The organism is Paenibacillus sp. 2TAB26, assembly GCF_052115145.1.
Classification (GTDB): domain Bacteria; phylum Bacillota; class Bacilli; order Paenibacillales; family Paenibacillaceae; genus Pristimantibacillus.
The window spans coordinates 1-57,671 of record NZ_JBFRGC010000035.1; the positions used below are offsets into that span (position 1 = coordinate 1).

Here is a 57,671-nt window from a genome sequence, read left to right on the forward strand (position 1 = left end):
AAGGATTTGCGAGGCAGTTATTACTCGTTGTTCAGTTTTCAAAGAGCAATCTTTTCTCTCTTGTCGACCGTGTATCTCGTTGGCGACCTAGATAATATATCATAGGCGCCTATGGCATTGCAAGTGTTTTTTTCATTATTTGCGAAAAAGTTTTCAACACTCCTATTTGCCTTCTAATTGCGTAATCGTTGCTTCGCTTCCTCCTCACCTATATTGAAGAAAGACATAAAAAAACGAGCTCTGCGATTTCCGCAAGCTCGTATGACTTCTAATATGTTTTTGTAACTGTATATTGAGCTGCATCCTTGATAAGCTCATACTTTTTCTTGCCCTTCTTTAGACCCGCATCAACTGTCGTATCAATCGTAACCCATTTCCCATCCAAGTACACTTCGTTCCAAGCATGATAAACATCCACATAAGTAGATTGTCCCATCAAGAGCTTCGTAGGGATATCCACGCTCCGCAGCATTGCCGCAAACAATGAAGCGTATCCGTAGCAGATATCCTTTCTCGATTTAAATGTGAGATCAATATTGGGGAGGTAATCAACTGACAGATTAGCAGCTAATTGATTATCATAACTTACATTCGTAATAATATACTCGTAGATTGCCTTTACTTTCTCCATATCCGTTTTTTTATTGCTCGCTAATTCTTTTGCCTTGACGATGGCGCTGCTCGCATTCGACCAGTCAATGTTCTGGATGGAATTCAAGTACAAAACCTTGTTGTCTTTCAAATCAAGCGTCACGGTTTCTTTCTTCGCCAGTTTGTATTTGTTGCCTGTTGTATTCTCTAGAACAGATATCGTATATTCGCCATTGCCAAGCTGCAATGGAAACTTCTCAGCCGTTTTTCCGCCGGTTAGATTATATGTATAATTTGATGCGCCTTTTGCGATCATAAGCTTCGTTTTCACTTTAGTGTTCACTGTATATTGTACGGAGACAACACCCTTATCTAAATTCCCCGTATTGAGCCAATCAGATGAATCCGCTTCATTTGCCTGAACGACCGTTACATGGATGGATGCAAAAAGAACAAAAGCTGCGATGACTAACATAAATTTACGCATGAATATACTCCCTTCGGTAGCTGGCTGCCATCTTACGGAAGGCCCTTTAGCTTTGCGTCCCTACCTTTCGATAGGTTTGCCATTATCGTGTGAAGCGCTTTGTGATGAATTTCCCCTATACAAACAAAAAAAAGCCTGTTCATTCGGTAGCTGGCTGCCATCTTACGGAAGGCCCTTTAGCTTTGCGTCCCTACCTTTCGATAGGTTTGCCGTTATCGTGTAGCGCTTTATTAGTTCTATTCTACCATATGAATCTAGCAAATCAATAGATTGTACTACAATATCAATCATAATTTGAATGTTTTTAAGGATTGTTGTTGCAAATTCTCGATATTAGAAAAAAAAGAACCTTATGGCTTCTAAAAGCCATAAGGTTCCTTGGTCTCTTTCTTATTCAGCAGAACGCTGATCTCTCATATGAGGGAACAACAGTACATCACGAATAGATGGAGCATCTGTTAGAAGCATGATCAATCGGTCGATACCGATTCCTAGTCCGCCTGTTGGCGGCATGCCGTATTCCAGAGCGCGGATAAAGTCTTCATCCATCTCATGCGCCTCGTCATTTCCATGCTCACGCTCAACAAGCTGCGACTCGAAACGCTCACGCTGATCGATCGGATCGTTAAGCTCCGTAAATGCATTAGCATGCTCACGTGCTACGATGAATAGCTCAAAACGATCGGTGAAGCGTGGATCTGCTTCGCTCTTCTTAGCAAGCGGCGAAATAGCAACCGGATGTCCTGTAACAAAGGTTGGCTGAATAAGCGTGTGCTCACCGAACTGTTCAAAGAAAGCGTTGAGAATATGACCAAATGTCATATGCGGATCAACGGCAACTTTGTGTTCTTTCGCCAAACGATGGGCTTCCTCGTCGCTCATTTCCACGCCGAAATCTACGCCAGTCGTTTCTTTGACAAGCTCAACCATGCTGACACGGCGCCACTGAGGTGTCAAATCAATCTCTTGGCCTTGATAAGTGATTTTCGTTGTTCCAAGAACCTCTTGCGCAATATGTGCGATGACATTCTCTGTCAATGCCATAATATCCTTGTAATCAGCATAAGCCTCGTAAAGCTCAATCATTGTAAACTCTGGATTGTGGCGAGTCGAAATCCCCTCATTCCGGTATACACGGCCGATCTCATATACTTTCTCCAATCCGCCTACAATCAGTCGCTTCAAATGAAGCTCGATTGCAATACGCATGTAGAGCTGCATGTCCAGCGCATTATGATGCGTTTCGAAAGGGCGTGCTGCAGCACCGCCTGCAATGGAATGCAGCGTTGGTGTTTCTACTTCTAAATACCCGCGGGAATCTAGGTAGCGACGCATGGATTGAATGATTTTGGAACGAGTAATAAAGGTTTGTTGGACGTCGGGATTCACGATAAGGTCAACATAACGCTGACGATAACGAAGCTCGACGTCTTTCAAGCCATGATATTTATCGGGCAATGGAAGTAGCGACTTTGTCAAAACTTCAATATCACGTGCTTTGACAGAGACTTCGCCTGTATTCGTTTTGAATACAACGCCTACTACGCCAATGATGTCACCGATGTCTAGCAAATCAAAAGCTGCAAACTTATGCTCTTCAACGGAATCTTTACGAACATAAATTTGAACCTTGCCGCTCAAATCTTGAATCGTAGCAAAACCCGCTTTGCCCATGCCGCGTTTCTGCATAATACGGCCAGCAATACGCACTTCAACCGCTTTTTCTTCTATTTCTTCTTTACTGAGCCCTTCATAGGCTTGTACAATATCTTTGGCGTTATGAGTGCGTTCGAACTTTCGGCCGAATGGGTCCACACCTAGCCCTCTAAGCTCGTCCAATTTGTTTCTGCGAATTTGCAAGAGCTCACTTAGCTCCTGCTGTTCATTGTTTTCTTGTTCCACTTCTTTCATCTCCTTGATCATTCGGCAAAAGCAAGCAGCTGTCACCGGATTCATGCAGCAAAATCTCGTTTCGCAATAAAATATAAGCAATGTATAGACCTGTAATATACGTTCTTATATTTTAAACGTTCAAAAAGCTTCCTACAAGGAAGCTTTTTGAACCGCTCATAGCAAACATTATTTTTTGATATCGAGAATTTTGTATTGAATAATGCCGACTGGTACGCTAACTTCGACAACGGTGCCTTTTTTCTTGCCTAGAATCGCTTTACCAACCGGGCTTTCATTTGAAATCTTGTTTTGCAAAGGATCTGCTTCCGCTGTACCAACAATGGAATAATCCATTGTGTCGCCATACTCCATATCCTCAACCGTTACGATCGAACCGATGCTCACGGTATCAATATCAATATCGTCATTATTTATAATGCGCGCATTGCGCAACATTTTCTCAAGGGTAAGAACACGGCCTTCGATAAATGCTTGCTCATTCTTCGCATCTTCATATTCCGAGTTTTCGCTTATATCACCATAGCCAATTGCTACTTTAATACGTTCAGCTACTTCACGACGCTTGACCGACTTTAAGTGCTCTAATTCATCTTCGAGCTTTCGCAGCCCTTCTTGAGTCAGAATGATTTGCTTATCGTTCATCTTTCCGATTCTCCTGTCATGTGACTAATTTTTCATACCTTGTATGAATTCACTGTTACCTAATATATTACGCTTCTTATTCCTCATACCAACTGTTGTTTGAAGCGCTCTTGATGTCTTCGTTAGATTATATTGCACGATTATATTGCAAAGTTACCCTGAATGTCAATCAAAGCCAGACGACCCATTGAAACCGTTTCATTTCTGAAATGTAGAGCAGAAGCCGCATGATAGCGGCTTTTGTCGAATGGTGTCGGCTCGCTCCCGTTACGGGGTAAATCGCATAACCGATCTATTTGTATTTTAGTAAGCATCTACTTCTGCAGAACCCGCTTCATTGCTGAAACAGCGCTGACAGCTTGAAATTCTTCGTCCTCTCCAAGCGAGTGGACGTAGTTTTCCAAAATCGCTACCATCGGATCACGGCCGGTATGTTCGAGCAGCCTTTTGCATCCTCTGGTGAGAAAACGTCGCCATTCCCAATTACGGGAATCGATACCGCTACTTTGACATCCTTTATAATGTCCCAATTAGCCTTACCCGTATACTACCATGCAAAATGGCCTTGTCGCTTACCATCTCCGCACATACAAGACCCGTTCCAAACTCCTTGTCAATTAATCAAAGGCAGGATAGCACACGCTTGCCATCGGCGCTAGCACTACTCTGTTCTTCATTTCGATGCCACCGATTTTCAGCATGTCACTCCTTCCTCCTCTTCTAACTGCTTATTGTTCATGTCTTGTGTACCAGACAGCACTATTCACGGTTATCAGACATTAATTCCTCATAGCTGATTCCGAGCGTCTTTGCGATATGATTTAATAACTTCGTATCCGTCTTTCTTGTTCCTCGCTCCAATGAGCCAAGAACGGCCACCGATACGCCAAGCTCCTTGGCCAGCTCCTGCTGAGTATAGCCCTTCAGCTTTCGAAAGGCTCTGACGCGCTGCGCCAATTGATTGTTTTCCATAACGTAATGCCTTCCTTTCCATCCAGAAGCGCTGCTTCAGATACTGCGCTTACCTCGGACTGCAGCCGATGTGTTTGATCCAAAACATCATGCAGCGGAACGAGAACGAACGACCGCTCCATCATACGCGGATGCGGCAAAGTTAATTCCTCTTGATCCATTCTGACATTATCGTATAGGAGCAGATCAAGGTCAATGGTTCTCGGTCCCCAACGAATTTGTCGAACTCTACCGAGCTGCTGCTCGTACTCCAAAAGCTGACGCAAAAGCATTAATGGAGATAGTGTCGTTCGTACAGCTAATGCCATATTGATAAAGGGCGGTTGCTCTGTGTAGCCTACCGGATCAGTCTCATACATGCCTGACACTCTGCTTACCACGATGCTCGGGTGCGCATCGATGAGGCTAATCGCTTCCAGCAGCAGTTGCTCACGGTTTCCCATGTTAGATCCTAAAGCAATATATGCCTCTGCCTGTGCGCCATCAAGCGGGAATTGTTCTTCCATCATTGTCCCGCTTTCTGCGCAGTTCTACCGTTACCCCGTCAAAATGGATATCAAACGGCGGGTTTGGCTTCGTTACTCGAACCGTCACTTCATTTACCATAGTATAAACTTCCAGTACTTGCGATGCAATGTGACCTGTTAAAGCTTCGATAAGCTTAAACGGAGGGCCCTCTACAATCGTTTTCGTGAGAGCGTGGATTTCTGCATAATTCACCGTACTGTTCAAATCATCGGTTAACGCCGCTTGCTCCAAATCCATTTTGAGTTCAACATCCACATAATATTTCTGGCCTAGCTTGTTTTCTTCAGGAAATACGCCGTGGTAGCCGTAAAACCTCATCCCTTTGATCATCATTTTATCCATTATAGTCACTCTCCTAACGATGTACCTTATTTAAAATAAGAAATGGCATTCAACAACACAATTAATGTCGGTATAAAATGGCGTCCGTCATAAGTGCGGTACGCTTAATTGCACGCACATCATGCACACGTACGATTTGGCAGCCGTGCGCAATGCCAAGAGCAACCGTCGCAGCCGTTCCCTCAACAAGCTCATCAACAGGCAGATTCAGCGTCTGCTTAATGAAACGTTTACGCGAGGTGCCAAGCAGCACCGGATATCCAAGTGCATGCAGCTCGGATAGACGGCCAAGCAGCTCCAGATTATCCTCATAGGTTTTGGCAAAACCAATACCCGGATCTAGCCAGATTTGATCTTCAGCGATGCCAGCCGTTCGAGCAATGCTTACACTGCCCTGCAAATCTGCAAGTACATCGGGAACAAAATCATTATAGTCTCTCGCATGGCGGTTATGATTGATGATGACAGGACAAGCATATTCAGCTGCAACTGCGGCCATATTAGGGTCGCCCTTAAGCCCCCAAATGTCATTAATAATATGAGCACCCGCCTCTAACGCATGCCGTGCAGTCTCAGCTTTGTATGTATCGATGGATAAAGGGATGTGCGGCAGCGCCTTACGCAATGCCTGAATAACAGGAAGGATACGCCGCAGCTCTTCCTCCACTCCCACCGGTTCAAATCCTGGACGTGTCGATTCACCGCCAATATCAATAATATCAGCACCTTCCTCCACCATCGCTTTCGCACGGGCAAGAGCCGCATCGACACTCGTATAGCTCCCGCCGTCCGAGAATGAATCAGGTGTCGCATTCAAAATGCCCATTATCAACGTACGCCCGCCTAGCTCCAGCCTCGTTCCGCTGCCAAACTCATATGCTCTTTTATAGAAATTTGGTTGTTGATCCATTGTTAGACCGCCATCCTTCTTCTTAATGTTACATGATTATAGAGCTTAGATAGCTCCAGCATCACCGTCAATTGTCGTCTGTCGGTAAAGAGTAAGCAATTGCTTTGTAATAGAACCTGCTTGACCGTTGCCGATAACTCTACTCACCCCGCCAGCTTCTAATAACAGAGTAACGGGAACGAGCTCCTGAATGGAATTGGTGAGCCAAATCTCATCGGCCGTTTGCAGCTTCTCTAAGCTATAAAGGCCCTCTTCGGTTTCATACCCTGCACTGCCAGCCAGCTCCAGAACTCGCTCGCGTGTAATGCCCGGCAATATGCCGGTGGCCAGTTCAGGCGTATATACAACATTGTCCTTAGCAAAAAACAAGTTGCTCACGATTCCCTCCGCCAACCATCCTTCTCGGCTGAGCATAAGACCCTCGGCCCCAGACGCAGCACCACTGGCAAGCAGCTCTCGCTTAGCAATAATATTGTTCATATAATGGAGAGACTTAAAGCGAACCTCGCCCTCAGGCGTATTCCTCCTTGTCTGCAAAAGCCGCAGCTCCCGTCCGCGCATATGAACCGCATCATTAACCGGCGGCAACGCCTTTACAAGCATTAACACATTCGGCTGTTCATAATCTCCTGTCGGCAACCCTAGCTCAGCTTCGCCTGCACTGACGGTTAGTCTTATATAGCCATCTTTTAATTCATTCGCCTCAAGAAGCTCGTTAACAGAGCTTCGCAGCTCCTCCATATTAGGCGTGTACTGAATTCCTAGCTGATCACAACCTGAGCATAACCGCTTCATATGCCTGTCTAGTAAGTAAGGTTTCCCCTCATACGTGCGGAAAGTCTCGAACAAACCTATACCGTACAAAAAGCCGTGATCATAAACTGAGATCACGGCTTCGCTCGCATCCATTACGGAGCCGTTCAGTTCGACCTTCATCGCACTGCGCCCGTCCGATTTTGCAAGAAATTACGAAGCATCGTCAAGCCATGCTCCGTTATAATGGACTCAGGGTGAAATTGCACCCCTTCAATTGCATATTCCTTATGACGCAAACCCATAATTTCTCCTTCATCGGTTTCCGCTGTTATTTCCAAGCAATCAGGCAGCGTTTCACGGCGTACGATAAGAGAATGATAGCGAGTAGCGGTAAACGGTGATGGCAAACCTTCAAACACGGATTTTCCTTGATGATAAATGGCAGACGTTTTACCGTGCATCAGCTTCTCCGCACGTACCACTTCCCCGCCAAATGCTTGTCCGATCGATTGATGACCAAGACATACGCCAAAAATCGGGATTTTACCTTTAAAATGCTCGATTAGAGATAAACTAATGCCCGCTTCATTCGGTGAACACGGACCTGGTGATATTAAAATATGATCGGGCGCTAATGCTTCGATTCCGGCTAAATCTATTTCGTCGTTTCTTTTTACCGTAATATCTTCCCCAAGCTCACCCAAATACTGTACTAAATTGTACGTAAAGGAATCATAATTATCGATGACAAGTATCATGTTAAGGCTCCCCCTTTTTCCGTTTCCGCTGCCAAATCGACTGCTGCAAACCGTTCGCTGTACTGAATGGCCTTCCATAACGCCTTCGCCTTGTTTAGCGATTCTTTATATTCCCGCTCCGGCTCAGAATCAATAACGATGCCTGCTCCCGCTTGAATATGAACAACGCCTTCCTGAAGCACCATTGTTCTAATAATAATATTAAATTCCATATCCCCGCTGTAGTCAATCCATCCAAGCGAGCCCGTATACGGTCCTCTGCGTGTCGGTTCAAGCTCTTCTATGATTTCCATTGTGCGAATTTTTGGAGCACCTGTAATCGTTCCTCCGGGGAAGGTAGCCGATATAACATCGTAAGCATCTTTTCCGTTTGCAAGCTGTCCTACTACCTGAGAAACAAGATGCATAACATGCGAATATTGTTCAATAACCATAAACTCTTCGACCTTAACCGTACCGTAGGTTGAAATCCGCCCAAGATCGTTCCGCTCCAAGTCAACGAGCATAATATGCTCCGCCCGCTCCTTCTCATTCGTGAGAAGTTCGTCAGCCAGGCGCCGATCCTCTTCCTCCGTTCGCCCGCGTCTACGTGTTCCAGCTATCGGTCTTGTGATCAGCTTGTTATCGTTGAGCTCAACGAGAAGTTCAGGGGATGCAGATACAATCTGAAAATCAGGACAACGCAGAAACCCCATATAAGGTGATGGATTAACTAGTCGAATCCATTCATAAAGTTCTTCCGGCGCAGCCGCAATCGCTTTGCTCTGACGAACGGACAAATTCACTTGAAAAACGTCACCCTGCTCAATATATCGCTGAATGCTGCGAACAGCGTCCATGTATGCTTGCTTCGAGAAAGGCGATGTGATGCCAGTAATCGAATCCACATCCAATTGCAATAAATCGTCTGTCAACAAGCGCTGACGTTCTGCTCGAAGCGATATCGCCTTCGCCTGGGCACGCTCTTCATCAAACCAGGTTAACCAGTAGTCGGTCATCCCTTCCGCTCTAGATGAAGCACGGTCATAAGCAGCACGCAGCTCCTCTTGATCCGCATCTTGATCTACTTTTGAATGGACAGCACAATACACTTTTGATTGCTCATGGTCGATTATCCATATCTCATTCATTTGCATGAATAAATAATCGGGAATATCCTGATTATCCTCGGCTAGCACCGGCAATCGTTCGATCGAACGGATGACATCGTAACCCCAGAATCCGATACAGCCGCCAACCCATTTAGGCCCATTCTCAAGCTTCGGCCCCAGCAAACCGCTCATCCATTCTCTCACAACCTCAAGCGGCTTACCTTCCCAGCGGCGCTTGCTTTGCTCCTCTAGCGAATGGAATTGTATCGACTCTGCTTGCAGCCCTTTTCCACGGATAACCCCGTCAGGATGCAATCCCAAATACGTATATCGTCCGTCCTTGCCGCTTTCTAGTACAAAAGCATGTGGCGAAGCGTCCTGCCATACTTCTTCCCATGACGTTACGTTCGCCCGATTACCGAACTCAAAGGGTAATTCTTTAACGAATGGCAGCGTCGTATATTTCTGTTCGGCGTGCCACCGAGTCCATTGCTCTATCGCGGTGATCATCACCTTCAACCCCCGAATACTTGACTTATTTTGCTCAGTATACAGAATAGCTAAGTAAAAAGAAAGCCTTCCATTCCGAGGAATGAAAGGCTGTTCGATATAGGCAGTAAAAATTAGTTTTCGAAGTTGAACAGCGGTGTGGAAAGGTAGCGTTCGCCGTTGCTTGGAACAATCGCAACAACACGTTTTCCTTCGCCAAGCTCTTTCGCAACTTGCAATGCCGCATAGATCGCTGCGCCAGAGGAAATTCCGCAAAGAATGCCTTCTTCTTTCGCTGCACGACGAGCGTATTCAAACGCATCTTCGTTCTCAATTGTAATGACAGCGTCGTAGATATCACGGTTCAAAATATCAGGAACAAAGTTTGCGCCGATACCTTGAATTTTGTGAGCACCTGGTTTGCCGCCAGAGAGGATCGGTGAAGCAGCAGGCTCTACCGCGTAAATTTTAATACCGTCGAAGTTTTTCTTGAGCACTTCACCAGTACCTGAAATCGTTCCGCCAGTTCCGATACCGGCAACGAACGCATCAAGCTTACCATCAAGGGAGTTAATCGCTTCGACGATCTCAGGACCTGTCGTTTCGCGGTGAACCTTAACGTTTGCTTGGTTTTTGAATTGTTGCGGCAGGAAGTAGTTCGTGTTCTCAGCAGCTAGTTCTTCCGCTTTGCGAACAGCACCGTTCATACCTTCAGAACCTGGAGTCAATACAAGCTCTGCACCGTAAGCGCGAAGCAGGTTGCGACGCTCAATACTCATCGTTTCAGGCATAACAAGAATAGCTTTATAGCCTTTTGCAGCTGCTACAAGTGCTAGTCCAATTCCTGTATTTCCACTAGTAGGCTCAATAATAGTATCGCCTGGTTTTATGATTCCCTCTTGCTCAGCTACCTCAATCATACTGATTGCAATACGGTCTTTTACACTTGCACCTGGATTTTGATATTCAAGTTTCACATAAACTTCTGCACTGCCCTCAGGCACGAGACGGTTTAAACGAACAAGCGGAGTGTCACCGATAAGATCTAGAACACTTTGTACAATTTTGGCCATGGAAATAACTGCCTCCTTATTCCGACTAATTCAGTTGGTATTTTCACTAATTACATCTTAACAATCTCTTGCATCCGTTGTCAATAGTGACTTTAACGCTCCACTGAAAACGCAGCTCCGGGCAAAGCTATTCTGTTTTCACAGCATCATATTTCTCTAGCAGCTTATCCTCAATTTTGGTCAATGAGTCAGCACGTTCAAGCGCCAGCTGCTTGCGTACGGTATCTTGCAGCCTGCCGCCCGACATATTCGTTGTCATTTGGCGCTCGATAAGACGAATAACCGCATAGCCCCCATCTACCTTAATTGGACCAGCAATTTCAGCTACCCGCAAACGACTGGCTGTTTCCATCATTTCGCGGTTATAGAATGGGTCATCTTTATCAATCAAGCCGAGATCGCCGCCTGTATCTGCTGTAAAAGAATCAATGGAATAGGAATGTGCCATCTCAGCAAAATCCTCGCCATCCGATAAAAGCCCCATCACGGAGTTGGCTTCCTTCATCGTCTCCGTTATAATCCATTGCAGATGCAGCTGCATTTTCTCATCAAATTCCTCAGGATGATCGGTTATATAGCGTTCAACCTCTTCATCTGAAACATGAATGCTTCGCACGACGATTTTCTCCAGAAGCAGGCGGTAATGCAAGTCCTCCAACACCTGTTCCCGACTCATGCCTAATTGCTCTTGCATGACTTCAAAAAAACGTTCTTCACTATCGTAGCCTTCAATCATTTTATCAAGCTCACGGCTTTGCTCTTCTGCAAGTATACTTAGCTCAGAGGCTGCAGCTTCTAAATCAATCGCTTTGTGAACCATTAACATGCGCAGAACGGCAGCTCCATATTGCGAATGAAGCTCACCTTCCAAATCTGCAAGCGTAATGTTTTCCTTGCCCACTTTAGCGATAACACGACTACCATCCGATTGATTCGTTGGTGTTTGGCCTGGCTTGCTCGGTTCAGCCGTTTCTTCCCCACTGCCGACATTCGTTGGCTGCTGATTATCCAGCTGTCGATCATGACCCGGCCACACTCTAATTACGACGACTACCGATAATACCACCATGCATACGGCTTGAAGGATGACAACGGCCTTCAGCACCTCGTATTTCCTCATTGCCCTAATGCCTCCGATTATTGGATCGGCTTTGGTTTCGCTTGTTCAAGCAGCAGCTTTAGCTGAGCCCGTTCAAATGTATACGCTTCGTTGCAAAATTGGCAAACGACTTCCGCTTTTCCATCTTCATCAATAATTTGTTGCAGCTCATGCTCACCTAAACTGAGAAGTGTCTGCTCTACACGCTCGGAGGAACAGAAGCATTGAAACTTCAAGTCCATCGTATCGTGAATGTGAAGGTCGCCATCTTCGCCTACAATCCGGCGCAGCAGCCCCTCCGGTGACTCTCCTTGATCAAGCAAAGTCGTTACAGGCGGCATCGATCCAACCGCTTGCTCCAGTTTTGTAATCTCATCGTCCGTCAAACCAGGCATAAGCTGAACGATAAACCCGCCGGCATGCAGCACCGAATTATCTGTATCCACCAAGACGCCAAGACCAACCGCCGAGGGCGTCTGTTCGGAGACCGCGAAATAGTATGTGAAATCCTCGCCGAGTTCACCCGATACAATCGGAATACTGCCACGGTATGGTTCCTTCATCCCTAAATCCTTTGTAATATGAAGATAACCAGTGCGTCCAACAGCTCCGGCTACGTCAAGCTTGCCCAGTGCGTTGCTTGCCAAATGCACTTCAGGATGATCAACGTATCCACGAACCTCTCCGTCTGCATTGGCATCAACAACGATCTGGCCGATTGGACCGTCGCCCTTTACTTGAATCGTCAGTTTTTCTTGCCCTTTCAGCATAGCGCCCATAATAGCACCTGCTGTCAATGTACGCCCTAACGCTGCTGTAGCCGTTGGATATGTACCATGCCTTTGGCGAAGCTCTTCAACAAGCTGAGTCGTGCGAGCCGCGAACACTCGAATCTTGCCATTCCATGCCGTCCCTCGCACCAGCACGTCCTTCAGCTGATTTTCCATCAAAATCCCTCCTGATTGCGTTCATATATAATTCTCAATCCTTCAAGTGTGAGCAGCGGATCAACCTCTTCTATCGTTTCCGATTCAGCAGCGATTAACTCAGCTAAGCCGCCGGTTGCGATTACACGTGGTGTGACACCAAATTCTGTACGTATCCGTTTAACAATACCGTCAACCTGTCCTGCGTATCCAAAAATAATGCCAGCCTGCATCGATGTCACAGGATTGCGTCCAATGACACTCTTCGGCTTCACAAGCTCAATACGCGGCAGCTTAGCGGCGCGCTGATAAAGCGCTTCGGTAGAAATGCCGATCCCCGGAACAATGGCACCGCCCAAGTAATTGCCGCCTTCATCAATATAGTCAAAGGTCGTCGCTGTACCGAAATCAACAACAATAAGCGGTGAGCCGTATTTTACGATGCCCGCCACCGAATTGACGATCCGATCAGCCCCAACCTCACGTGGATTCTCATAGCGGATGTTTAATCCGGTTTTGACGCCAGGCCCTACGACTAGGGGAACTTTACGCAAATATTTGAGACAAAGCTGCTCGAGTGTCCGCATCAACGGTGGAACAACCGATGAAATAATGACGCCTTCCATTTGTTCCAGCTTCACGCCCGCATAATGAAACAGATTATGAATGTTAATGCCGTATTCATCTACTGTAGCAGAACGATTGGTGCTCAGCCGCCAATGGTGCAAAAGTTCTTTTCCTTTATAGATACCTAGCACAATATTCGTATTTCCAACATCAATGACGAGGATCAAAGCGACTCCACACCCTTCTTCTCATTCAAATCCAAGCTAATATCGAGCGCATGGAAGGAATAAGTCAATCCGCCTACCGAAATGACATCAACGCCGCTAGCTGCGATACCTTTAACGGTTTCTAAAGAGACACCGCCAGATGCTTCTACGATAACGTGAGGAGAAGCTGCTTTAATTCGAGCTACACATTCCTTCATCAAATCTGTAGACATATTGTCCAGCATAATAATGTCTGCGCCACAAGCAAGTGCTTCGTCCACTTGCGCTAACGATTCTGTCTCTACTTCAATCTTCATTGTGTGTGGAATTTTACTGCGCGCAGCTTCAACCGCAGCACGAATGCCGCCAGAGCCTTTAATATGGTTATCTTTAATCATAACTGCATCGTATAAACCAAATCGGTGGTTAGCGCCGCCCCCCACACGCACTGCGTACTTCTCCAGCATCCGATGGCCTGGGGTTGTCTTGCGAGTATCGACAAGCCGAACCGGCAATCCTTCAAGCGCATCGATGAAAGAACGTGTCTTAGTCGCAATGCCAGACAGCCGTTGCATTAAGTTAAGCGCAAGTCGCTCTCCGGTTAATAGGCTATGCGTACTGCCCTCTACGGTGGCGATAATCGTACCCTTGTTTACATACTCGCCATCCTGTACTTTGGAATCAAAGACAAGTGACGAATCAACAACCTCAAATACGAGCTTCGCAATCGGAAGCCCTGCAATTATACCGCTTTCCTTCACATGGATAACCGCTTTGGAACGCGAGTCCCTTGGAATCGTCGTTTCGGTCGTAATATCCCCACTGCCTATATCCTCTGCAAGCCATCCGCGAATTTGCTCGCGCACTGCCGCATTATAACCGCCTGCCATCCATTCAAACATCCTCTATTCGCTCCTCCGTCAATCCATATAGACGGTGTAACACCGTATGCTTTCTCCACATTGCATCATCGCGTACCGGGAAATCCTCACGGAAATGCGCACCACGGCTTTCCTCCCGAGAGAGTGCAGCTTCTGTAGTCAGCAGGGCACAGGTGAGCAGATTAGCAAATTCGTATTCCTCACGCCCCGTCAGAACGGATTGATAGATAGGCAACTGCCGTTTCAATTCCTCAAGTCCCTTCATAAGACCACTTGCATCGCGGCGCAAGCCAGCGTAACGGACCATAATCTTTTGCAGCTTAAGCCGTCTTTCTACGACAGCTTGGATTGATGTACTGCTCCGTTCTATCTCATTACTAATATTAGGCTGAATCGTAAGACTCGGAAGCTCATCGATTCGTTTTACAATTCTTCTGCCAAATACAATGGCCTCGGATAGCGAATTGCTCGCTAATCGATTAGCGCCGTGTACACCTGTTGAGGATACTTCGCCGCAAGCGAATAAACGCTTTATATTCGTTTCCCCATTTAGGTCGGTTTTCACTCCGCCCATCATATAATGCATAGCTGGCGCAACCGGAATCCAGTCCGACGTCAAGTCGRGGCCGTATTTTAAGCAATATTCATATATAGTAGGAAAACGGTGCTTTACCATTTCCGGTGATTCATGTGTAATATCAATATAAACGAAGGTCGATTTCGTCTCTTCCATTTCACTGACGATGGCTCTCGCCACAACATCACGCGGTGCCAGCTCCAGCTGCTCATGGTAGCGTTCCATGAAGCGCTCTCCTTTAATATTACGAAGATACGCCCCTTCGCCGCGCACAGCCTCTGATATCAAAAACCTTGGCGCGCCTGGATAACATAGAGAGGTAGGGTGGAACTGAATAAACTCGACATCCTGTATGTATGCCCCTGCTCGATAAGCCATCGCAATGCCGTCTCCTGTGGCTACCTCGGGATTTGTCGTGTAACGGTAGAGCTGGCCAGCACCGCCTGAGCTTAAAATGACGGCTTTGCCTTTTACAAACAAACGCGCACCGCTTGGCTTCTGTACAATGACACCACAGCATTCGCCATCCTCTGTAACCAAATCAATAACAAAATGGTCATCCCAAACTTCGATTTTAGGATTGGCAATAGCCGTTTCGGACAATGCTCGTACGATCTCGAAACCAGTAGCATCCCCGTTAGCATGCAAAATACGCCGCTGGCTATGCGCTCCTTCCTTCGTAAGCGCAAACTCGCCATTCTCCAGATCGAATTGCGTTCCCATCTTTATTAAGCTGCGAACACCTTTGGGCCCCTCATGAACGAGTACATCAACCGCTTCATTAGAACATAAGCCTGCACCCGCTACGAGTGTATCTTGTCTATGGTAAGCCGGTGAATCCTCATCCGAAATAACCGCAGCGATACCGCCCTGCGCATAACGCGTATTGCTGTCGAGCAGCGATTTTTTCGTAATCATGAGGACAGAATTGTTTTCACTTGCTCGTATAGCGGTAAAAAGACCGGCAATGCCGGCCCCAATTACAATCACATCTTTTTCTATAACAGGCAGCTCACTTAACTGCACATCGACTAAATATCTAGGAATCATCATTGGCTCCTCCAAGCGTAGAAGCAGCGCATACTACTTCACGAGTAGCATGCGCTCCAAGGATAAACGGGCTTGATCTGCAACATGTGGCGGTACGTAGATTTGAGGCTGCATCGTTTCCAAGCATTTCACTAGCTTCTTCAAATTATTTACTTTCATGTTAGGGCACACCAAATATTTAGATGCAAAATGAAAAGTTTTACCTGGGCTGTCTAAACGAAGCTGATAGCCAGTGCCATCTTCTGTTCCCACGATAAATTCTTGGCAATCTGATTCTTTACAATATTTAATAATAGCGGTTGTACTGCCTACAAAGTCGCCTAGCTCAACGACTTCAGGACGACATTCCGGATGCACAACGAATTGCGCATTAGGATATTTCGCTTTCATTTCTTCTACGTCTTTAACCGTCAGCATATCGTGCGTATTGCAGTAACCTTCCCAGATAATCATTTTCTTATCGGTATTCTGCTGCACATAGTGGCCTAGGTTCTTATCTGGTACCCAGATGATCTCGTCGCCTTCAACCGAATTGACAACTTTAACCGCATTTGCCGATGTGCAGCAAATATCAGTCTCCGCTTTGATCTCAGCAGACGAGTTAATGTAAGTAACGACCTTTGCATTCGGGTGCTGCGCTTTCAGCTTACGCAAGCCATCAACACTTACCATGTCGGCCATCGGACAGCCCGCACGCTCGTCGGGAATGATAACGGTTTTATTAGGAGCCAAAATTTTTGCGCTCTCACCCATAAAGTGAACGCCGCAAAAAACAATAACTTCAGCATCCGTTTGTGCAGCCTTCTGCGCAAGCAGGAAGGAATCTCCACGGAAATCAGCTACCTCTTGAATTTCATCACGTTGATAATAATGAGCTAAAATGATAGCGTTCCGTTCTTTCTTCAACTGTAACAACCGTTCACGCAGCTCTCGGTTTTGCTCCGCCTTGCGTTCCAGTGCCAGTGCTTCCACAGTAGATCCTCTCCTCTTATGAGGGATGGGCGATAACCCATTCCGTTATACGGCAAGCTGAACTTTGTGAATTGATGCACAAACTTAGAAAGTCGCTTACCTATAGTTTAAACCAAAAGGGATAAATTCATTTGATTAAGTTTTAATTTACACGCGGTAGATGCTACTGTCAATGCGTTAAAGGCCTTTTTAAGGCAGCAATTTAAAATAAATTATTTTGATCGCTGTATCTCACTCACATTCTTCGTAAATGAACCTTTTTTACTATATAATCGCGACCTCCGTCATCACTTGTATTAGCAACGAAATAAAAAAAGTCTCTCTCCGCGATGGAGAGAGACCATTTTGAATTATCTTTTTGCTGGATCGTAAGGTTGACCAAGTGCTGATGGCGCATTTGAACGGCCAACAGCTCCTGCCAAAACGATCAATGTCAAAACATATGGCAGCATGTAGAAAAATTCAACTGGAATATGCTGCGAAAATTCAAAGCGCTGTGCAAAGCTTCTAAGCGCCTGAGCTAGACCGAAGAACATTGCTGCTCCTACTACGCCAAGCGGATTCCATTTGCCGAAAATCAGTGCTGCGAGYGCAATAAATCCTTGCCCAGAAATCGTATTATGCGCAAAGCTGCTAGTCGTCGTCAATGTAATTGTCGCACCGCCAAGACCTGCAAGCGCGCCGCTGAGCAATACGCCGATATAACGGTATTTCGTTACGCTAATACCAACGGTATCCGCAGAGCTCGGATGTTCGCCCACAGCACGAAGACGCAAGCCAAACGGCGTGTGGAACAAGACGAAATAACTGATTACTGCGATAGCTAGGACAATATACGTCGTCGGATACGCGGTGAAAATAGCTTTCCCGAGCAACGGAATATCAGATAAATAAGGTATTTTCACTTTGTGGAACACATTAGCCAAAAGCGGCGTTTGACCTGATCCATCATAAATGCTTTTGGTTAGGTAAAGCGCTAAGCCAAGCGATAGAATGTTAATAACGACACCGACGACGGTTTGATCCGCACGGAACGTGATCGTTGATATCGCATGCAATAAAGCAAATAACGTACCATAAATAGCTGCAGCTATAAATCCAATCCACGGTGAAGCACTGCCTAACCCAGCTTGTATCGCATACTCCGTTGCAACTGCCGCGGCGAACGCTCCTGAAACCATCAAGCCCTCTAGTCCGATGTTCACAACACCTGAGCGCTCTGAGTACATACCGCCAAGCGCTGTAAAAATGAGCGCGGTGGAGAACACGAGCGTTGTATTAATAAGTTGTCCAATGATGTCTAGCACGTTCATCCTACACCGCCTCCTTCCGCTTGCTTGCACGTTTATTTAGAAAAGGCTTTAAGAACCACTTCACCAATCCATGCGAAGCAACGAAGAAAATAACGGCGCCGATTACGATACGCACGACTTCAGGAGGAACACCTGCACCAAAGCTCATGCCTGCTGAACCGTAGCTGAGTCCACCGAATAAAATTGCGCCAAGGAATACACCAATCGGCGTATTGCCGCCAAGGAGCGCTACCGCAATACCATCAAACCCATAGCCCGGAGAAGCGGCCATAACGGTCTGGTTGCCGAACACGCCTAAAATTTCAAACACGCCGCCCAGACCAGCGAATACGCCGCTTATAAACATCGACTTAACCATCGTTACGTTAACGTTCATACCCGCATATAACGCTGCATCCGGATTATGTCCAACAGCACGAAGCTCGTAGCCTTGTTTCGTACGCCATAACACGAAATAAAACACAACGATACAAATGAGCGCAACAACCGTACCCCAGTGCATACGAGCGTTGTCTGTCAATTTAATAAGCCAATCAATTTTCACCATAGCTGATTCATGAACCGGCATCGACTTCTGCTGGCCTTTCTCAACAAGAAACTTTGCAATGATAAAATTGGAGAGGAACAATGCGATCCAATTCAGCATGATGGATGAAATAACTTCATTTACTCCACGCTTCGCTTTCAAGTAACCAGCAATACCCGCCCATAGGCCGCCGAATACAGCACCCGTAATTACAGCTAGAGGAGCATGTATATACCAAGGCAGGTCAAGCAGCACGCCTACGATTGTCGCGCCAGTCATGCCCATTACAAATTGTCCCTCTACACCGATATTGAATAGACCTGTACGGAAAGCGAAGGAAACGGCTAAACCTGTAAAGATCAATGGTGTAATTGCTCGAACCGCTTCTCCCATATTGTAAGGAGTGCTAAACAGCTTATTGATTAAAGAAGTGTACGCTAGAATCGGATCGTACCCTCCAGCAAGCATGGCAATGGCGCCAACCACAAATCCAAGAAAGATTGACACAATTGGAATAAGGATAGACGATTTATTAAATATTTTTTTCAAGGTTTCCATATACGCTATCCTCTCCCCTCTGATGCAGGTACAGCTATTTTGTTACCAGCCATCATAAGTCCAAGCTGCTGATCATCTCTCTGCTCAGCATCAACCTCACCCATTAGCTTGCCTTCATACATGACCGCAATTCGATCGGACAATGCATACAGCTCATCAAGCTCAAATGATACGAGTAAAATCGCTTTTCCTTCGTTACGAGCTTGTACCAACCGCTTGTGCACAAATTCGATCGCACCGATGTCGAGGCCGCGTGTAGGCTGAACCGCAATAAGCAAATCAGGATCTTTATGAAGCTCCCGTGCGATAATAGCCTTCTGCTGGTTTCCTCCAGACAGCTGACGAGCATGCGTATGAATACCTGATGAGCGAACATCAAATTCGTTAACAAGCTTTTCAGACAGCTTGTCCATGCTGTTGTAATCAATAAACATAGAACGGCCGAATTCCGGCTCAAAATACGTATTCAAAATCATATTCTCACTAACTGAGAAATCTAGCACCAGCCCATGCTTATGCCGATCCTCTGGTATATGCCCTACTCCCGCAACCGATATTTGGCGCGGAGAATGATTCGTCATATCCTTGCCATTCAGCTTAACGCTGCCGCCGTCCAGCTTGCGCATACCTGTTATAGCGTAAATGAGCTCGCTTTGCCCATTGCCATCAACACCGGCTATGCCAAAAATCTCTCCTGCACGAATGTTGAAGCTAGTACCATCCAGTACATTTTTGCCTTGATCACCTTTCATCTGCAATCCATCCACAGATAAAATCACTTCGCCAGGCTCGTTCTTCGTCTTCTTCACCTCGAAGGATACGTCCCTGCCGACCATTAATTCCGCAAGCTGCTGCTCATTCGTCTCATCTGTAGTTACTGTCTTGATAACCTTGCCGCGTCTAATAACGGTTACAGCATCTGCAAGAGCCATTACTTCTTTCAATTTATGCGTAATGATAATAATCGACTTTCCTTCAGCAGCCAGGTTGCGAATGATTTCGATTAGCTCCTCAATTTCCTGCACCGTCAAAACAGCTGTCGGCTCATCAAAAATAACGATTTCGGCGCCGCGATACAACGTTTTCAGAATTTCAACACGCTGCTGCATGCCTACTGTAATATCTTTAATTCGCGCCTGAGGGTCTACATTCAGACCATAACGTTCGGATATCGCCCGAACCTTCTCATTAGCGAGCTTGTAGTCGATTTTCATGCCTTTAACAGGCTCATTGCCAAGCACAATATTTTCTGCAACGGTAAAAGGTTGTACGAGTTTGAAATGTTGATGAACCATGCCGATGCCAAGGTCAATTGCTTTAGAGGCACCCTCAATGACTGTTTTCTCACCATTAACCCAAATCTCGCCCTCGTCCGGTTGATATAGTCCGAACACAATGTTCATTAGGGTCGATTTCCCTGCGCCATTCTCGCCAAGCAGCGCATGAATCTGACCTTTCTTCAATTCAAAATTTATGGAATCGTTAGCTACCAATCCGGGAAACCGCTTTGTAATTCCCTTTAACTGTACAGCCGCCTTGCTCCGGTCCATTCCTCATCATCTCCCCGGTTTTTACTGCTTCAATATGCATAAAAAATTTGACATTAAAAGCACTTACTTATCCCAACAAAGAACAAAGACCGGCCGAAGCCGGTCTTGTCTGATTCATCAACAAACGATCCTCAATCAAAGGATACCATTGAATGGAGAAAACTATTCAGTAGGTACTTTAATTTCGCCGCTAACGATTTTTGCTTTGTATTTCTCTACTTCAGCAAGAACATCAGCTGGAACGTTTTTCTTAGATGTTTCTGGCAAGCCTACTGCATCGTCTTTCAAACCTAGCTCTTGTACAGTTCCGCCAGCCCATGTTCCAGCGAGTAGATCTTTGGATACTTTATGAACAGCAGTTTCAACGCCCTTCATCATGGACGTTAGTGTAATTTCATCACCGAACTCAAGTGATTGGTCTTTATCTACACCAATAACCCAAACGTTTTCACCATTGTCTTTACGCGCTTTACCTTCATTGAACACACCATTGCCTGTAGCGCCAGCAGCGTGGAAAATAATATCAGCACCGCCATCGTACATTGTTGATGCAGCCAATTTACCAAGGTCAGGTTTACCAAAGTCACCTGCATAGTTAACTTCAACTTTTACATCCGGTTTAACCGCAGCAACACCAGCTTTGAAGCCTGCTTCGAATTTCTTGATAACCGGTATCTCCATACCGCCAACGAATCCAACTTTATTTGTTTTTGTCATCAAACCTGCAACGACGCCAACAAGGAAAGATCCTTCGTTTTCAGCGAAAGTAATAGAAGCAACGTTTGGCGCTTCAACTACGCTGTCAATTACTGCCAGCTTAGCATCTGGATTTTCTTTAGCCACTTTGCTTAGTGCATCATTAAACAAGAAACCGATACCCCAAGTAAGGTCATATCCTTCTTTAACGAAGCTGTTTAGGTTCGGCTCCATGTCTGCTTCGCCTTTACTTTCCAAGAACTTCGTTTCCGCACCAGTCTCAGCACTTACTTTCTGAAGAGCTTCCCATGCGCTTTGGTTAAAGGATTTATCGTGTACGCCGCCAACATCAGTAACCATACCAATTTTTTTGCCTTTTCCAGTACCATCGTTTTCAACAGCAGGCGTAGTGCCTTTATCTCCGTTCGTGCCACCCTCGTTGTTTTTCTTTCCTCCGCAAGCTGACAACACTAGTGTCAACGCGATCATCATTACAAGCATAAAGCTAAATGTCTTTTTCATGCGTGTTTTCTCCCCTGCTCTAATTTTTGTGTAGCTTGGCAACCCCTGTTACATTCTTATTCTTGCTGATACTGGCCGCTATTATTTCATTATAGTTACAAAAAAATAAACGTCAATAACCTATGTCAGTTAAAGTGACATAAAATCGTTATGACCGTCGCCATGTAACATCTATGTAACGTATGACCAATATGAACAAAACCTCCATGTGAGCATTTCTGTTTTTCATCTGAGGTTTATACACGTATTATAGGCTAAATCCGAACATTAATAAAGAAAAAAATAGTCGCCCGCTACTCTTTACAAGTAGCAAAGCGACTATCGTTAACAATTATCCATAAAATACTATTCGTTCTTATCTGGATCTTCTGTTAGATCACGTTTCTCAAGGTTCGGAGCTTTCGCTTCGTCCTGATCACGAGTTTGGATGCGCACCTTTACGTCTCCAACCGTCTCAATAATAGGCTCGGTTGTCGGCTCATTTGTTTCAACTGCATCAGTAGAAGGACCGCCTTCCAAAGTACCAGTCTCAACCAAACGTTTGATTTGATCCATTTCGAGCGTTTCTTCATTAAGCAGCGTTTGAGCAATCAAATGCATTTCTTTGCTCTTCTCTGTTAATAGCTTCTTCGCACGATCATAACAGCCTGTAATAATGGATTGCATTTCTTGATCTATCTCGTATGCAATGGCATCAGAGTAGTTCTGCTCATGTCCAATATCACGTCCAAGGAATACTTGGCCTTGTGAACTGCCGAATTGCATCGGTCCAAGCTTATCGCTCATACCGTATTCCATAATCATACTGCGTACGATGCCTGTCGCTTGTTTAAAGTCGCTATATGCACCAGTACCAATTTCACCAATAAACAGTTCCTCTGCTACACGGCCTGCAAGCAAACCAGTGATTTTGTCCAGAAGCTCCTGTTTCGTTACAAGCATACGATCTTCTTTTGGAAGCATGATGACATATCCGCCAGCACGTCCGCGAGGAATAATCGTAACCTTATGCACCATATCCGCATGCTCCAAGAAGAAGCCTGCAATCGTATGGCCTGCTTCATGGTAAGCGACAATACGTTTCTCACGATCACTGACAACACGGCTTTTCTTCTCCGTACCAACAATGATTCGGTCAATCGCATCATCAACTTCAACCATTGCGATATCTTTCTTATTACGACGGGCAGCTAGGAGAGCTGCTTCATTAAGTAAGTTTTCTAAATCAGCACCACTAAAGCCTGTTGTACGTCTTGCGATAACTTCAAGCTTAACATCCTTGGATAGCGGCTTATTGCGCGCATGTACTTTAAGCACCGCTTCACGGCCCTTAAGGTCTGGACGGTCAACCGTAATTTGACGGTCAAAACGGCCTGGACGCAGAAGCGCTGGATCAAGGATATCCGGACGGTTTGTTGCTGCAATAATAATAATACCTTCGTTGGCACCAAAGCCATCCATTTCAACGAGCAATTGGTTGAGCGTTTGCTCACGTTCATCATGTCCGCCGCCTAGACCAGCGCCACGTTGACGACCTACCGCATCAATCTCATCGATAAAGATGATACAAGGAGCATTTTTCTTCGCGTTCTCAAACAWGTCGCGYACACGGGMYGCRCCSACRCCGACGAACATYTCKACRAARTCMGAACCGGAAATGCTGAAGAAMGGCACGCCCGCTTCGCCTGCTACTGCACGTGCAAGCAATGTTTTACCTGTACCCGGAGGACCAACAAGCAATACGCCCTTCGGTATACGAGCGCCTACTAAATTGAATTTCCGCGGGTCCTTCAAGAAGTCTACAACCTCAACGAGCTCTTGCTTCTCCTCGTCTGCGCCTGCGACATCTTCGAATGTAATCCGCTTCTTCTCATTATCGTAAAGCCGCGCTTTGCTCTTGCCAAAGTTCATAACTTTGCCGCCGCCGCCCTGAGCTTGATTCATCAAGAAGAAGAACAGGACAAAGATGATGACAAACGGAATAATGGAGGTAAGGAATGTAAGCCAAATGCTTGGCTGATCCATTTCCTTCGTCTCATAAGCGAATCCATACTGCTTCGACCATTCAGCGATCTTAGGCTCAGCGCTAACGCCGGTCCTTGATACGAATTGATCGTTTTCTGCATCCGCAGGTTTCACTTTATATTTTCCGGAAACAAAATAAGATTGGTTCTCGTACTTAACACTTAACTCTTTAACATTCCCTGACTCAATTGCTGTAACGAGTTCATCGTAACGCAATCCAACGGTCGTGTTATTTTGGCTGCTGATAAATTGAAAAATCCCAACGGTCACCAAAAAGATAATTAAATAAAAACCAGTATTACGGATGATCCGATTCATCCCCAACCTCCTCTCAGACGCTTAAAATATTTTACCATATCATGACTTTCCATAACAATAGAGGTGTACGGAGAAGGGCATGTACGGGTGAATCGCAATTATTTTTGATAAACTTGCGGCTTCAAAATACCAATATAAGGGAGATTACGATATTTCTCTGCATAATCCAGTCCATAACCGACAACAAACTCATCAGGCAGTGTAAAGCCTTTATAGTCTGCTTCCAATTCAACTGTACGGCGAGCAGGCTTATCGAACAAAGTTACAACTGTAACAGACTTCGCATTGCGACGCTCTAGCACGTCAATTAGGTAACTAAGCGTCAATCCGCTGTCGATAATATCTTCAACGATTAGAACATCTCGGCCTTCGACAGATACATCGAGGTCTTTAATAATTTTGACAACGCCAGATGATTTCGTGGATTGTCCGTAGCTAGATACAGCCATAAAATCAATTTCAAGCGGCACTGTAATTTCCTTAACCAAATCAGCCATGAAAATAAAAGCGCCTTTCAAAACACAAATAACGAGCGGATTACGCCCATTAAAATCTTTACTTAGTGTTGCACCAAGTTCCTTAACCTTCTCACCAATTTGCTGCGCGTCGTACAATACTTCTTGAATATCGTTCTGCAAGTGTAAATCCCCCTACGCTTAACTATGTTTATGAGTGTACCAGTGCTTCTTATTCGTTGCCTGCCCTTATGAATAACACGTCTTTTGTGTGTACATCCGTAAGCGCATGACTTGATCTGCGAATGCCCGGAATCCAGAGTAATTTGCCTGATCCATCAAACAGCAGTGGATACAGCTCTCTCTTCAGCGGAGCAACTTTCTCGTCAACGAACATATCTTGCACTTTTTTCGAACCATTTAATCCTAAAACCTGAATTCTGTCTCCCGGCTGCCGATTTCGAACAACGAGCGGATACGTTAGTTCCGACGCATCAAAGCAGGCTTCATAACGCGATGCAGGCTTACAACTTTCTAACGCTGATGTATAAGCTAACTCAAATGTCCACCCGCATTGCTCGATCGCCAGGCTAGCTTTATCCCTTCCCACCTCGCACAAATAGACACTCGCTTCTTTGGATACATGCTGTGGCACTTGAATCCACCGCATTCTATCATATTCACGAGCGCAGCAAATGCCGGCACCAGCATCGATTCGCCAAGTTGCAGGCGCATGAGTGGAAGCAGCAAGCCTCATCGTCTCAATCTGCTCGAAAGATATCTTTTCCGTTTCCTTAGAAAGATAACTTAATATTAGTTTAATCAATCTCCTTTGTAAAGCGACGTGGAGACCATGCAAATCGTCGCAGCTTATCGCGCATTCATTGGGGGATAACGTAACGAGCTGCGCAAATAACGCTTCGGTTTGTTTCTCCATCCATTCGTCTTCCGCACCCGCTACTTCAGCAAGTCGTTGAAGGGATTGGGATATGTGCGGATTATGCTTTGATAAATACGGTAAAATATCTAACCGAATGATGTTTCGGAAATAATGGCGTTCCTTGTTACTGCTGTCCGTGCAGTAAGGAATTTGGTGTTCTTCGCAGTAACGCAGAAGGTCTGACTTGTTCATACGAAGCAGCGGCCTGATAAGTTCCACGTTTTTTTCTCTTCTTCTACTGAGAATTCCCGCCAAACCAGTTAAGCCTGTCCCACGAATGACGCGCATAAGGACGGTTTCCGCCTGATCATCTGCATGATGGGCGAACGCGATACGCGAAGCTCCATATCGGGTCGCGATTTCATGCAAAAAGCCGTACCGCCTCTCGCGTGAGGCAGCTTGTCCATTCATTCGGGTTTCTTCTATATAAGACGGCATGTCGAACGTTACCGTCTCACAAATGACCCCTAGCTGCTCTGCAAATTGCTTAACGACAATCAGCTCATGCGCCGACTCCTCTACTCGAAAGCCGTGATTCACATGAGCTGCAATAATGGAGATTTCATTGCTTTTCGCTACAGCAGACAGCATATGCAGCAGCGCCATGGAATCCGGACCTCCGGACACCGCTACAACAATACAATCCCCTTTCGACCAAAGCCTGCGGTCTGCAGCTGTTTTCTCAAGCTCGTTTCGCAGATTCATAGGTTGTACCTCACCTTCATTTCCCGTTGCTTGCTGCCACTACAGCACATTGCGTATGAGCCAGTAAACCGACGTTCCAAGCAAGACCGCTGAAAGGGCAGCAAGCCCCTTTAACCACCCTGGTGTAGCTGAGGGTCTATGCGTGTCTCGTCTATGCATCAGTAAACGCCAAGCCGCTGAAGCCTCACCCGCATCCGAATACTGTCCTGCAAAAGCTTTACGCAGCCATCCGGCAATTGGCTTTAAAACCGAACTGGATTCAGCGATCTGGATGAGCTCCACAGCTGAGCGATTTTGCGGCAATAGCTCCACCGTTAACTGATGAAGCCGTTTTGGTTCATGCAGCTGTATGCAAAGCACGCCAAACGAGAATAAATCGTAACTCGGATCAGCAGATCGCGAACCTTCATTCCAGTAGCCCCGATCATAAATCTCAGTAAATTGGCGAACGGCTTTGCCTGCTGCAGTTACCCCGCCGAAATCAACCAGCTCAACATGACCATAATCGGCAACGAGCACATTTTCCACCTTTAAGTCGCCGAACACCCATCCTGCTTGGTGCAGCTTCGTCAGCTTGCCCAGCAGATTCAAGCCAACTAACGGAAACCACTCCAAGCCGTGCTGCTTCAGGTAATCGTCCAGCTTAGATCCCAGTACATAGCGCATAATATAAAAAGGATATTCCTTTCCATCCGGACCGTACAAATCATCTACGTCGAACAAAAAGGACTCCTGCCCGTATTGCTTCTGCTTGGCGATCGACTGCAGCACATTGATCTCCGATTGCAGATCGAGTGCATCTAAACCGAGCTTCATCGCATACCAGCTACGATCACGCTGTACGAGATATACTTTACCGTTTGCGCCCTCTCCAAGCAACCTCTCTACCCGGTAACGCCCTTGTTTCCACTTGCCAACCACCACCATGCCACGGCGAAGATCAACTTTAAACGACGTAGTCACTCATCATCCCATCCGTTTCGTCTCTGCTCTGTCTACCATAATCGCCCTGGCGATAAAAATCAATGACATGCATAATCGCAGGGCCCGTCGGCGTGGTTCCGCCCATTTGCAGTTTCGGAAAGATGGCGTGAACACCATTCAAGTGACTCGTCCAGCTCAAATCCATCAAACAGTCATCCCCATGTCTTGAGCCTGGGAAATGAAATACCGAGATTTCACTTTTCCCTTGTCTCGCTTGCAGGCTGAGCATTAAATCGCGTATAGCCTCCTCCACAGCCGCCAGCTTTGGCTTCATGCTGGCGCTGGCATCGATAAGAAGCGCTACTTGCAAATTCGATGTCTCCCCCAGCTCGTCGATAACACGTACAACATCGCCACGCTTCTCCGGCGACAATGCTTCGATTGAGCCGTTGCCAAGCACTTGCTTCAATTCCTTCTGAACCGCTAATTGAATCGTCTGCACTACGGTCTTGCGAGTCATCATCTGTACCGTCTGCGACAGCTGACGCATATTTACCATCCTGCTTAGACCGCCGCCCGCACGCGCAATCTCATCAATCTCAGCCGCACCAAGTTCACCTACATCGCCATGATCGAGTACGCCTACTACATTTACTGAAATCCCTTCCGATTGCGCATGTGCTGCCGCTATGACTGGACTTAGACCCACATTAGAGCATCCATCTGTAATCAACAATATTTGCTTCATAATGATTTACCCTCCTCAAGTGTTTGAGAAACAAACACAGCTTCGTAAGCATAGGCTTAGTGTTTGAGAAACAAACACAGCTTCGTAAGCATAGGCTTAGTGTTTGAGAAACAAACACAGCTTCGTAAGCATAGGCTTCGCCCTTTGCCTTTCTATTAGCTTTGCCTTTTTTGAGAGGGATAAACAGCTAGACTAGTTAAAAAATGATATTTACACATATAACAAACCAATATTACTTGTATTAATAACGCACATCCGTCCTCTCACTGTGAATAGGATTGATATTCATAGCCATATGTATAACTATTTTATTTGAGCGTTTACTATGTACCACAGTTGAAAATTACTAAACTTCATATGCCCCTTTATCTTTCATCGGTCGTAATTGAGTGATAAATGAATGCAGCAACAAATTGATGTTTCAAAAATAAAATCTACGTGTATGTATTAATATTAGTGTGAATTCCGCTTCGCGGGTCAATTCAACAGAGCATGTCATGTCTTTGTTACGTTAAAGCTTTTATGTGCTATACGCTCGCTATTATGTAACAAACAATAACAATAGCCCATTTCCTGTCAGCGTGAGTCAGCCGACAACAAAATAGGCTACTGCTTGCCCAATGAATATCATAGATACAAGCTCACCGTTCAAGTATCCATTCATCATTGTTTTAAATTTATAAATGATTTCACAGTCCATATTTTATTTCTATACTCAGCTCACCGTCCTTGGACGCTCCATACGCGTCACACCCGGAAAACGGAAGGATGCCCATTCCGGCAAATGCTTATCGATACGCGCTACAAGCACGGTCATATCATCAATAATCTCTCCATTATGATGACGAACCACCTTCTCAAGCAGCGCATCCGCCATTTCCTGCGGATCATCTGTCGCCAGCTCGCTAATAATTCGCTTCATCCAGAGCTCTTTATTAACCGCAAGGCCCGGCGCATCATAAATGCCGTCACTCATCATGACTAGCGTGTCGCCCGATTGCATTTGCATCGACACGAAGTCGACGTCAATATCTTGAAGAATGCCAATCGGCAAATTGTTCGCTGTTATCGGAATAACCTCATTTCCTCGTTTAATAAAGCTTGGCGTTGATCCTATTTTCATAAACGTCGTTTGCGCCGTATACAAATCAACGATCGCTAAATCGACGGTAGCAAATACTTCATCAGATGAGCGCAATAAGAGCACCGAGTTAACTGACTTCACGGCCAGCTTCTCATCCATGCCTGACTGCAGCAGCTGCTGCAGAATCGACAATGCCGCGCTGCTTTCCTGACGCGCACGCTCACCATTGCCCATACCATCGCTGATCGCAACTGCAAACTTGCCATTTCCAAGCTCCACCATACTAAAGCTGTCGCCAGACAGCAGATCTCCTCCTTTAGCTGCACCAGCTATGCCCGTCTCCACCTCGTACTGCTTGGCTGAACCAAACGCGACCAGGGACGGCTCACCGCTTCTCGTTGGGGAGTGCTCCGACTTCACTGCAATATGCTCTCCCAAAATATCACTAAGCAGCGGTGCGATTATTTTTCGGCACTCATCATAGCCTTGTCCAAACGTATGATACACCTCTATATCCACATTCCCCTCCTCTAAGCACACAATATCAATCCCCTGTACGGATAAACCGAGTCCTTCCACCGCCTCTCGAATTTGCTCCTCCTGCAGATGAAGCGTTTGTCCCTCCCTTTTAATTTCTTTCGCCAAGTCCTCCATTACCTGCGATACACCCTGCAATTGATCCGCTACAAGCTGACGGGAGTCGCATATTTGCTTCTTCCAGTGCATATTATTTTGATATAGCTCGTACTGCTGGCTCATATCCACAAGAACCTGTGACGATTTCACGCAATGCGCCGACCAAGCCCGCGGTATTTCCTTAGGGGACGGAATCCGTTTCTCCTCTACAACCGTCATCATATCGGTCATCATTTTGTACGTATGAAAGAACTTGTCCTCCCAACAAGCATTTTGCCGATGGCAGCTGGCACAGCTGCGCTCAGCAACCGCATTCATAAAATGGCTGATCTCATCCTCCCTTTTAACCGTCGTAACGCTGCTATTGAGTTGGCCAAAGCTCTTTGACAGCTGACGGAACACTTCTGAGTACTGTGATACGCGGTCCGCAGTCACCTCACGTACCCGCTTGGCGTAATCATGCTGCGATTTGGCATGCTCATTCGTACCCGGCACATACCGTGATATCGTGCGGATCATAATACGCGGCGTCAGCATAAGCAGCGTTGCGGCTGCTACCGACTCCCAGGTTGAGCTCATAACATCAGCCTGACTTCCTACATATATGGATAAAATCGATGTTCCAAGCAACATTCCGAATGCCGCTGCCATTTTGCCGCCATCACGCAGCAGACCAGCCAGCAAGCCCGCAAAAGCGAGTAAGCTCATTTGAACGACTGCACCAAAATCAGCCAAGCTTAGAATGAGTCCTGCAACTACACCGACCGAAGCGCCAAGCGGCGCACCCCCTGCTAAAGCAAAGAGGAGCAGCATATAACGTGACATCACATGCTCTACCGACATTCCGTAAAACACCCATCCAACCGCCCCCGTCATAACCGACGCAAGCAAAATCATTAAACAAATGATTTCCTCGTTTTTGAGAGAAGCTGATTTTTTGGTCATCGTAAGCACTGGTATCGCTTGTATGAATACTAATGTGAGCACAAAACCAAGTGCTGCCTCCACCACAACGAGCATGAAATTGTACCAGCTCAGCTCGTCCCCTATAAACACGCTGAACATTTGCACCATTAACGTTGATGCGAACACTAGAATGGGCGCCGACGACAGTTCTGCCTTCTCGTAGGTTTCTAATCCCTTTAGGAAAAGAAAGAGTACAGCAATCTCCATCGCAATCCACATCGGGGCAGGATCAGCTGCAAACCAGCTCCCGGCTACTAAGGATATCGCTACCCACGGGTAAATATCCCTTCTCATAAAGTAAATAACGGCGAAATAAGCAATGGCAAACGGCATCAGCGATTCGAGTATAACCGCTCTTCCGAGCAAGAAAGCTACACCTACGAGTAGAAACGTCCACTTTTTTGCTAAAATGACTTGAATGAACCGCCTTGCAGCCGCCCATTCCCGACCTTTCTGCAACATCGTCTGAGCTAGTCCTAACCGTTTCATACCTGGAAGCACAACCGCGTTTTCCTTTTCCATGAGCAGACACCACCATTCCGAATGTAATGTGTTTTTCATTATAGGAGGTTGTCCGCATAAAGTTTGTCAGTTAAAGCAACTGAATTGTAAATTTTTTCCGACAAAAATAAATGGCATTGCGGTCATTGTCATTTCACTGTCAAACATATATCCCGTATGGGATTTCAATGCCTCCTGCCCAACCAAATCACACAGGTCCGACAACAAAATATGTGTTGTGTCCTTTCGAAATGATGGCGAATCGAGGTTGTAATGTGTCGGGAATGATGGAGGATTAGAGAAAAGTATTTTTTTTACGATTCTGCGCGCTTTACAAACGACATTGACCGTGACAATTAGAGGCTCGTCCAAACATTCACCAGCATATACGCAGTCTTATTGTCCTGCTTCGACAGCAACCTGTATACGCTTACTCATTATCGCGGGGAATATTGTGCAGCTGGACGCAAAAAAAGCAGAACCGGTTAGGTTCTGCTTCATGTATAATGTTATGACGATTCAGCTTATACTCGCTTGGCACCGCGTCCGCCGCGTTTGCCCTCCGTATTCTTCTTCAAAGAGGAGATGCGCTCTTCGCTGTCTTTCAGGAACCGTGACACTTTATCCTCGAATGACGGTTTACCGTATGCCGGTCTGCCAGCCGATTGCTTGTTGAAGGGACGTCCGCCGCCACCACCACCGCCACCGCGGTTGAAACGTTCGCCACCACCACCACTACCGCCAGTGCTTCCACCGCCGCCTCCGCTGTGACGCTCGCGTTGTTGTGGCGCTGGTTGGCCTTCTGGCCGGTCAATGGCTTGCTTAATGGAAAGCCCGATCTTTCCGTCTTTGTCCACGTTGATCACTTTGACTTTCACGACATCGTCGATCTTCAGGTGATCCTTCACGTCTTTGACGTAATTATCAGCAATTTCCGAAATGTGAACAAGACCCGTGACACCTCCCGACAAGTCGACAAATGCCCCAAAATGCGTAATGCCTGTCACTTTTCCTTCTAACTTAGCGCCCACTTCAATTGCCATAAAATAAAATGTTCCTCCCTAAAAGTTATGCGAAGCAAAACTGAATTCATAAGCATATGCTAAAAGTTTTGCGAAAACGCTATTAACGTGATTATAACCGAACCGTTCAAGTAAGGTCAACAGACGTTCACCCGAATTGACGCCCTAATTAGTCACTGAAAATTTGCTGCTCGCCCTTCTTTACCATGCCCTGCTCTTTTGTTGCTAGCTGTTCGATATATTCTGGGTCGTTTAATCGTTCAATTTGACGTTTAAGCTCCTCGGTTTCTTTGGTGGTAACATCAAGCTTATCTTGAATTGTAGTCAGCTTCAAACCTGTTGCGTTCTTCTGCTGCATTTGGCCAAAAATTGTATACCCCGCCCAGCCCATAAATAGCACGATGAACATCATCCATAGTTTGAACCGGCGTTTTGTGCCAGCATTCCCTGGCGTTTTATTCTCAGCTGCTTTTGCCATGAGCGGTGTTACCTCCTAAACCATTTGCTCCACAATCGAGCTATTCGTTGTCCAAATCCTCTCAGCTTGCCAACTAATTGCCATTTGGCAGCGTAGCGCGATAGCCACCGTCCAAGCGGACGAATGACTGGACCTGCCATCCAAACAAACAATTTCCAAAATGGACGGACTAATTGTATCACAATTTTTAGAGTGAAAATAGTGAGCGCAGACCCAAATGCCAAAATTACCTTTACCAACTTATAGAGCAGTAAAATCGGCTTAACGATAAGAATATCCAGGCATTTTAGCAAAATTTGGATTAGTTTGCGAACGGCTCCGATGATCCATTTTACGACTTGAATAACGATTCTGCTAAAAAAGAAATAATAGATGACCATCCCAATAGCCAGTCCGATAAAAACGTACGCTCGCACCTCGCCATTGTTGCTAGCGTACAGTACCCGAAAGACGATCAATGCCGCTGCCATCCAGTAAACGACATCAAGCACCGGAAGCCACCAGCGCGGAAGCTTGAGCTCATTCGTCACGACTCGGTAGCCGTCGAATACTGTTCCCATGCCAAGGCCTGATAATAGCATGACCGCCATCGTTAACCATTGCATATTAAGCGTCACTTAAATAGCTTCCCGAACAACCCTTTGGATTTAGAGGAGGAATTGTTGCTGTCCATATAGGCGAGCGAATGGACGAGTCCTTCAATAGTTACCATTCCCTGTTCAAGGCTAAGAAGCTTCATATGCAAATTTTGGCCCTTAACCTCCAAGAAGCCAAGCTCTGTTTCGAGTAAAAACTCTTCGCTGTCAAAGCTCTCTACGTTTACGACTCCGGTAAGCTCCAGCAGCTTGCGATTTAGCATTTTGACTTCCTGACGCTTCTGCCCCTTGCCTTGGTCAACCATAGACTCGTCCTCCGCTTCGTTAACATGTCTTGGCGTAAACGGCTACAGCCGAGCTAGTGCGGCGCAGCATACGTTTCGCGTTCAAATATAAGAAGGGCATAGGCGTAAAGCTTATCCTGTCTTATATGTTAAGACTAGCTTATGGGGCGTGGACGAGAATTAGAACCTAATCTGCTTGATTCATAGCATTCAGCGCTTCGTCGTTTCTTTCTGTATATACCTGTAGAAAAACTAGCAGTAGTACAATGGTTACCAACTGGTTGAATAGGCTATAGCATAAATCAAATATCGTCGCGGTTATCCATGATTGATTCACAAAGAGAGAGAAAATAAAAACGATAATGCTGGTAAGCACTAAGACCATAACGTATCCGCCCATCGCATAGCCTACAAGCTTGAAATAACGCCCGCGTGCCAAATCACGGCTAACTGTCATCGGATTTATCCGCGATGTATCAGCAATAGAAACAATAATAGGCATCAGCATCAGCCATACAGCAAACAAGAAACCCGGAACAATAAATACGATAAATCCCGCAATTACAATGACGCCGTGTAGAAAAGTATACACAATCATGCGCGGCCATTTGCGAAGCCCCCGCAGAATGGGCTGCACAATGCCACTGCTATTCCCCGTCATTTTACCAAGTATGTAATAGATAATCATCGGCGTGATGACACATAGGAAAAATAAACTGGTCACACTGTCCATGCTGTTGGCGGGCATATAAATAAAGCCGTCTTCCGGTTCAAAATAGTAATAGTTTTTAATAGCCTCAACCGGAATCGTAATTATCGCTGTTAAAAATAGAATGGGTACAATGTTTTTGAAATAGAGAGCACAAGCATGCGCAAGCAATGAAAAACCCTTTCGCCGATACTCGGGAATGGGCAGCTGCAGATGATTCATCGAATAGTCCTCCGAGTATATAAACATAATTTATGATGTTGAAACAGGGAATCTCGTAAAATTTAGAAGCTACTTATTGGGCATAAAAAAAGACTGCCTGCAAGTATTATGCTTGTAGGCAGCCTTGTTGTTATTGCGGTACTTCCCAGTCGAGCGTATTCTCGCGCTGGCGTTGCTCTTCTTTCACCAAGGTATACAGCTCTCCGGCTTCATCCTTACGGGTCGTCTCCGCAATTCGCTCAACGCGAACGGTTACGATTTTTTGACCGAACTGGATTTGGAGCTCATCACCGACTTTGACGGCGCTGCTAGCTTTCGCTTCGCGGCCGTTGATCCATACGCGACCTTGCTCGGATACATCCTTCGCAACGGTACGGCGTTTGATCAGCCGGGATACCTTAAGAAATTTATCTAATCGCATAGATTATTGGATAGCTTCTTTCAACTTGTTGCCTGCTTTGAATGCAGGAACTTTTGCTTCAGAAATTTCGATTGGAGCGCCTGTTTGCGGGTTGCGGCCAGTGCGTCCAGCACGTTTGCGAGTTTCAAAAGTACCGAAGCCGATCAATTGTACTTTATCGCCACCAGCAAGTGCATCTGTTACTTCGCCCAAGAAGCCGTTAAGTACTGCTTCTACGTCACGTTTAGTCAAACCGCTTTTTTCTGCAATGTTGTTGATCAAGTCTGTTTTGTTCATTATAAAATCCTCCTAATTTTTAACCATTATTTGTGGTCGACGCTTGTGGCGCCGCCTTTGCTTCCCATTTTTACTCTCACGAAGAATACTTATTCTGCCTTGTAGCAAATAAATCCTGCCGCTATTTGAAATTTTTTTGCGTTTGTTGCGGAATAAAGGCGATTCATGACGAATTGCAAGCTAGGATTGACGCTTTGCCTCTTCCCACCAACGATCCATTTCTGTTAAATCAGTCTGGTCAAAATTTTTACCGCTTATACGAAGCTGTTCCTCAATATACTCAAATCTACTGCGGAATTTTTTGTTCGTGCGGGAAAGCGCCTCTTCCGGATCAGCATGGATGAAGCGCGAGGCATTGACGACTGCAAACAGCAAATCTCCAAGCTCAGATGCCTGCTCCTCTTCCGATTGCGAGGTTATCGCTGCGCGCAGCTCTGCAAGCTCCTCTTCAATCTTGGCAAGCACTGGACCAAGCTCGTCCCAATCAAAACCTACCTTAGCCGCTTTTTTCTGAAGCTTGTAGGCTTTCATGAGTGCTGGCAGATCTGGCGGAATGCCATCCAGCACCGATGTACGCGAAACATCGGTTCCTTTAATCCGTTTTTCCTCAGCCTTCATTTGTTCCCAGTTAACCAGCGCCTCTTCCGAATTGCTCGCATCAACGTCCCCAAATACATGCGGATGGCGGAAAATAAGCTTCTCGTTAAGTGATTGTATCACATCATAGACGGAAAATGCGCCAGTCTCTTCTTCCATTTGGCTATGAAGCATCACTTGCAGGATAACATCGCCAAATTCCTCCTGCATAGCATCCGGATCATCATTATCGATGGCTTCAAGCGCTTCATACAGCTCTTCGATAAAATTTTTACGGATAGACTGATGCGTCTGCTCCTGATCCCAAGGACAACCTTCAGGGCTGCGAAGAATAGATACAATCTCATGCAATCGCTCAAAGGAACGATTGCGAAGCGCTGCATCATCAGAGCGCGGTACCCAAATCAACGATAAATTACCGTAACCAGGTGTGCGATCAAGCTCGTATAGCGGAACGCGAATGATCTGCTGCTGGGACGCAACACCAAGAGCATGCCCTACCACAACCTCGTAGTCATCGGGATAACGCTCCATAAGCGCAAGCTTAACATCAGATGCCGTGAAGGCATCATACACCTGTCCAATCAGAGTATGCAACTGTGGCTGCAACAAAGACGGCTGTAATTCAGCTGCATCAAGCAGCGCAAAACCTTCTATTGGATCGATTCCAAGACTAATAAAAGCTTGATCAAGGAAGCTTTCACCGCCGATAATTTGCAGCTCAATACCCGCTTCCGGACATTGCTCGCGCAGCAGCTGAACCGTGCGTTCAGCCACCATTGGGTGCCCGGGAACCGCATAAATAATAGGCTCGTCCACGCTTGTGCTCATGCTTTTCGCTTCGGAAATAAGCGCCTCGGCTATTGCCTTGTACACATCCGGAAAGGAATCATGCTGCTCATACAAAGTATCAAATGAGGTATATTCCATACCGATTTCCAGAAGCATCGACATTGCAGGATGCTCAGCCGTACGGACAAAAATTTTCTTCGCTGCTTGCAGCCTGCGCCATACGCCAAGCGTCATTTGGTCAGGATCACCTGAGCCGAGCCCAACAACAGTAAGATATGGGGTTGCCATTGTGGTAAAGCCTCCTTAACTATTCATTCGTATTATGGTCGAAATTTGATGGAGTAGCTATAATGCCAGCGGCTTGCAAAAGACCTTTTGGGGTCGTTTATAGGGATTGAAACGAGTTCGGAAGTGTATTCGGTAAAGAGCTCGCATGCATTCGAAAATGAGTTCGAAAACGAGCGCACATACATAAAAACACGACTAATCATCGTTTATTTTTGCTCAAAAATCAATAATGAACCAATTTGACATAAACTTCAATATAGCCGTAAAAAATGCTTGCGATTAGCATATCACACTGGATGTTCATAGTTGAAATAGTCAATTAGTAGGAAACAATATGGGATATGGATATAGCGGATAGTTTAGTCTCAATGACATATATCTATCAAAAATAGTTCATCAATTGAGAGAGTTGTTGATCAGAATAAATGAGCTGGTGACCAGGTTTATTGCCCGTGAAACTAACCTATTTAACAGAATTATTTATAAAAATATGTAATGATTATGCAATAACCTCTACTAATTCTGCTCATAATTGCTAGATTCCTAGAGATTGTTATAGATCTAGAAACTAGATCTATTTTCTTCAAAATGACCAAAATTGCACAAGTAAGTCCAATTATTAGTCTTATTTTGCGACGCTTTCTGCCAATGGGCAGCAGAAGTGCGGAATGGTCGGAAATAGGACTAGAATTTAGTTCTATTTGCTTGAGAATGATCAATATTCCACAAATAAGCCTAGAGATTAGTCTTATTTCGCATCACTTTTTGCCAGTGGGCATTAGAAGTGCGGAATGGTCGGAAATAGGACTAGAATTTAGTTCTATTTGCTTGAGAATGATCAATATTCCAAAAATAAGCCTAGATATTAGTCTTATCTTGTAGCGCTTTCTGCCAATGGGCAGCAGAACTGCGGAATGGTCAGAAATAGATCTATGGATTCATCACGTTGAGAGATTACACATTCAACCGTGCAAGCGATGCCGCGCAGCAATGATTGTGCTGAAAAGATGCTTAGGTTTTCTCAACTTTAGAGAAAACCCTAATAATCTACACGAGATAACCTGTGCAGCTCAGACAATTTGTGTTTTTCATATTACTCCATAAAAAACACTCGCTTTACAAGCGCTCACCGCCGCCAACTTGCGGCGCTAGCGCTTATCTTTCGCTGGCGGAATAAGCCGCCAGCGCTGCAAACGGGCGGCCAGCACCGCGCCACCCGGCAACGCGCGCAATTCGCGCGCGCTGATAGCGCCGCCGCGCAAAGCTGCGGCGCCAAAGGCGCAAGCGCCGACGGCAACGCACGTCAGCGCAAGCGCAGTTGCTGCCGCCCTAGGCGGCAGCCCGCCAAGCGCTGCGCTCAGCGCTCGCTCGGCGATAACAAGCGCCGCGGCCATGACCGCGAGCGCAAAGACCGTGCCCGCCGCCGCACGCCCATGCGCCGGCTGACGTCCCTCTTCCTCGAGCACTCGCCCATGCTCTCGCTCCTGCTCCCACTCTTGCTCTCTCCACCGCTCTTGCACTCGCCCCTGCCCCTGCTCTTGCACTCGTCCCTGCCCTCGCTCTTGCATTCCTCCCCGCTCTTCCTCAGACACCCGCTCTCGCACTACCCTCTCACCAACCACTCGATCGCGCGGCTTCACACGCCCTTCCACACCCGCTCGTCCGCCAGCTAACGCCGCTCCAGAACCCGCCGCTGCATACCGCACTGCAATAATCCCAAGCAAAGCCGCCACGCTTAGCGCCGCGACGCCTGCGATGGCTGCGCCTTCAATTCCATACGTGGGTACAAGCACAGCGTTAATAACGCCTTTAAGCAGCGCTGCAACCAGCAGCAGAATAGCTGGAATACGTACAGCGCCTAACCCTTGAAGCACAGGAGCCGTCACCGCATTCACACTGCCCGCAAGAGCAGTGCAGCCAACCAAAGCGAAGGCAAATGTGCCTTGAGTATCCGAATACAGCATCATATTGAGCGGTTCCGCGAGCAGTGCCAAGCCGATGGCTGCTGCAGCGCCGATTGCCCACGCCGCCCGCTCAGCAAGCGAAAGCTGCACTCGAAGCTGTCCGTATGCACCCCGCATACGTGCTAACGCAATGCTTGGTACGAGCGCCGCTGCCGCCGCTCCAGCTACCATAACAACAAGCTGCACAAGCGGCTGCGCTCGGCTGTACACGCCAAACGATGTCATTGCCGCAGCTTCCGAAGCCCCTCCTTCCTGCAATAAGCGAGGAACCATAAAGGCATCCACAACGCCAAGAACAGGAACAACCACCGCGCCAAGCGCGACAGGCAGTGCAATAACGGCAAGCTTTCTCATCTCTGCTCGTATTGCCCCTGCCATTCGATTAAGCCGCTCCCCGCTGCGTCTGCGCCATAAATATATAGCCAGCAGCAAAAGCGATGCGCAAGCTCCGAATGCCGAACCGCTCATCACACCAGACGCTACAGATGCATCTGCCCATCCAGCGGACCAGCTTAATGCAAGCACTAGCAGCATTACGCCTACACGAATCATTTGCTCAACAACTTGTGAGGCGGCAGACAATCCCATTTGTCCGATTCCCTGCACATATCCTCTTAACGCAGCAACGAATGGAGCAAGCAGCAGCGCAAACGAGACCGAGCGCACTGCACCAGCCGTCTCCGCATCGCCAATCCAACCTGCTACTTGATTCGCTCCACCCCACATCAAGCCAAACGAAATAATACCCGTCACACCTAGCAGCAAAAGCGCAGCGTATAACGTTCGCCTGACGCCTTCTGCATCATCTCCCTTGCGCAGCCTCTCTGCAATTAGAAGCGATACGGCCGTTGGCAATCCCGCAGTTGCTAGAACAGCTGCCAGCTGATAAAACGGATACACGGCGTTGTAAATGCCAAACACGCGGTCCCCAGCTAGATTTTGCAGCGGTATTTTTTGAAAAACACCAATCAACTTTGACAGCAGCGCCGCACCCGCCATGAGCGCAACACCATTCATGAGATGCTGCTTCGAACTTCGTTCTACTTGAACCCGTCCTTCAACTGCAGTTTCTGCTGCTTTAGCTACCGACTGTTCGCCGGCAAAAGGTCGCTCTTGGCTCTCCGTAAGTTCAGCCTCAGCTTGGCGTGCTTCGACCACTCCCACGCTTGTTTTTCGCTTACCCGCCTGCCCCAGCATTTCCGCCGATTGCCCATTTTCCCCCGGCTTGCGGTTCATCCCGTTCACTCCTGCCTGTCGCACGATTTCTATTGGTATCTATTATACCTCACAATCGTAAACGTGGAAAAAGCTTCCCCAATCGAGTGTTTCTCGATCAAAGAAGCTGTTATAGCCACATTTCTTACTATTGCTCCATCTGTTTTGCCAAAAAGCCCGCTGCCGTTTCAGCCATTTTTGTTTCCATAGTAGACATTTTTACCGATTCATCCTTGCTAAGCAGCACGACTGTTCCAATGGGGTCGCCACCCGCAATGATCGGCGCAATAACGAAGGAGCTGTAAGTTTCCTGCGTATCCTTCACAATTTCAAAGGCACCGCCATTTGCTTCAGCAAGCGTCTTGCGATTTTCCATACAGCTCTCCAGAACAGTGCCTACCTGCTTATCAAGCAGCTCTTTCTTGGAGGCTCCAGCTACAGCAATTATGGTATCCCGGTCCGTGATCAATGTAACATGATTTGTTCCCTCAAATAACGATTCCGCATATTCCTTAGCGAAGTCGCCAAGCTCACCGATAGGAGAATATTTTTTCAAAATAACTTCGCCATCACGATCTACAAATATTTCTAGAGGGTCTCCCTCGCGAATACGCAGTGTACGGCGGATCTCCTTCGGAATGACGACACGCCCGAGATCATCGATGCGACGTACAATTCCAGTTGCTTTCATTTCTTGTTGCCCCGCTTTCCTAGAGGATTTTGAATCGACTGGATTCTTGCAGCTTGTTTATAACGAAGAAGAAACTTCCTTCAAAAGATTTTGAATCTGACCATAGTATTCATCCGCTCCCAATTTCTTATGCACGGACTACAGTTCAAGCCAAACGTTCCATCTCTTTGTGAAAAAGGCCGTCGACGTATCGTCCAGCCTTCGTTTTACGCTTCCCCGAGCTCGTTTTCAGCATTCCCCATTTCTCCCTTTTGCTTGCATGAGAAGCAAATGCTTTTTAATTGTTTATGGATTAAAAAAGGCAATTATCGATTTGAATCGATAACCGCCCTTTGCCTAAATATTATTTACCTTCATTATTGTCCATCTGATTCGTTTTTTTGAGCCTGCCTGCTTTGCCAAGCGCTTCTCTGAGCAAAAACTCAATGTGCCCGTTGACGCTGCGGAATTCGTCTGCGGCCCATTGCTCAAGAGCACGATGGATATCGGGATCCAAACGAAGCGGAAATGCTTTCTTTTCTTTAGCCATAATAATCAGCCTCTAGCCGTAAAGAGTTCCTGTATTAATGACTGGAGTTGCAGCGCGATCAGATACAATCGCCACCATTAAATTGTTCACCATCGCCGCTCTCCGTTCGGCATCCAAGCTAATCCCGTTTTCCTCCAACTGCCGCAGTGCCATATCTACCATACCAACTGCACCTTCAACAATTTTGGAACGTGCCGCTACAATCGCAATCGCCTGCTGCCTTTGAAGCATTGCACTAGCGATTTCCTGAGCATACGCCAAATGAGTCAAGCGAGTCTCAAGCACCTTTACGCCGGCAACTGCAAGACGGTTTTGCAGCTCGTTGCCTAGCTCCGCCGCTACCTCATCCGCATTGCCTCTAAGTGAGGAAGCCGTGTCTGAAGAGAAAACATCGTAAGGATATTGCGCGGCAATGTGACGTATCGCCGTCTCGCTTTGAATTTCTACAAAACGCTCATAATTATCAACGTCGAAGCTCGCTCTTGCCGTATCCATTACTTTAAATACAACAACCGCACCAATCTCCACCGGATTTCCTTCCGCATCATTCACCTTTAGTGTTTGGCTATTGAAATTACGTACTTTAAGTGAAATATTAACCTTGTTCGTAAGTGGAAGAACCATCCATAAGCCGCTTTCCAGCACAGAGCCCATATACGTTCCAAAAAAAGTAACCACCTTCGCCTCATTCGGCTGCACGATCGTAAGAGAGGATAAACAAATGACGGACAGCAAAATTAAAAAGGCGCCAACACCAATAATTACCCCAGACCCGCTGTCCTTGGATGCTTCCGATATCGTTAGAAAAATACCGCCAGCAGCAGCAACTACCGAAAACAGCAATGCCATGTATCCGCTCACATACCAGGCTTTCTTCTCGTTCATTAAACCCCACTCCTTCATCTTTTTCTATATTGTTTTGATATAAATATGATATCACTTTTTACATATATAAGCAATTATTTCTTTTTACATCCAACCTCTTTTTGCAACAAAGGGAGCTGCCGCTTCGTCACAAAAAGCAAAGAGATTAAGAAGGGATGAATACATTGAAATATTTATTAATCCTATTTCTGCTTTCCTTGTCGATCGGTTGTACAGGAGAAACCAAAACAACGTCAGAGCAATCCATTTCTCAAAGCTATCTTGAAGAAAAAGGATATCGAATCAGCTCAAAAGAAGGGCAAGTTGAGAGCTATGAGCTTACCGAACAGAAATTATCAGTATTGCCCTATATGATGTACTGGGGGTCGCAGCGCGTGAACCCCTCCGATTATATTGGAAAAACGATTCATATACAGAAATTTACCGTAACGAACCATCCACTGAGCAAAGAGAAAGTAGATGTTTTTGTTTATTTGGCTGATGGTCAGCCTATAGGAGGAACTTCATTTCCAAACGGAGACACTACAGACGGCGGGTATTGGTCTATAGATGGCAAAAGTTTAGAAGATATTCAAGAAATGTCTTATCAAGAGTGGCGTAAAAGCTGGACTGAGAAATATAAAAGCACTTCACCAGATGAAGCATAAAGCATTCCATATACAGGGGGATTTACATGAAAATAAAGAACGACGTGCAGGAAATCATCGAAAACCTTCGGCATATAGGTGCCATTGAAAATCAGTCCGAAATCCATAAACAAATGGACGGAACGACGGAAGGTCTTGTATACCTCATTAAAGTCGATGAATCACCCAAATATGTGTTAAAGCTCGATCAGCCTGATGCACTTTCTTTAGTTGAACAATATAAAAAAACATATCCAGATGCTCCTCTGTTGCTTAATCTTACTTACACCGCTCCAGATAAAACATACTCAAGCATCACCCTTACGATATAGACGATTACTTACAAGCATGGCGTTACTGGAAGTCCTTAATAAGCAATGAATAAACCACTATCATCACAGCTCAAAAATAGCTCTAAAAACACAAAGCAAAAAGCGCCTCTCATAAAGGCGCTTCTAGCTCATCATTCGCTTTATACCGTCAAATATTTGCGTATGACCTCATCATCCAGCGACTCCAAGCCGCCCTCCCACGCAATCGCCCCTTTTTCCAGCACGTAGAAGTAGTCTCCTACACTCTTAACGAAATCCAGGCTTTGCTCCACCAGCAAAATAGCCGTCTTGCCATCCGCTTTAATTGAGCGAATAACATCCCTAATATCATCGACAATGGAGGGCTGAATCCCCTCACAAGGCTCATCAAGCAGCAATACTTGAGGCCTTGAAGTTAACGCCCTCGCGAAGGCGAGCTGCTGCTGCTGTCCGCCGCTGAGATCGCCGCCGCGGCGCGTATACATTGCCGGCAGCACAGGAAACTTCGCAATAGCCTCTTCTGGAATAGAAGATAATTTCGACTTTGAAGCCTCAAGGCCAAGCAGCAAATTTTCATAAACGGATAGTTGAGCAAATATTTCGCGTCCTTGCGGTACATAGCCGATTCCGCTTTTAGCCCGCAGTCCCGGCGCTTTCTTCGTTAAATCCGAGCCATTATAAGTAACAGAACCCTCTCGCGCCTTCAGCAGCCCCATAATGCTTTTCATAAGCGTTGTTTTGCCTACGCCATTCCGCCCGAGCAGACATACAACCTGCCCTTGCTTCACTTTCAGCGACACATCACGTAAAATAATGCTTTCACCATAACCAGCCTCAAGCTGTTGAACGGCTAACATCGGCATCCCGCCTTTTCCCCAAGTACACTTCCGCCACGCGGTCATCTCGTTGAATTTCATCCATCGAGCCTTCCTTCAGCAGCTTCCCTTCATGCATAACGGTAACCTTGCTCGCAAAATTACGAACAAACTCCATATCATGCTCCACGACTACAATCGACCGCATACGGGCTATCTGGTGAAGAAGCTCACCCGTTTTATCCGTCTCCTTATCGGTCATCCCCGCCACCGGCTCATCGAGCAGCAATATTTCCGGCTCTTGGAGCAGCATCATGCCAATTTCGAGCCACTGCTTCTCTCCATGCGACAGACCGCCTGCCCGCCAGCTCGATTTTTTCTGCAAACCAATCATAACGAGCTGCCCGTCAATTTTAGCCCGCTCATCCTCAACCATCTTTGCAAACAACGTCGCGAACACGGTACGTTTCTGACGCATCGCGATTTCCAAATTCTCAGCAACCGTCATCGAAGGGAATATCGAAGGAGCTTGAAATTTACGACCGATGCCAAGCTCAGCAATTTGATGCTCTTTCTTTTTCGTTATATCTATCTTCCCGAATGTGACACGTCCCGCTGTAGGCCTTACTTTCCCACAAATCACATCCAGAATTGTCGTTTTGCCGGCTCCATTTGGCCCAATGAGGAAACGAAGCTCCCCTTTCTCAAGCTTTAGGTTCATGCCTTGGACCGCTTTAAAGCCATCGAACTCAACAGTCACATCATCACACAGCAGGATTGCGGACTCCTTCATGCTTCGGCTCCCTCCCTTTTTTGCGTAATTTCAATTGGCCAACTAAGCCAGCAACACCTTTAGGCATAAATACGACCACGACCACAAACAGCAGCCCCATAAAGAATAACCAGCCCTGCGGATAAGCGGTACTGAACTCACTTTTAGCCCAGTTCATGAGGATAGCGCCGAGTGCGGCTCCAACCAGCGTTCCACGTCCGCCAATCGCTACCCAAAGAACCATTTCAATCGAAGGCACAATTCCGAGCATCGACGGTGAAATAATACCGACGTGGAGTACAAACAGCATGCCCGCTATACCTGCAATGCCAGCAGAAATCGTAAATACGACCATTTGATAAATTGCCGGATTGTAGCCGATGAACCGTACCCGGTTCTCGCCATCGCGAATCGCGCGAAGCACCTTTCCGAAGCGGCTGCCGATGACGTAACGGCAAAAGACGAAGATAGCAATGAGAGCAATGACGGTAATATAGTAAAGCACGCGCTTCGTCTCAGGAGAACCTATAGAGAAGCCCAGTACGGTGGAGTAGCCTGTTATCCCATTTGTACCGCCTGTAAAAGCTTGCTGACCAATGAGCAGTGTCGTCGTAATAATAACGAGCGCTTGCGTCAAGATCGTGAAGTAAACGCCGCGAATTCGGTTGCGGAACGTGACGTAACCAAGCACAAGCGCGAGCAGCGCAGGTATGGCAATTCCCATCGCTACCGCAAACCAGAAGCTCTGAAATGGCTGCCAGAAAAGAGGAAGCTCCTTAAGACCGCTCCAGCCCATGAAATCCGGCGGCCTTCCTCCGCTTGCCTCCAGCTTCAAATACATCGCCATAGCGTAGGCGCCTAAGCCAAAGAAAATGCCATGCCCTAAACTTAAAATGCCAGTGTAGCCCCATATCAGATCAAGCCCTAATGCTACTATGGCAAAGGCTAGAAATTTCGCTAACAAATTGAGCCGAAAATCACTTATAAATAGCGGAGCGGAGAACAGCGCTGCCGCTGCTGCTGCATAGCCAATTAAGATCCAAATCCGCGCAGGAGTAAACTTTTGCAAGCGCATAAGCGTTCCACCTTTCTTTTCCCTAGTCAAGCGACCGCGAACGCATGGCAACGAGTCCCATAGGCTTCCATTGGAGGAAAGCAACTATACAGACAAACACTAGCACCTTGCCAAGCGAAGCATTCGTCCAATACTCAAACAACGTATTAAACATTCCAATCCCTGTTGCCCCGAGCACCGTCCCAACCAGCTTGCCGACTCCGCCAAGCACGACGACCATAAAGGCATCAACGATATAATAAGTGCCAAGGGACGGACCGATAGGACCAAGGAGCGTTAACGCACAGCCGGCAATGCCGGCAATACCCGAGCCGATAGCGAAAGTCATCGCATCCACTCGTCTTGTCGAAACGCCAAGGCATGCAGCCATATCGCGATTTTGCATCACTGCCCGCATCCTTCTGCCTTCATGGCTGCGGTAAATATAGAAATACATAGCAACTAAACAAGCGATGACGAGTCCGATGATGAATAACCTTTTGTAAGGAAGCAATGTTCCATCCATAATCTTCAAGCCGCCATTTAGCCATGCCGGGCTTGTGACTGCAACGTTTGGCGCCCCAAAAATAGATCTTGCTAGCTGCTGCAGCACGAGACCCACACCCCAAGTGGCGAGCAAGCTATCAAGCGGCCGTCCATATAGAAAGCGAATCAGCGACATTTCGAGAATGAGACCAATGATAAATGCAACGATAAAGCTGACCGGAATAGCCAATACAAAATACCAATCAAACATCGATTTCGGCAAATAATCATGAAACACATTTTGCGTCAAATACGTGGAGTACGCACCGATCATAATTAACTCACCATGCGCCATATTGATGACCTTCATCAAGCCAAACGTAATCGCAAGCCCCAAAGCAACCAGCAATAAAATGGAGCTGATGCTTAAACCATTAAATAGCTGCAGCAGAAACACTTCCATATGACCGCTCCTCTCTAGCGTAAACGGCTGTCGCCTTCCTCTGTCACAAAAAAAGCAGAAGGGAGCATTCGAAGCGATCGAATACTCCCCCATTAATTGCTGTGTATTAGACCATTGTTTGCTTATGGATTATTGCGTTGGTTGAATGCTAGCTGCCCAGTCGTAGCCTTTGAGATACGGATCCGGCTTAACCGCTTCACCTGAGTTCCACAGCTCCTTGAATTGGCCGTCCGCTTGCACTTCGCCAATACGAACCGTTTTATAAATATGCTGAGTAGCGCCGTCGATTTTCACTTTTCCTTCTGGAGCATCCCACTCCAGCTCTTTGGCTGCTTCCTTTACTTTATCTACGTCCGTGGAGCCTGCTTTCTCGACCGCCTTTGCCCACAAGTAGACCGCTGTATAGCCGGCTTCGATAGGGTCCGCTGTTACACGCTCATCACCGTATTTCTTTTTGTAGTTTTCGACGAATGTTTTGTTAGCTGGCGTATCCGTTGTTTGATAATAGTTCCACGCCGCCAAATGGCCTTCCAGCACATCGACGCCAATACCGCGGATCTCTTCTTCTGCAACCGATACTGACAAAGTAGTCAAATCTTTAGCTGTAATGCCTGCATCCTTCAATTGCTTGAAGAACGCAACGTTGCTGTCACCGTTAAGTGTGTTGTATACGACATCTGGTTTAGCTTCTTTGATCTTACTGATTAGCGTGCTGTAATCTGTATGGCCTAGCGGCGTGTATTCTTCTCCAACCAGTTCGCCGCCTTCAGCCTTCAACTGTTCTTTTATTACGAGGTTTGCGGTACGAGGGAATACATAGTCCGATCCGAGTAAGTAAAATTTCTTGCCGCGGTTTTCAAGCAGCCACGAAACAGATGGAACGATTTGTTGGTTTGTCGTAGCGCCTGTATAAAAAATATTCGGAGAGGATTCAAGACCTTCATATTGCACCGGATACCACAGCAGGCCATTTAACTCTTCGAATACCGGCTTCATTGCTTTCCGGCTTGCGGAAGTCCATCCACCAAATACGGTAGCCACTTTATCTTCGGAAATAAGCTTGCGAGCCTTCTCAGCGAAGGTCGGCCAATCCGAAGCGCCGTCTTCAAGTACAGGTACAATCTTTTTACCTAAAACGCCGCCTGCAGCATTAATTTCATCGATAGCCATCATTTCAGCATCGATAACCGATACCTCACTAATTGCCATGGTGCCGCTCTGTGAGTGCAATATTCCCACTTTTATTTCCCCGTCTGCTCCCGATCCGGCATTGGCAGCATTCGTAGGTTTATCTTTTTCCCCATTCGTAGATGCTGGTTTGTTGTTGTTTGCGCCACAACCTGTCAATACGATCGTTAAAGCTACAAACATAAGGCCAAATGAATAAAACATTCTCTTTTTCATCTTCCCACTCCCCATCGCTTCATATTTGTCTCTATATTTCCGAACATTTACATGGATTTAACTTCCATTGTTCGTGCTTTTATTATAGATTGGGAATTAAGTTAATGTCAATATAGTTAACACTAATTTTTTCAAGGGATACATTCATACTTAAAAATGGTCAATTAGGGGCAATTTATTCGCATTTATGTTAGGTATAATGACACTTGTTTGTCGATTTACTTTTTTTATGTACGGAAGGTTGATTGTATGACATTTTTATTCACATAAAAAACCCAACCTAAGGCAAATGCCTTAAGTTGGGTTAACTTGTTTAAATTCATATATTATTTTTTATTTTCTTCTGCTCTTGCAATAAGCATGTCTACAATTAGATCGACTTGTCCGCTTATAGCAATAGGATCATAACGATAGAATGTATTAAAATCATTTTCAAAATATTGATTGTTTTTCACGGCGTCTAAGCTTTTCCAAACCGCTAAGTCTGTCTGCTGCTTAATCGCCTCACCCTTCTTCTCCGGGTCATAGACGGTCATAAACATATAATCGGCCGAATACTCAGGAAGTGCTTCTTTAGACAGCTGGAAAAAGCCGTCGTTAGCATCCACTTGCTTTTTAATCGATTCAGGAATTTTTAGACCCAGTGCATTATATACCGCTTGACCCGATCTGCCCGAATTTTCGCCAAACATCCATATTTCTCCTTTATCGGTAAGCTCAAAAATGCCGACTGTCGTATTTTCATCGACAACACCTTTCAGCTTCTCGCGGCCCGCTTTTGGCTTCACGCAGCAAATATTGATTTGTGTTCAGCATACAATCCATCCTTACTCAGCATAGTTTCAGAAAAAGACCCCTTAACCGGTGAATGGTTAAAGGGTCTGACATGTTTGTTTTGCACTTATTTCGTTGCAGGTGCTTCTGTAGCAGGAGCATCTGTAGCTGGAGCATCCGTAGCCGGCGTTTCTTCACCAGCAGGAGCATCACTAGCAGGAGCATCACTAGCAGGAGTATCACTTGCTTTTGGAAGCTTAATGACGATTTCTTGCTTAGGAAGCTCGTCTGTCATATATTTGTTCATTTTCTCAGAAGCAACTGTACCTTTTACTGATTCTTTATCTGCATCAGTTAATTTATCAAATGCTGGCGTATCACGTTTCTCAACAAGGATAACATGGTAGCCAAAATCTGTTTTCACAGGCTCGCCAATAACGCCAATCTCTTGTTTATAAGCAGCTTGTTTAAATTCTTCTACCCATTGACCATTCTTCTTGTCCGCATATAGACCGCCTGCGTCCTTCGAGCCTGGATCGTCGGAGTATTCTTTGGCAAGGGCAGCCCAGTCTCCGCCTGCTGCCAGCTTGTCTTTCACTTCTTTAGCACGAGCCAATGCTTCTGCATCCGTGCGAATCTCTTTTTCTTCTTGTGTAGTTGGATCCGTTGTTTTGGTTGATACCAAGATGTGGCGAACAGAAACGGTTGCATAGTTAATACCGTTCTTTTCATATTCTGCTTTCATTTCTTCCTCAGTTACTTGAGCGTTCATATGAGCTACAAGCTTGGAAGTCATAAGCAAATAGTTTTCCATATCTTTGTCTTTCAATTTCTTAGCATCTACAGCAGCTTTCAATTCGGCATCTTGGGAAAGCGCCGTTTTATACTGCTTCATTTGTTCTTTTACTTCTGTTTCAGCCTTTTTAACGTCTTCCTTAGAAGCCTGGCCGCTTAAAATTTTGTAGGAAATATACTGCTGGAGCAGCTGCTCCTTAAATTGCGGAATTTCAATAACTTGCGCATACGCTGGCTGCATAACCGTAAATACATCCAAATACTTGTTGAATTCCTTGTCTGTCACATTGCCGCCTTTATAGGTTGCAACTTCTGTTTCCTTCGCGCCGCCGCATGCCGCCATCGTCAAGACCAGCACGACTGCCACGATAAGCAGCGCGCCTTTGCGCCATGCCGATTTGCGTGAACTGTGTAACATGTTGAATCCCCTTTCATATTGAGAACTTGATAGTATTGTATCAGAAAAGGGGCGTATAAAGCGAATCTTGTCTATGTTGTCGCATCTTGCAATTCGTCTTTATAAAGGAGAACATCCTTGTACGCTTGCAAAAATTGTTCAATCATATGAATTTTCTGCTCCATATTCAATCCCTTGCCGCGCAGCAAAATACTTGGGTTTGGCTCCTGCTCGCTGCCCTGCTTAAAGCGGTTCTCATGCTTCAGACAAAGCTGATCCACCTTCTTACGGTCAATCCTCCGCTTCTCGCTAGCAGCGTAACGAAGCAGCAGATCATCACCTTTGCCGCTGAGCTGTTCAATACCATACATCGTGCCATACACTTTTAATCTAGCCACTGCGAGCAAATTGCTTACTGCTTGCGGTAAATCGCCAAAACGATCCACAAGCTCATCAATCACATCATCTGCCTCTTCGAACGTTCGGATAGCAGCCACTTTTTTATAGATCTCAATTTTTTGGATGCTGTCATAAATGTAATCCGAAGGCAAATAAGCATCTACGCTAATATCAATAAGCATGCTAACTGGCTTCTCTTCTTTTATTTCTTCGCCGCTCATCTCCGCTTTACGCTTCGCGATCTCATCAGCCAGCATTTGCGAATACATGTCGAAGCCTACCGAGGCAATAAAGCCATGCTGCTCCGCCCCAAGCAGGTTGCCCGCTCCACGAATCGATAGATCGCGCATTGCGATTTTGAAGCCTGAGCCGAGCTCAGTAAATTCTTTGATGGATTGCAGACGCTTCTCCGCAACCTCCGTAAGCACCTTATCCCGTTGATACGTGAAATACGCGTATGCAATACGATTCGAACGACCAACGCGGCCGCGCAGCTGATACAGCTGCGAGAGTCCCATTTTGTCAGCATCATGCACAATAAGCGTATTCACGTTCGGAATATCGACGCCTGTCTCAATAATGCTGGTGCTTACCAGAACATCGGATTCGCCATCGAGGAAATCAAGGATGGTCTTCTCCAGCTCCTGCTCTGACATTTGCCCATGGCCGACCGCAACTCTAGCACCTGGTACAAGCGCGTTGATTTGCTCCGCCATCTGGTAGATGCCTTGAACACGGTTATACAAGTAATAGACTTGGCCTCCACGTGCCAGCTCGCGCTCTATCGACTCCCGTACGAGGGACGGGCTGTATTCCACCACATAGGTTTGCACAGGGAAACGATTTTCCGGCGGCGTTTCAATAACAGACAAGTCCCGCACGCCAAGCATCGACATATGAAGCGTTCTTGGAATCGGTGTCGCAGTCAGCGTAAGCACGTCGACATTAGTTTTCAGCTTCTTCAGCTTTTCCTTATGCGATACGCCAAAACGCTGTTCCTCATCCACGATCAGAAGGCCGAGCGACTTGAAAATAATATCCTGCGACAGCAGTCGATGCGTCCCAATAACGACATCTACTGTTCCCGCCTTCAGGCCCTTCATCGTTTCATTCTGCTCCTTGCGTGAACGGAAACGGCTGAGCACCTGAACGTTAATCGGATAACCTGCAAAACGCTCGCGGAATGTCTCATAATGCTGCTGCGCCAAAATAGTCGTCGGAACTAGCACCGCTACCTGTTTGCTGTCCATTGCTGATTTGAAGGCAGCACGAATGGCGACCTCGGTTTTTCCGTAACCGACGTCTCCGCATAACAGCCTATCCATCGGCTGGGTTTTCTCCATGTCCTTCTTAATCTCTTCGATCGCTCTGAGCTGGTCACGCGTCTCGTCATAAGGGAACATCGCTTCGAACTCATTCTGATACGACGTATCTTGTCCAAAAGCGTACCCCGGTGCCGTCTGCCGCTCCGCATACAGCTTGATCAAATCATCAGCAATATCCTGAACGGATGCTTTTACTTTGCTCTTCGCCCGTGTCCATTCACTGCCGCCAAGTTTATTGACCTTAGGCTCTTTATCTTCATTGCCGACGTACTTCTGAATCATATCTACTTGCTCGATTGGAACAGACAGCTTATCGCCGCCAGCATAGAGAATATGCAAATAATCTTTATGAATACCTGCTATTTCAAGCGTGCCAATGCCTACATACTTGCCTATACCATGATTATGGTGAACGACATAGTCGCCGACCTTAAGCTCTGTATAGCTCTTAATACGCTCGGCATTATCAACTTTTTTATCCATTTTCCGGGCTTTGCGCTGCTTCTGGGAGAACATCTCGCCTTCAGTAATAATGACAAGGTGAGAGGATGGCAGCTCAAAACCGGACTGCAAATTACCTTCTAGCAGAGTAGGCGTCTCAATGCTATAGTCGTCAAGAACTCGGCGCATGCGTTCCATGCGCTCTGCATTGCCGGCAAGCATCATTACTGTGGCACCCGTCTTGCGCCAACGTTCCATTTCTGCCTTCAGCACATTCATTTGCCCATGAAAATTTTGCATCGAGCGGCTTGTCATGTTCAATATATTTTGCGGCTGCGAATGCGGGATTTGCCTTAAGAATAAGGACAAGAACAGCGTTGGAAACGGACGGTGATGCAAAATCTCCTCTGTATCGCGGGCAAGAGCAAGATCCGGAAGCGACTTGCCGTTTTGCAGCAAATGCATGGACCATTCCGCTTCATCCCGCTCCAATTGCTTCGCTGTCTCTATTAAACGCGTTGGCTCGTCTAGTATGAGCAGCGTGTCAGCTGGCATATAGTCAAGAATCGTTTGACGCTCTGGGTATAACAACGAAATATATTTATAAATTTCCGGAAAATAAACATGCTCACGCAGCCTTTCAATCTCTCCGCCCAGCTCCGTGCGAAGTCGATCCTTGGCTGTACGATCTGTCATCTTATCGAGCTGCTTCTCCAGCAGCCGCTGCGCATGATTTGCCGCAGTCTCCATACGGTGTCCGTCTGCGAGTAGCTCTTGGCATGGCGGAACCACATAAGATTCCAATCGATCCAAAGAACGTTGATCTGCTGGATCGAAGGTACGTATGGAATCAACGTCATCGCCAAACCATTCGATCCGGTACGCTTGTGAAGCCGTAAGCGGATAGAAGTCAACAATCCCGCCGCGCACGCTCATATCGCCACGCAATTCTACGCGGTCAGCCCGTGTATAGCCAAGAGCGGTCATTTGCCGCAGAAAAGCATCTATCGGCAGTGATTGGCCAACTTGAACCTCTACTTGCGCTTCAGCCATAACACTGCTTATAGGCAAATAACGCCGAACGCCGGAGAAGGGCACGACAACAATCCCGCGATAGCCTTGGGACAGCTTGATCAGCACATCCATTCGCTGCGCAAGCGTCTCAGGACTCGAGATCGCCGCTTCTGCAGCTACCAGCTCATTTGCGGGATATAATAATACATTTTCTGACGAAAGACATTCCTGCAAGTCCTCCGCAATCTTCTGCGCAGAGAACATGTTATGCGTCACAACAAGCATAGGACGCTCTACATCCTCCCGCAGCGCTGCAATGAGCACTTGTCTGGAAGAGCCTGCGAGGCCAGATATCATCTGCTCACGCATGCCTTTACGAATACCGGATATAACGGACTGAACGTCCGTATCCGCGGCAAAAGCATTAATTAAAGCTTTCAACTTTTGCGACACCCCGTTTCTTTACACAATCGGAGAGTGATACGATCGCTCCCTGTACATTGAAAATAAGCCTCAGCCATCTGCTAAGGCTCATACTATTCACTTTCCGTCATTGAAGAGGACTAGTTACCAAATGAAGCTCTGGGTTCGCATCAATCGCCTCGCGGCAATAATCACAGACCACTTTTACCGTTACATCCCCATTTGGGTCATACGCTATTATATCGCTGCGTTCTTCGGGGGTCAAGAAATGGAAGCCCAGTTGATGCTCCGTTATATTTGACCCGCTAAGCGACCCCATCGATGTTCTGCAGTGCCGACAAATATAGTTTACTGCCATATGTATGCCTCCTGAAGGGTAGTTATATCCTTCAGTATGCCCTCATAATCAATTTCTAACAGATTATCGGTTAAACTTTGCCATTGTCTCCTCGAAAGGCGCCTTCAATCTAAACTCAATAGCATCACAAGCGTCAGCAACCATAGCAGACAATTTCTCATGCTCGCTCTTCGGAAAAGTGGAGAGCACATAGTCCGCAATGTTCATGCCTGGCTGAGGGCGCGAAATGCCCATCCGAACACGGTCAAAAGTTTGCGTGCCCAAATGCTGAATCAATGATTTGATTCCGTTATGCCCGCCCGCACTTCCTTGATAGCGAAGGCGAAGCTTGCCGATCTCCGTATCCAAATCATCATAAACGATTAAGCCATCCTGGACCTCAGCCTTAAAGTAATCTAGAAATGATCTTACTGACTCTCCAGACAAATTCATATATGTCATCGGCTTAATAAGGACAACCTTCGTGCCTTGTACGTTGCCTTCTCCGATTAATGCCTTGCATTTATTTTGCGTTACACTAATGCCCCAGCGCCTTGCAAGCTCATCAATAACCATAAATCCGACATTATGCCGGGTTCCTTGATAAGCAGCACCGGGATTGCCAAGTCCTGCAATCCACCTCATTGCTCACTCCACTCCTTTACGGACAAATGTAACATAATCTATTACAAGCGTAAACATCGGAAGCCGTTCTGCGTCAGAACTTTCATTCTATTTTTCCCAAAAAGCAAACAACGCCGCCCTGATGAAGGACGGCGCCTGAATATGCTCGGTACTGCGTGGTATACGTAATTTTTCAAAAGAGATTCTACAGGCTCTTAACGCCCTCAAGCTTCGCTTCGTTGGAGCGTGACTCTGCTTCTGTAAGCTCCACTGCAGCAGCCTCTGCTTCCTCTTCTGTAAGCTCTTTTTGCGGCGCAAGAATCGTTGCAACTACCTGCTCAGGCTCGGCTAGTAATTCCACGCCGCTCGGCAGCTTCAAATCGCTTACGAGTATGCTTCCGCCAATCTCCAGCGACGATATGTCGACGGAAATAGAATCAGGAATACTGCCCGGCAAGCATTGCACCTCAAGCTCATGCAAAATCAACTGCAAGATACCGCCCTCACGCACACCTTGAGAATCGCCTTCTGCATGAATACGAACGTTCGCCCGCACATTCTCGTTCATATTAATTTGATGGAAATCAACGTGCAGCACTTGCCTGCTCAAAGAATCACGTTGCACCTCTGCGATCATAACGGAGGTTTTTCCATGGGATGGAATATTAATTTCAAGCACCGCATTCGGCTGAGAACGCAGCAAAGCCTGCAGTTCCTTACTATCCACCATGACTTGTGCTGCATCATTCAACTGTTTACCATAAATAACGCCCGGTATTTTCCCTTGGAGCCGCAATTGGCGCAACTCACCTTTCGTCGTGCCAGTTCGTTGATCCGCGTTCATAGCTATCGCCATATTGATTACCTCCCAAAAGTTTTGTGAAGCAAAACTTGCTTCGTAAGCATACGCTTAGGTTTTGTGAAGCAAAAACTCGCTTCTGTTTTGATTTCCCTATAACTTACCCACTACAGCCAAAAATTAAACTTTAAACGACATTTGCATAAAAAAAGATGCAGCAACGAATTCATCCTCTGAATTCGTCACTGCATCCCCTATATCAACCATTTGGTATTATGATTGTTTCTTTTCTTTTTTTGCTTTTGCACGTCCACGGATCTTATCCGCATAACCTGATTTGTTCACTTGGCGCTCGCGTGCGATCGCAAGATCACCAGCAGGTACATCATGCGTAACCGTAGAGCCGGCAACAACATATGCGCCATCACCAATTTTCAATGGTGCAATCAAATTGACATTGCTGCCGATGAAGGCATTATCGCCGATTTCCGTTACAAATTTATTGTAACCGTCATAATTGACCGTTATGGCGCCGCAGCCGATATTAACGTCTTTGCCAACCTTAGCGTCACCAACGTAGCTTAGATGCGATACTTTGCTGCCATCATCAAGTGATGCGTTTTTGAGCTCCACAAAGTCACCTACTTTGCAGCCAACGCCAAGCTTCGAGCCTGGACGCAAATTAGCGTATGGCCCCACAGCGCTTGTATCGCCAATTACCGATTCAGAAACAACTGAATATTTAATCGCGACGCCGTTGCCGATCGTACTGTCCGCAATATCAGCTTGAGGACCGATAACACAATCTTCTCCGATAATTGTTGACCCGCGAAGCACTGTACCTGGATATATGACGGTGTCAGATCCGATCTGAACACCCGCTTCGATATAAGTTGAGGACGCATCAATCAAAGTGACGCCGCCAAGCAGATGATTGCGGTTAATTCGATCGCGCATAAAACGCTCTGCCTCAGCAAGCGCCACGCGGTCATTCACGCCTATGGCTTCTGACACATCTGTCGTGCAGTAGCCTTGAACGGATTCGCCCGCTTCACGGAATATTCCGATAACATCCGTCAAATAATACTCGCCTTGTGCGTTATTACTCGTTACCTTAGCAAGCGCAGCGAACAGCTTCTCATTGTCGAAGCAATATGTGCCTGTATTAATTTCTTTAACTGCCGCTTCTTCAGCTGAGCAGTCCTTTTGTTCAACAATCCGCTGTACAGTGCCATCTTCGCCACGAATAACGCGGCCATAGCCTGTAGGATCGTCAAAAGCGGCTGTCAGCACCGTTGCAGCAGCTCCGCTCGAATGATGCAGCTCAAGCATGGCTTCAATTGTCGATGCTTGCACAAGCGGAGTATCGCCGCAAATCACAATCGTCGTACCTTTCTCGCCGCCGAGAAGAGCTTCCGCTTGCAGCACCGCATGACCGGTACCGAGCTGCTGCTCCTGTAAGACGTATTCAGCGCCATCGCCTAAATACGATTTAACCTTTTCAGCTCCGTGGCCTACAATAACGACCGCGCGCTCCGCAGCCGCTTCCTTCACAACATCAAGCACATGGCCTACCATCGGCTTGCCGCACACCGGATGCAGCACCTTATATAACTTCGATTTCATACGCTTACCCTGTCCTGCAGCAAGCACAATCGCCATAACCTTCAAATGAAAGACCCCCTAGACCTGCAATAAATGATTATTTTAGTATAGCTTTATAAGTGTAAAAAAAGTGCTATCTTCATCAGCAAACGCTGAAAGCTGCAATGATTCAAGTCGTACATCCTATTCCATTATACGAATATGTTGCTCGATTTCCAAGTGTATGGAATCGCTGCCTGTCATTCTACACTACAACCTATTCGTTTCATAGTAAAAAGATAAGTCGCACGTAATCACATGCTCAGCAATCACCTCTCGCAAAAAAAAGAGAAGAGAGCCATGGCTCTCTTCTCCAATCAACCCCAAAAACATAAAATGCAGTGCTTTAAGCTCCTTCTTCAATCGCAACTTCTTCTGCTGCGCGCTCGTATTCAGCGAGAACAGCAGCCTGGATTTTCTCCCGGGTGGTTGAAGAGATCGGATGAGCGATATCCCGAAATTCTCCATCCGGAGTACGTTTGCTTGGCATTGCAACGAACA

The 57,671-nt window shown here is 46.4% G+C and carries 55 protein-coding genes, 2 pseudogenes and 2 riboswitches (1 of these 59 running past the window's edge); of the genes and pseudogenes, 3 read left to right on the forward strand and 54 right to left on the reverse strand.

The window, feature by feature from the left end; translation table 11 throughout:
• Window positions 1-268 precede the first annotated feature (268 nt).
• The 37 genes and pseudogenes from AB4Z50_RS30225 to mazG all read right to left on the reverse strand — a co-directional run bounded on the left by AB4Z50_RS30225 (window position 269) and on the right by mazG (window position 36,983).
• Entirely contained in the window at window positions 269-1,078 is an 810-nt protein-coding gene (locus AB4Z50_RS30225) for a transglutaminase-like domain-containing protein (RefSeq protein ID WP_441885212.1), read from the reverse strand.
• A 12-nt stretch (window positions 1,079-1,090) separates the two neighbouring features.
• Window positions 1,091-1,169, reverse strand: a riboswitch (cyclic di-GMP riboswitch).
• A gap of 51 nt (window positions 1,170-1,220) precedes the next feature.
• Window positions 1,221-1,299, reverse strand: a riboswitch (cyclic di-GMP riboswitch).
• A gap of 169 nt (window positions 1,300-1,468) precedes the next feature.
• Window positions 1,469-2,989, reverse strand: coding sequence for a lysine--tRNA ligase (gene lysS, locus AB4Z50_RS30230; protein WP_430061203.1), 1,521 nt, complete (start codon window positions 2,987-2,989; stop codon window positions 1,469-1,471).
• Between the two features lie 168 nt (window positions 2,990-3,157).
• Window positions 3,158-3,634 (reverse strand): transcription elongation factor GreA, encoded by a 477-nt coding sequence (gene greA / locus AB4Z50_RS30235; RefSeq protein ID WP_054025847.1) that lies wholly within the window; start codon window positions 3,632-3,634, stop codon window positions 3,158-3,160.
• 409 nt (window positions 3,635-4,043) lie between these two features.
• The gene (locus AB4Z50_RS30240; RefSeq protein WP_441885293.1) at window positions 4,044-4,157 is read right to left on the reverse strand and encodes a tRNA-dihydrouridine synthase; all 114 of its coding nucleotides are present in this window, start codon (window positions 4,155-4,157) and stop codon (window positions 4,044-4,046) included.
• An 11-nt stretch (window positions 4,158-4,168) separates the two neighbouring features.
• Window positions 4,169-4,335 (reverse strand): annotated as a pseudogene (locus AB4Z50_RS30245) (tRNA-dihydrouridine synthase); the annotation flags it as partial.
• Between the two features lie 58 nt (window positions 4,336-4,393).
• Window positions 4,394-4,606, reverse strand: a complete 213-nt coding sequence (locus AB4Z50_RS30250; protein ID WP_054025845.1) for a helix-turn-helix domain-containing protein — start codon at window positions 4,604-4,606, stop codon at window positions 4,394-4,396.
• Window positions 4,558-5,112, reverse strand: a complete 555-nt coding sequence (folK, locus tag AB4Z50_RS30255) for a 2-amino-4-hydroxy-6-hydroxymethyldihydropteridine diphosphokinase (protein ID WP_441885215.1) — start codon at window positions 5,110-5,112, stop codon at window positions 4,558-4,560. Before folK ends, AB4Z50_RS30250 begins: the two co-directional genes overlap by 49 nt.
• Entirely contained in the window at window positions 5,090-5,476 is a 387-nt protein-coding gene (gene folB / locus AB4Z50_RS30260) for a dihydroneopterin aldolase (protein ID WP_441885217.1), read from the reverse strand. The genes folK and folB overlap by 23 nt, the downstream gene beginning before the upstream one ends.
• 61 nt (window positions 5,477-5,537) lie before the next feature.
• Window positions 5,538-6,386: a dihydropteroate synthase gene (gene folP, locus AB4Z50_RS30265; protein ID WP_441885219.1), complete on the reverse strand. Its 849-nt coding sequence runs from the start codon at window positions 6,384-6,386 to the stop codon at window positions 5,538-5,540.
• A 45-nt stretch (window positions 6,387-6,431) separates the two neighbouring features.
• Window positions 6,432-7,322 (reverse strand): aminodeoxychorismate lyase, encoded by an 891-nt coding sequence (pabC, locus tag AB4Z50_RS30270; protein WP_441885221.1) that lies wholly within the window; start codon window positions 7,320-7,322, stop codon window positions 6,432-6,434.
• Complete coding sequence (pabA, locus tag AB4Z50_RS30275) at window positions 7,319-7,900, reverse strand: aminodeoxychorismate/anthranilate synthase component II (RefSeq protein ID WP_076271315.1); 582 nt, start codon at window positions 7,898-7,900, stop codon at window positions 7,319-7,321. The genes pabC and pabA overlap by 4 nt, the downstream gene beginning before the upstream one ends.
• Window positions 7,897-9,501, reverse strand: a complete 1,605-nt coding sequence (locus tag AB4Z50_RS30280) for an anthranilate synthase component I family protein (RefSeq protein WP_441885223.1) — start codon at window positions 9,499-9,501, stop codon at window positions 7,897-7,899. The genes pabA and AB4Z50_RS30280 overlap by 4 nt, the downstream gene beginning before the upstream one ends.
• Before the next feature lie 113 nt (window positions 9,502-9,614).
• Window positions 9,615-10,553 (reverse strand): cysteine synthase A, encoded by a 939-nt coding sequence (cysK, locus tag AB4Z50_RS30285; RefSeq protein WP_054025838.1) that lies wholly within the window; start codon window positions 10,551-10,553, stop codon window positions 9,615-9,617.
• Between the two features lie 127 nt (window positions 10,554-10,680).
• Entirely contained in the window at window positions 10,681-11,673 is a 993-nt protein-coding gene (locus AB4Z50_RS30290) for a peptidylprolyl isomerase (protein WP_441885225.1), read from the reverse strand.
• Window positions 11,674-11,690: 17 nt separating this feature from the next.
• Complete coding sequence (gene hslO / locus AB4Z50_RS30295; RefSeq protein ID WP_339205908.1) at window positions 11,691-12,599, reverse strand: Hsp33 family molecular chaperone HslO; 909 nt, start codon at window positions 12,597-12,599, stop codon at window positions 11,691-11,693.
• Window positions 12,599-13,372 (reverse strand): type III pantothenate kinase, encoded by a 774-nt coding sequence (locus tag AB4Z50_RS30300; RefSeq protein WP_076271311.1) that lies wholly within the window; start codon window positions 13,370-13,372, stop codon window positions 12,599-12,601. Before AB4Z50_RS30300 ends, hslO begins: the two co-directional genes overlap by 1 nt.
• A complete protein-coding gene (gene nadC / locus AB4Z50_RS30305; protein ID WP_076271310.1) occupies window positions 13,369-14,253 on the reverse strand; it encodes a carboxylating nicotinate-nucleotide diphosphorylase in 885 nt (294 codons plus the stop codon). Before nadC ends, AB4Z50_RS30300 begins: the two co-directional genes overlap by 4 nt.
• Complete coding sequence (nadB, locus tag AB4Z50_RS30310; RefSeq protein ID WP_441885228.1) at window positions 14,246-15,859, reverse strand: L-aspartate oxidase; 1,614 nt, start codon at window positions 15,857-15,859, stop codon at window positions 14,246-14,248. Before nadB ends, nadC begins: the two co-directional genes overlap by 8 nt.
• Before the next feature lie 33 nt (window positions 15,860-15,892).
• Window positions 15,893-16,831 (reverse strand): quinolinate synthase NadA, encoded by a 939-nt coding sequence (gene nadA / locus AB4Z50_RS30315; protein WP_054025832.1) that lies wholly within the window; start codon window positions 16,829-16,831, stop codon window positions 15,893-15,895.
• A gap of 350 nt (window positions 16,832-17,181) precedes the next feature.
• Window positions 17,182-18,144, reverse strand: a complete 963-nt coding sequence (locus tag AB4Z50_RS30320; protein ID WP_076271308.1) for an ABC transporter permease — start codon at window positions 18,142-18,144, stop codon at window positions 17,182-17,184.
• Window position 18,145: 1 nt separating this feature from the next.
• Window positions 18,146-19,228, reverse strand: coding sequence for an ABC transporter permease (locus AB4Z50_RS30325; protein WP_441885231.1), 1,083 nt, complete (start codon window positions 19,226-19,228; stop codon window positions 18,146-18,148).
• 5 nt (window positions 19,229-19,233) lie between these two features.
• Complete coding sequence (locus AB4Z50_RS30330) at window positions 19,234-20,778, reverse strand: ABC transporter ATP-binding protein (protein WP_076271306.1); 1,545 nt, start codon at window positions 20,776-20,778, stop codon at window positions 19,234-19,236.
• A gap of 162 nt (window positions 20,779-20,940) precedes the next feature.
• Window positions 20,941-21,996 carry a BMP family lipoprotein gene (locus tag AB4Z50_RS30335; protein WP_441885233.1) on the reverse strand — a complete coding sequence of 352 codons (1,056 nt, stop codon included), beginning with the start codon at window positions 21,994-21,996 and terminating at the stop codon, window positions 20,941-20,943.
• Between the two features lie 345 nt (window positions 21,997-22,341).
• Entirely contained in the window at window positions 22,342-24,339 is a 1,998-nt protein-coding gene (ftsH, locus tag AB4Z50_RS30340; protein WP_441885235.1) for an ATP-dependent zinc metalloprotease FtsH, read from the reverse strand.
• Window positions 24,340-24,437: 98 nt separating this feature from the next.
• Window positions 24,438-24,977, reverse strand: coding sequence for a hypoxanthine phosphoribosyltransferase (gene hpt, locus AB4Z50_RS30345; RefSeq protein ID WP_339205901.1), 540 nt, complete (start codon window positions 24,975-24,977; stop codon window positions 24,438-24,440).
• Window positions 24,978-25,026: 49 nt separating this feature from the next.
• Window positions 25,027-26,439 carry a tRNA lysidine(34) synthetase TilS gene (gene tilS / locus AB4Z50_RS30350; RefSeq protein WP_441885237.1) on the reverse strand — a complete coding sequence of 471 codons (1,413 nt, stop codon included), beginning with the start codon at window positions 26,437-26,439 and terminating at the stop codon, window positions 25,027-25,029.
• Window positions 26,440-26,478: 39 nt separating this feature from the next.
• Window positions 26,479-27,402: a protein kinase domain-containing protein gene (locus AB4Z50_RS30355; RefSeq protein ID WP_430061161.1), complete on the reverse strand. Its 924-nt coding sequence runs from the start codon at window positions 27,400-27,402 to the stop codon at window positions 26,479-26,481.
• The gene (locus AB4Z50_RS30360) at window positions 27,386-28,111 is read right to left on the reverse strand and encodes a hypothetical protein (protein ID WP_441885240.1); all 726 of its coding nucleotides are present in this window, start codon (window positions 28,109-28,111) and stop codon (window positions 27,386-27,388) included. The genes AB4Z50_RS30355 and AB4Z50_RS30360 overlap by 17 nt, the downstream gene beginning before the upstream one ends.
• A gap of 715 nt (window positions 28,112-28,826) precedes the next feature.
• Entirely contained in the window at window positions 28,827-31,319 is a 2,493-nt protein-coding gene (gene spoIIE, locus AB4Z50_RS30365; protein ID WP_441885295.1) for a stage II sporulation protein E, read from the reverse strand.
• A 503-nt stretch (window positions 31,320-31,822) separates the two neighbouring features.
• Complete coding sequence (locus AB4Z50_RS30370) at window positions 31,823-32,341, reverse strand: S1 domain-containing RNA-binding protein (protein WP_076271298.1); 519 nt, start codon at window positions 32,339-32,341, stop codon at window positions 31,823-31,825.
• A gap of 148 nt (window positions 32,342-32,489) precedes the next feature.
• Entirely contained in the window at window positions 32,490-32,798 is a 309-nt protein-coding gene (locus AB4Z50_RS30375) for an FtsB family cell division protein (protein WP_076271297.1), read from the reverse strand.
• An 8-nt stretch (window positions 32,799-32,806) separates the two neighbouring features.
• Window positions 32,807-33,415 carry a spore cortex biosynthesis protein YabQ gene (gene yabQ / locus AB4Z50_RS30380; RefSeq protein WP_441885243.1) on the reverse strand — a complete coding sequence of 203 codons (609 nt, stop codon included), beginning with the start codon at window positions 33,413-33,415 and terminating at the stop codon, window positions 32,807-32,809.
• The gene (gene yabP, locus AB4Z50_RS30385) at window positions 33,412-33,699 is read right to left on the reverse strand and encodes a sporulation protein YabP (RefSeq protein WP_076271295.1); all 288 of its coding nucleotides are present in this window, start codon (window positions 33,697-33,699) and stop codon (window positions 33,412-33,414) included. The genes yabQ and yabP overlap by 4 nt, the downstream gene beginning before the upstream one ends.
• 166 nt (window positions 33,700-33,865) lie before the next feature.
• Window positions 33,866-34,609, reverse strand: coding sequence for a YciC family protein (locus tag AB4Z50_RS30390; protein WP_441885245.1), 744 nt, complete (start codon window positions 34,607-34,609; stop codon window positions 33,866-33,868).
• A 130-nt stretch (window positions 34,610-34,739) separates the two neighbouring features.
• Entirely contained in the window at window positions 34,740-35,030 is a 291-nt protein-coding gene (locus tag AB4Z50_RS30395) for an RNA-binding S4 domain-containing protein (RefSeq protein WP_076271293.1), read from the reverse strand.
• A 3-nt stretch (window positions 35,031-35,033) separates the two neighbouring features.
• On the reverse strand, window positions 35,034-35,306 hold the full coding sequence (locus AB4Z50_RS30400; protein ID WP_053373361.1) for an HU family DNA-binding protein: 273 nt from the start codon (window positions 35,304-35,306) through the stop codon (window positions 35,034-35,036).
• Between the two features lie 180 nt (window positions 35,307-35,486).
• The gene (gene mazG, locus AB4Z50_RS30405; protein ID WP_441885247.1) at window positions 35,487-36,983 is read right to left on the reverse strand and encodes a nucleoside triphosphate pyrophosphohydrolase; all 1,497 of its coding nucleotides are present in this window, start codon (window positions 36,981-36,983) and stop codon (window positions 35,487-35,489) included.
• A gap of 588 nt (window positions 36,984-37,571) precedes the next feature.
• Between mazG and AB4Z50_RS30410 the strand changes: the two genes are divergently transcribed.
• Window positions 37,572-37,865, forward strand: a complete 294-nt coding sequence (locus tag AB4Z50_RS30410; protein ID WP_441885249.1) for a hypothetical protein — start codon at window positions 37,572-37,574, stop codon at window positions 37,863-37,865.
• 266 nt (window positions 37,866-38,131) lie between these two features.
• On the opposite strand, the gene AB4Z50_RS30415 is transcribed toward AB4Z50_RS30410, so the two are convergent.
• The 4 genes from AB4Z50_RS30415 to AB4Z50_RS30430 all read right to left on the reverse strand — a co-directional run bounded on the left by AB4Z50_RS30415 (window position 38,132) and on the right by AB4Z50_RS30430 (window position 42,267).
• Entirely contained in the window at window positions 38,132-40,183 is a 2,052-nt protein-coding gene (locus AB4Z50_RS30415; RefSeq protein WP_441885251.1) for a polysaccharide biosynthesis protein, read from the reverse strand.
• A 127-nt stretch (window positions 40,184-40,310) separates the two neighbouring features.
• A complete protein-coding gene (gene spoVT / locus AB4Z50_RS30420) occupies window positions 40,311-40,853 on the reverse strand; it encodes a stage V sporulation protein T (protein WP_054025813.1) in 543 nt (180 codons plus the stop codon).
• Between the two features lie 343 nt (window positions 40,854-41,196).
• Entirely contained in the window at window positions 41,197-41,382 is a 186-nt protein-coding gene (locus AB4Z50_RS30425; protein WP_076271291.1) for a hypothetical protein, read from the reverse strand.
• Between the two features lie 12 nt (window positions 41,383-41,394).
• Entirely contained in the window at window positions 41,395-42,267 is an 873-nt protein-coding gene (locus AB4Z50_RS30430; RefSeq protein WP_441885254.1) for an SPFH domain-containing protein, read from the reverse strand.
• A 155-nt stretch (window positions 42,268-42,422) separates the two neighbouring features.
• On the opposite strand from AB4Z50_RS30430, the gene AB4Z50_RS30435 reads away from it, so the two are divergent.
• Complete coding sequence (locus AB4Z50_RS30435) at window positions 42,423-42,914, forward strand: DUF4830 domain-containing protein (protein ID WP_441885256.1); 492 nt, start codon at window positions 42,423-42,425, stop codon at window positions 42,912-42,914.
• Between the two features lie 26 nt (window positions 42,915-42,940).
• Complete coding sequence (locus tag AB4Z50_RS30440; protein WP_441885258.1) at window positions 42,941-43,225, forward strand: hypothetical protein; 285 nt, start codon at window positions 42,941-42,943, stop codon at window positions 43,223-43,225.
• Between the two features lie 140 nt (window positions 43,226-43,365).
• On the opposite strand, the gene urtE is transcribed toward AB4Z50_RS30440, so the two are convergent.
• The 13 genes and pseudogenes from urtE to spoVG form a co-directional block, all read right to left on the reverse strand.
• Window positions 43,366-44,061 carry an urea ABC transporter ATP-binding subunit UrtE gene (gene urtE / locus AB4Z50_RS30445; protein ID WP_441885260.1) on the reverse strand — a complete coding sequence of 232 codons (696 nt, stop codon included), beginning with the start codon at window positions 44,059-44,061 and terminating at the stop codon, window positions 43,366-43,368.
• The gene (urtD, locus tag AB4Z50_RS30450) at window positions 44,039-44,812 is read right to left on the reverse strand and encodes an urea ABC transporter ATP-binding protein UrtD (protein ID WP_441885262.1); all 774 of its coding nucleotides are present in this window, start codon (window positions 44,810-44,812) and stop codon (window positions 44,039-44,041) included. The genes urtE and urtD overlap by 23 nt, the downstream gene beginning before the upstream one ends.
• Window positions 44,784-45,866, reverse strand: a complete 1,083-nt coding sequence (gene urtC / locus AB4Z50_RS30455) for an urea ABC transporter permease subunit UrtC (RefSeq protein ID WP_441885264.1) — start codon at window positions 45,864-45,866, stop codon at window positions 44,784-44,786. The genes urtD and urtC overlap by 29 nt, the downstream gene beginning before the upstream one ends.
• A 22-nt stretch (window positions 45,867-45,888) precedes the next feature.
• Window positions 45,889-46,794, reverse strand: a complete 906-nt coding sequence (gene urtB / locus AB4Z50_RS30460) for an urea ABC transporter permease subunit UrtB (protein WP_339205875.1) — start codon at window positions 46,792-46,794, stop codon at window positions 45,889-45,891.
• Between the two features lie 129 nt (window positions 46,795-46,923).
• Entirely contained in the window at window positions 46,924-48,198 is a 1,275-nt protein-coding gene (urtA, locus tag AB4Z50_RS30465; protein ID WP_441885266.1) for an urea ABC transporter substrate-binding protein, read from the reverse strand.
• Between the two features lie 326 nt (window positions 48,199-48,524).
• Window positions 48,525-48,983: pseudogene (locus AB4Z50_RS30470) on the reverse strand (iron(3+)-hydroxamate-binding protein yxeB); the annotation flags it as partial.
• Window positions 48,984-49,099: 116 nt separating this feature from the next.
• Window positions 49,100-50,185 (reverse strand): foldase protein PrsA, encoded by a 1,086-nt coding sequence (locus AB4Z50_RS30475; RefSeq protein ID WP_441885268.1) that lies wholly within the window; start codon window positions 50,183-50,185, stop codon window positions 49,100-49,102.
• A gap of 71 nt (window positions 50,186-50,256) precedes the next feature.
• Window positions 50,257-53,784, reverse strand: a complete 3,528-nt coding sequence (gene mfd, locus AB4Z50_RS30480; protein ID WP_076271279.1) for a transcription-repair coupling factor — start codon at window positions 53,782-53,784, stop codon at window positions 50,257-50,259.
• Between the two features lie 109 nt (window positions 53,785-53,893).
• Window positions 53,894-54,124 carry an anti-sigma-F factor Fin family protein gene (locus AB4Z50_RS30485; protein ID WP_339205871.1) on the reverse strand — a complete coding sequence of 77 codons (231 nt, stop codon included), beginning with the start codon at window positions 54,122-54,124 and terminating at the stop codon, window positions 53,894-53,896.
• 63 nt (window positions 54,125-54,187) lie between these two features.
• Window positions 54,188-54,748: an aminoacyl-tRNA hydrolase gene (pth, locus tag AB4Z50_RS30490; RefSeq protein WP_076271325.1), complete on the reverse strand. Its 561-nt coding sequence runs from the start codon at window positions 54,746-54,748 to the stop codon at window positions 54,188-54,190.
• Window positions 54,749-54,932: 184 nt separating this feature from the next.
• On the reverse strand, window positions 54,933-55,583 hold the full coding sequence (locus AB4Z50_RS30495) for a 50S ribosomal protein L25/general stress protein Ctc (RefSeq protein WP_441885271.1): 651 nt from the start codon (window positions 55,581-55,583) through the stop codon (window positions 54,933-54,935).
• A 216-nt stretch (window positions 55,584-55,799) separates the two neighbouring features.
• A complete protein-coding gene (gene glmU, locus AB4Z50_RS30500) occupies window positions 55,800-57,197 on the reverse strand; it encodes a bifunctional UDP-N-acetylglucosamine diphosphorylase/glucosamine-1-phosphate N-acetyltransferase GlmU (protein ID WP_339205866.1) in 1,398 nt (465 codons plus the stop codon).
• A 319-nt stretch (window positions 57,198-57,516) separates the two neighbouring features.
• On the reverse strand, window positions 57,517-57,671 hold the 3' portion of the coding sequence (gene spoVG, locus AB4Z50_RS30505) for a septation regulator SpoVG (RefSeq protein ID WP_028609566.1). The gene runs 127 nt beyond the window's last position; 155 of the gene's 282 nt are visible here — the last part of the coding sequence; the start codon falls outside the window, past its right edge; it ends in the stop codon at window positions 57,517-57,519.

What these genes read in the sequence shown, in the direction of transcription:
- AB4Z50_RS30225 (WP_441885212.1), bottom strand. Translation starts at nt 1,078, where the DNA reads ATGCGTAAATTTATGTTAGTCATCGCAGCTTTTGTTCTTTTTGCATCC.
- lysS (WP_430061203.1), bottom strand. Translation starts at nt 2,989, where the DNA reads ATGAAAGAAGTGGAACAAGAAAACAATGAACAGCAGGAGCTAAGTGAG.
- greA (WP_054025847.1), bottom strand. Translation starts at nt 3,634, where the DNA reads ATGAACGATAAGCAAATCATTCTGACTCAAGAAGGGCTGCGAAAGCTC.
- AB4Z50_RS30250 (WP_054025845.1), bottom strand. Translation starts at nt 4,606, where the DNA reads ATGGAAAACAATCAATTGGCGCAGCGCGTCAGAGCCTTTCGAAAGCTG.
- folK (WP_441885215.1), bottom strand. Translation starts at nt 5,112, where the DNA reads ATGGAAGAACAATTCCCGCTTGATGGCGCACAGGCAGAGGCATATATT.
- folB (WP_441885217.1), bottom strand. Translation starts at nt 5,476, where the DNA reads ATGGATAAAATGATGATCAAAGGGATGAGGTTTTACGGCTACCACGGC.
- folP (WP_441885219.1), bottom strand. Translation starts at nt 6,386, where the DNA reads ATGGATCAACAACCAAATTTCTATAAAAGAGCATATGAGTTTGGCAGC.
- pabC (WP_441885221.1), bottom strand. Translation starts at nt 7,322, where the DNA reads ATGAAGGTCGAACTGAACGGCTCCGTAATGGATGCGAGCGAAGCCGTG.
- pabA (WP_076271315.1), bottom strand. Translation starts at nt 7,900, where the DNA reads ATGATACTTGTCATCGATAATTATGATTCCTTTACGTACAATTTAGTA.
- AB4Z50_RS30280 (WP_441885223.1), bottom strand. Translation starts at nt 9,501, where the DNA reads ATGATCACCGCGATAGAGCAATGGACTCGGTGGCACGCCGAACAGAAA.
- cysK (WP_054025838.1), bottom strand. Translation starts at nt 10,553, where the DNA reads ATGGCCAAAATTGTACAAAGTGTTCTAGATCTTATCGGTGACACTCCG.
- AB4Z50_RS30290 (WP_441885225.1), bottom strand. Translation starts at nt 11,673, where the DNA reads ATGAGGAAATACGAGGTGCTGAAGGCCGTTGTCATCCTTCAAGCCGTA.
- hslO (WP_339205908.1), bottom strand. Translation starts at nt 12,599, where the DNA reads ATGGAAAATCAGCTGAAGGACGTGCTGGTGCGAGGGACGGCATGGAAT.
- nadC (WP_076271310.1), bottom strand. Translation starts at nt 14,253, where the DNA reads ATGTTTGAATGGATGGCAGGCGGTTATAATGCGGCAGTGCGCGAGCAA.
- AB4Z50_RS30325 (WP_441885231.1), bottom strand. Translation starts at nt 19,228, where the DNA reads ATGGAAACCTTGAAAAAAATATTTAATAAATCGTCTATCCTTATTCCA.
- AB4Z50_RS30330 (WP_076271306.1), bottom strand. Translation starts at nt 20,778, where the DNA reads ATGGACCGGAGCAAGGCGGCTGTACAGTTAAAGGGAATTACAAAGCGG.
- AB4Z50_RS30335 (WP_441885233.1), bottom strand. Translation starts at nt 21,996, where the DNA reads ATGAAAAAGACATTTAGCTTTATGCTTGTAATGATGATCGCGTTGACA.
- tilS (WP_441885237.1), bottom strand. Translation starts at nt 26,439, where the DNA reads ATGAATCTGCGAAACGAGCTTGAGAAAACAGCTGCAGACCGCAGGCTT.
- AB4Z50_RS30360 (WP_441885240.1), bottom strand. Translation starts at nt 28,111, where the DNA reads ATGAAGCAAATATTGTTGATTACAGATGGATGCTCTAATGTGGGTCTA.
- spoIIE (WP_441885295.1), bottom strand. Translation starts at nt 31,319, where the DNA reads ATGGAAAAGGAAAACGCGGTTGTGCTTCCAGGTATGAAACGGTTAGGA.
- AB4Z50_RS30370 (WP_076271298.1), bottom strand. Translation starts at nt 32,341, where the DNA reads ATGGCAATTGAAGTGGGCGCTAAGTTAGAAGGAAAAGTGACAGGCATT.
- AB4Z50_RS30375 (WP_076271297.1), bottom strand. Translation starts at nt 32,798, where the DNA reads ATGGCAAAAGCAGCTGAGAATAAAACGCCAGGGAATGCTGGCACAAAA.
- yabP (WP_076271295.1), bottom strand. Translation starts at nt 33,699, where the DNA reads ATGGTTGACCAAGGCAAGGGGCAGAAGCGTCAGGAAGTCAAAATGCTA.
- AB4Z50_RS30390 (WP_441885245.1), bottom strand. Translation starts at nt 34,609, where the DNA reads ATGAATCATCTGCAGCTGCCCATTCCCGAGTATCGGCGAAAGGGTTTT.
- AB4Z50_RS30395 (WP_076271293.1), bottom strand. Translation starts at nt 35,030, where the DNA reads ATGCGATTAGATAAATTTCTTAAGGTATCCCGGCTGATCAAACGCCGT.
- AB4Z50_RS30400 (WP_053373361.1), bottom strand. Translation starts at nt 35,306, where the DNA reads ATGAACAAAACAGACTTGATCAACAACATTGCAGAAAAAAGCGGTTTG.
- mazG (WP_441885247.1), bottom strand. Translation starts at nt 36,983, where the DNA reads ATGGCAACCCCATATCTTACTGTTGTTGGGCTCGGCTCAGGTGATCCT.
- AB4Z50_RS30410 (WP_441885249.1), top strand. Translation starts at nt 37,572, where the DNA reads ATGACCAAAATTGCACAAGTAAGTCCAATTATTAGTCTTATTTTGCGA.
- AB4Z50_RS30415 (WP_441885251.1), bottom strand. Translation starts at nt 40,183, where the DNA reads ATGAACCGCAAGCCGGGGGAAAATGGGCAATCGGCGGAAATGCTGGGG.
- spoVT (WP_054025813.1), bottom strand. Translation starts at nt 40,853, where the DNA reads ATGAAAGCAACTGGAATTGTACGTCGCATCGATGATCTCGGGCGTGTC.
- AB4Z50_RS30425 (WP_076271291.1), bottom strand. Translation starts at nt 41,382, where the DNA reads ATGGCTAAAGAAAAGAAAGCATTTCCGCTTCGTTTGGATCCCGATATC.
- AB4Z50_RS30430 (WP_441885254.1), bottom strand. Translation starts at nt 42,267, where the DNA reads ATGAACGAGAAGAAAGCCTGGTATGTGAGCGGATACATGGCATTGCTG.
- AB4Z50_RS30435 (WP_441885256.1), top strand. Translation starts at nt 42,423, where the DNA reads ATGAATACATTGAAATATTTATTAATCCTATTTCTGCTTTCCTTGTCG.
- AB4Z50_RS30440 (WP_441885258.1), top strand. Translation starts at nt 42,941, where the DNA reads ATGAAAATAAAGAACGACGTGCAGGAAATCATCGAAAACCTTCGGCAT.
- urtE (WP_441885260.1), bottom strand. Translation starts at nt 44,061, where the DNA reads ATGTTAGCCGTTCAACAGCTTGAGGCTGGTTATGGTGAAAGCATTATT.
- urtD (WP_441885262.1), bottom strand. Translation starts at nt 44,812, where the DNA reads ATGAAGGAGTCCGCAATCCTGCTGTGTGATGATGTGACTGTTGAGTTC.
- urtC (WP_441885264.1), bottom strand. Translation starts at nt 45,866, where the DNA reads ATGCGCTTGCAAAAGTTTACTCCTGCGCGGATTTGGATCTTAATTGGC.
- urtB (WP_339205875.1), bottom strand. Translation starts at nt 46,794, where the DNA reads ATGGAAGTGTTTCTGCTGCAGCTATTTAATGGTTTAAGCATCAGCTCC.
- urtA (WP_441885266.1), bottom strand. Translation starts at nt 48,198, where the DNA reads ATGAAAAAGAGAATGTTTTATTCATTTGGCCTTATGTTTGTAGCTTTA.
- AB4Z50_RS30475 (WP_441885268.1), bottom strand. Translation starts at nt 50,185, where the DNA reads ATGTTACACAGTTCACGCAAATCGGCATGGCGCAAAGGCGCGCTGCTT.
- AB4Z50_RS30485 (WP_339205871.1), bottom strand. Translation starts at nt 54,124, where the DNA reads ATGGCAGTAAACTATATTTGTCGGCACTGCAGAACATCGATGGGGTCG.
- pth (WP_076271325.1), bottom strand. Translation starts at nt 54,748, where the DNA reads ATGAGGTGGATTGCAGGACTTGGCAATCCCGGTGCTGCTTATCAAGGA.
- AB4Z50_RS30495 (WP_441885271.1), bottom strand. Translation starts at nt 55,583, where the DNA reads ATGGCGATAGCTATGAACGCGGATCAACGAACTGGCACGACGAAAGGT.